Genomic DNA, 57,285 nt, shown 5'->3' with positions numbered 1-57,285 from the left:
GGCTTCGCCCCTTCGCGGGGAACGACGTATATTTTGTTTCCCCTGCTCTTAACGAACTCGTAGGTTCTCCCGGCCAAGACGAATATGTCGCCGGGCATTAACCGTTCGGCGAACTCCTCCTCAACGGTTCCGATCATCTTCTTGTCCATTGTATAAACGCGGATTTTCGCTTCGTCGGGAATCGTTCCGACGTTCATGTAGTATATCGCCCTAGTCATCTTGCCACGCCTTCCGAAGCGACCGTCTTCGAGCCATATCTTGGCGTAGACCTTCCTGTCTTCCAAACCCGCGTATTCTCCAGCCAAATAGCGGAGGACGCTCATGAAGTCCTCAAAGGGTAAATCGCGGTAGGGATAGGCTCTCCTGACGACGCGGTAGGCCTCTTCAACCTCCCAAACTTTGTTGAGCGCCATGCCGAGGAGGTGTTGAACGAGAACGTCGAGCGGGTTCTTCGGTATCTTGACCCTGTCGAGCCTCCTGTTCCGGGCGTTGTGCGCTAAAACGGTAACCTCGACGAGGTCGTCTCTGTCGAGGGCTATTATCACACCCTTGCTGACCTCGTGGAGCCTGTGGCCCGCCCTCCCAATCCTCTGCAAGGCTCGATTAACGCTCTTTGGCGAACCGATGAGAACAACCAGATCTATTGTACCGATGTCAATCCCTAACTCCAAGCTGGTAGAGCTGTTTTTTGAGACGAAGCCGTTCACGACATAGTTTCCTGTCTCGGAGTTTATTACTCCGTAGGCGTAATCAATGTAAGCGGGTTCGAGTGATGCTATCCTATCAAAGAATACGTCACCCTCGGCGAGTTTTCTCAGTTCCTGAATATCCCTTATGGCCTCACGCATTCCTTTATCTTTTGCCTCTTTTTCGTACACCTCAAGGAGCTTTAGGAGGTTTCTCCTGCTGATTTCTCGCGTCCCGAGCTCAACTTTTATTGGGTTGTAGAGTCCCATCTTCTGAAGGCGGTAGGAGCTTATCCCAAGCCTCTTCCGGAGTTTTCTCAAGCGCTTCCCGATTCCAGGAATAACGTCGAGGTTTGAGTACCCTTCAGAGTAGAGTTCCTCCCAGTTGGAGAGATCGCTCCTCCAGGGTCGTATCTTCTCGAAGAACCGTCCGAGGTACTCCCCTCCTATGACGGCCACTGTATAAGAGATTCCTTTCTTCGCAATTTCTCTGCCCCTGAAACGCTGAACCTCATCGTAATCCCTAGCTCTGATGGAAGATACTATTCCGAGCTGAAGGAGCACGTCTCTAATCCCCTCTGCGAAGTCCCTGTTGAACGTCGAAAAGCCCGCCGAATAGATCCGCCCATCCTTGACCTCAAGGTAGCCGTCTCCGTCGAAGTAACCTGCCAAGAACTCCCTCTTGTGCTCCTTGGGAAGGACATAAACTATTGAGGGAAAAACTCCCCTCTTTGACTTCCTCCCCGTGTTCCCCGTTAGGGTCTTGAAAATCCTTGGAAGCAGGACAAAGGGAATCTCAAGCGCCCACGTGCTTTCGTTCTGCTTCCTTATAATCCCCTCGACGCCGAATTCTACTTTACTCAGCACCCCGTACTTTTCGAGCATTCTCCTGTCAGTCGAGAACAGGGTCAGAGTCCCGCTTTTCCACGAGCCATCGGCCATCCAGAAGCCCAGCAGTCTGGCCATCCCGGGGGTGAATGTGGGAGGTAGGGTGTAACGATCCTTGTCGGAGGTTATTCTCTCAACGTCTTCTCCACCTATCTCAAGCCCCGCATCCCTTAGAAGGGCTTTCAACCTGCTCCATCTGAAGGGATAAACGCCGTTGAGTTGCTTGGTGAGGTAAGAGGCACCCCACCCTCTGTGGCGCGCATAGGCCCTAATCGAGCCAAACTTTGCCCGTATCGAGAGTTTAAGCTCCTGAAGAAAGCCCTTCTTGAGGTGGAGGTAAGCTGAATCGGGAAGGACTTCAAAAATCGAAACTTCCCTCTCCGGACTTGGAAGCCTCCTAACTACAGCGACGTAGTCCCCTTCTCTAAGCTCTCCAGCCTGAACCCACTTGAGCTCTCCATCTCTCACGGTGAGGAACCTGTGCTCCCTAGTTGCCACTACCTCAAAGCCAAGCCGGGTTTTAATCCTGAGGCCTTCGCGGTTGTAGGGGACTCTATGTGGCTCCTTGAATTTCACGAACTTCGTCCTGAGGGAGTCTACCCCGGTAATTCCCGAGGCGTCTAACTCCCTAATCTCAACGGGGCCTCCCTCGGTTAGAATCTTCGAGTCTCCGGAGACGCAAACTACGGCCTTAAGCTCCCCACGCTTCAGCTTCTCCTCGACATCGAGGCGAACCTCTCTGGAAAGGCTGGAGTGGTGGGCCTCTATCAACCCCTCAAACTCCGGATAGCGCTTCTTCAGGTTGAAAGCGACTCTCTCGGCACCACTCCTCGTGTTGGTGAAGATGAGCGTCGTTCTGTGATTCCTTATGAGCTCAGCCAAGCGGGAGTAGAGGGCGTCGCTCAGAACGTTCGCCGGGGTGTAAATCAAATCTTCAACGACGCTCTCGACCTTTATCTCGGTCTGCTTGGCAAAGCTCACATCGACTATAAGGCCGGGCCTCGGGTTTCCTTCGTCGTCAAAGCCGAAGATGAACTTGGCTATCTCCTCAAGGGGGTGTATCGTCGCGCTCAGGCCTATCCTCACGAAGTCATTATCGGCCATCTCCTGGAGTCTTTCAACGCTTAACGCGAGGTGTGAACCGCGCTTGTTCTCAGCTAAAGCGTGAACCTCGTCTATTATGAGGTACTTCACCGTCTTCAGCCTCTCGCGGAACTTGGGGGCGTTTAAAGCTATCGCCAGGCTCTCGGGAGTGGTTATGAGTATGTGCGGCGGCTTCCTCACCATCTTGCTCTTCTCGTAGCTTGAGGTGTCGCTCGTCCTTATGCCGACGCGGATTTCGGGCAACTCGTAGCCGAGCTCTTTAGCGACTTCCTTAATCTCTGCTAAAGGCCCTTCGAGGTTGCGCTTTATGTCGTTGTTGAGCGCTCTAAGGGGAGAGACGTAGAGAACGTAGATTTTGTCCTCAAGCTTCCCCTCCTTTCCGAGCAAAATCAGCTCGTTTATCGCTGAGAGGAAAGCGGACAAAGTTTTTCCTGAACCTGTGGGGGAAGAAATCAGCACGTTCTCGCCTTTGTGTATCTCCAGAACGGCGTAGCGCTGGGGAGGGGTGAAGGTTCCGAACTTTCGTCTAAACCACTCCCTAACCGGCTCGCTGAGGATGGAGAATATCTCCTCGTCGGTGTACTCCCTCTCGGCCCATCTTATCCTCTCTTCTCCCATCGCGCCATCGTTTCCCTTTCGGTTTTTAAACTATTCGGTTTCCCTAACAAACTTTTTAAGTCGTGGATTGAACTTAGGGTGGTGCGGTATGGGGGAGAGAGAAAAGATTGAGAGGGTTCTGGCCGAGTTCAACAGGCTTCACGGTAGTGAAGCCAACGCGAGAATAGTTGAGATGAGAGGGGACGAGGTAATTATCGAATTCGAGGGGTCTTTCTGCGCCACCTGCGGGCTCTACGACTACTTTGACGACATCAAGTGGGAGGCGATGGAGTTAGGCCTTGAGCTTGAGCCCGTGGAGGTCATCGAGGCAGAGGAGGACGACTTCGAGCACGGGCGCTACGTGGTGAGATACAAGCTCGGGAGAAAGCCGACTTTAAGGGTGGGCGTTAAGGATTAAAAGGCCCGCGAAGATTTTCCCTCATGAACCTCCTTCATCTCGGGCTCGCTCTCATCCTCCTCTGGGATGGCTACTTTTTCTTCAATTACATAATTAGCCTTTTCCGGAATTATCAAACTAAGGAATGGACTCCCAAAGTTTCCGTGCTGATCCCCGCGTACAACGAGGAAAAGAACATCCTGAAGGCGATAGAATCGGCCTTATCACAGGACTACCCTGACTTTGAAGTGCTCCTAATCGACGATGGGAGTGAAGACAATACCTTCAGGGTTGCGAACTCGATAAAAGATCCAAGACTGAGAGTTTATAGGGTAAAGCACAAAGGAAAGGCTAAAGCCCTCAACTTCGGTCTCTCAAAGGCGAGGGGCGAGGTAATAGTCACCACCGACGCTGACAGCGTCCTTGAAAAAAACGCCGTTAGAGAACTCGTGAGGCGCTTCTACTCCGGCGAAGTCGTCGCCGTCGGCGGTCAGGTTCGCGTTTTGGGGGGTTCCTTCCTCGAAAGGGCCCAGGACGTTGAGCACCTCAGGATAGCTATGTTCAGAAGAGCTAAAGAGCTGGACGACCTGAGCGTTGCCCCCGGGCCGGTTTCGGCCTTTAGGAAGGAGGGACTTGAGGGAAGTGGGGGTTTTGTCGATGATGTTGTCGAGGACTACGCGACCACAAAAGCCCTGAAGGGGCTTGGAAAGGTCGTCTATGCTCCGAGAGCTAGGGCGTGGACTTCCATGCCCCGAAAGCTCTCATCCCTATGGAGGCAGAGAAGGCGCTGGTTTCTCGGCGACCTGAGGAACCTCGGCGGTGGCTTTACAAAGGAATGGGCCTTTCTTATACTCGGCGATCTGGTGGCTCTCCTAGATGTTATCGTTCCGCCATTGTTGGCCATTTCAGGTCTCTGGGAGCTTTTCCTCCTCTGGTGGGGCGTTGAAGTTGTGACGATGCTTCTCCCGACGGCCATCGAGGGCGGAAAGATCTCCGATGCCCTTCTTTTTCCGCTTTACCTCTGGTTCTGGGCCCTCTTTTACTTATCACTTCACCTCTATGGCTACGCGGCTCTACTCGGGGAAAAGGTTTTTAAATAAATGCACAGCTTTGGGCCACATAGACTATATAGACTATAGAGGTGAGTGGATGCTGGGGCTCGTGGCAGCGGCTTTCTTCATGGCATGGGCGATAGGGGCCAATGACAGCGCCAAGGCCGTTGGGACGGCGGTAGGCTCGGGTATAATCGGTTTCAGGAGGGCCGTATTAGTCATAGCCGTCTTCACAACTCTGGGGACCCTTTTGGGGCATTCGGCCGTCTCCTCAACCGTCGCAATGCTGGCCCGGGGTATGTCCGCGGGGAACGTCGTTCTCGTTCTCTTCAGCGCTGGATTAGCCGTTACGCTGGCGAGCCTACTCGGAATGCCCATCTCAACCACCCAGTCCATAATAGGGGCCCTAGTCGGGGCCTCCCTTGCCCTCGGCCTCCCCGTTGACTGGGCGACGGTTATCAAGATAGTCTCAGCTTGGATTCTCTCGCCTCTCGTGGCAGGGCTCTTCGCGATAGCCGTTTACCGCCTCTACCGGCCCGTTCTCAGGAGGATAAAGTGCCTCAAGAACCTCGAACTCACCCAGAAGTGGCTCGTCTTTCTGGCCTCTGCCTACTCGGCATTCAACCTCGGGACGAACGAGCTGGCCAACGTAATGGGGCTTTCAGGCGGTCTTCCCTTTGCAAACCTCTTCCTCTCCACGGCACTGACGATAGGGGCTCTAACCTTCAGCTACGAGGTGATGATGACGGTGGGGAGGGACATCTCTCCCCTCGGGCCGACCTCGGCCTTCGCCAGTCAGTTCGGGGCGTCCCTGGCTGTTACCGTCGCAAACCTCTTCGGTCTTCCTGTTAGTTCAGGTCAGGCAATAGTTGGGGCGATAAGCGGGCTGGGCCTCTACAAGGGCGAGCACGTCAACAGAAAGCTGCTCCTAGACATAGCGAGGAGCTGGATTAGGGCCCCGGTCATAGCGGGTCTCTTGGCCTTTGCTTTCATAAAGCTCTTCTCCGGCTTAGGCTTTTAAACAACCCCCCTCACTTTTCATGGGTGGGAACATGGATTTCAGGTTCGAGGTTAAGGCGAGGGACGCCTCCGGAAGGATTGGGAAGCTGACCGTGAACGGAAAAACGATAGAGACGCCTGCCATAATGCCCGTTGTCAACCCAAAACAGCTCATTGTAACGCCAAGGGAGCTCAAGGAGATGGGCTTCGGCATTATCATCACCAACTCATACATCATCTACAAGACGCCCGAGCTGAGGGAGAGAGCCCTTGAGGTGGGAATTCATAAGCTACTCGACTACGATGGGATAATTGAAGTTGATTCCGGCTCTTTTCAGCTCATGCGCTACGGTGGCGTTGAGGTCAACAACCGAGAAATAATCGAATTTCAGCAGAGAATAGGCGTTGACATAGGCACTTTCCTCGACATACCAACTCCGCCAGACGCTCCGCGGGAGAAGGCGGAGGAAGACCTCAGGATAACGCTGGAGAGGGCGAGAGAGGCAGAGGAGATGAAGGAGATAGCGATGAACGCGGCAGTGCAGGGCTCCACTTACCCCGACCTTAGAACTCACGCAGCTAAAAAACTCAGCGAGATGAACTTTGAAATCCACCCAATAGGTGCCGTCGTCCCGCTGATGGAGAGCTACCGCTACAAAGACCTCGTCGATGTTGTCATCGCCTCTAAGCTTGGCCTTAGGCCTGACAGGCCGGTTCACCTCTTCGGTGCCGGTCATCCAATGATTTTTGCCTTGGCTGTCGCCATGGGAATAGACCTCTTTGATTCTGCTAGCTACGCCCTCTACGCAAAGGACGACCGCTACATGACGCCCGAAGGCACGAAGAGGCTTGAGGAGCTAGAGTATTTCCCCTGCTCCTGCCCGGTCTGTTTCCGCTATACACCTCAAGAGCTCAGGGAGATGCCCAAGGAGGAGCGGACTAGGCTTTTGGCAATCCACAACCTCTGGGTTATTAGGGAGGAGCTCAACAGGGTAAAGCAGGCGATAAAGGAGGGAACCCTCTGGGAGCTGGTGGATGAAAGGGCGAGAAGCCATCCGAAGCTCTTCGCTGCCTACAAGCGCTTGCTTGAATACAGGGATTACCTTGAGAAGAACGAGCCGGTAACGAAGGCTTCCGCTTTCTTCAAGGTGAGCGAGGAATCCCTGAGGTGGCCGACGGCGGTGAGAGCCAGGGAGAGGGCCGAGCGGGTCAAAGGAAAATTCCCGGAGACTATAAACCACCCGATATTCGGTGAGATTCCAAAATACCTGAGCCTGAGCTACCCCTTCGCCCAGAGCGAGGGTGAAGTGGACTTCAAGATAGAGAAGCCCACGAAGGATGAGGCAAGGAATTACATCATGGCCGTTGCGGAATACCAGTTCGGTGAAGGAGCAGGCGAAGCCTTCAAAGATGCCTTCGTCGAGCTGTCGAGGAAGACGGGCATGCCGAGGCAGATTAAGGCGAAGGGGAAGCACCTCGCTACCTTTAGGGCGGAGGACGGCCTCTTAACGCTTGGGATTGAGGGGGCGAGGAGGCTCCATGAAGTTCTCCCCTTCCCGAGAATGCGCGTTGTGGTCAATGGCGACGCTGAACCCTTCGCGAGGAAGGGAAAGAACGTCTTCGCGAAGTTCGTGGTGGATGCCGACCCCGGGATAAGGCCCTACGACGAGGTTCTGGTAGTAAACGAGAAGGACGAGCTTCTCGCGACGGGCCAGACGCTCCTTAACGGCGAAGAACTTAAGGTTTTTCAGAGCGGACTGGCCGTTAAGGTGAGGAGGGGAGTGGAGAAGTAGAAAATTTTATAACCCACCTCCCTTTCCTTATTCCGGGCGGGCCCGTGGTCTAGATGGTCATGACGCCACCCTTACAAGGTGGAGGTCCGGGGTTCGAATCCCCGCGGGCCCACCAGCACGAACCACGAATAGAAGATTAAACACCGCTTCTAAGCGTTCAAACTCAATCGAAGTTTACCACACCCCTTTGAACAGTACGCATCTAACCTTCGCAAGAGGAATATCCCTAATCTGCTTTTTGCCAGATCTCCCTAACCCAGTATTTCAATTCTCCTAAAGTCTTATTGCAACTTAAGTCCTTCAACTGACTCCATATTGATCACCTCTGGTTTCAATTCTCCTAAAGTCTTATTGCAACGAAGCTGTTGATCTGTCTGAAGTCGTCGAGCTTTGCGTTTCAATTCTCCTAAAGTCTTATTGCAACAGGAGTGAGCGATCAACGAAGACCAGCTGATCCTCAAGTTTCAATTCTCCTAAAGTCTTATTGCAACCTATCTCATCCCAACCGACGTTGATGTGAGCATAGGTTTCAATTCTCCTAAAGTCTTATTGCAACGATTTCCTCAACGTAGATCCCACGACTGCCTTTGCGTGTTTCAATTCTCCTAAAGTCTTATTGCAACCTCGAAGAGAGCGAGAAGAAAGTCACGATTTCCCAAACGTTTCAATTCTCCTAAAGTCTTATTGCAACCTCGTAGTTCGTTCTGAGCTTTGAGCGATTGACATCGTTTCAATTCTCCTAAAGTCTTATTGCAACTTTAAACTGGACTGTCGCGAGAAAACTCGCGGAGAACTGTTTCAATTCTCCTAAAGTCTTATTGCAACTTGAGAACTCTCTCGCACGCGAGGTGGGATAAGAAAGCTGTTTCAATTCTCCTAAAGTCTTATTGCAACTATGTTTCAGACGTTGATTCTCTGATGATGCAGTACTGTTTCAATTCTCCTAAAGTCTTATTGCAACAATACGCTCGCTCATGAAGAAGATTCTGAGCATGTTGTTTCAATTCTCCTAAAGTCTTATTGCAACAGTGCACCGGTACGTTTACGCTGTGAAGCGCGCTTCTGTTTCAATTCTCCTAAAGTCTTATTGCAACTTAGGAAGATAAAGGCCTTCGCCGACGAGCACATCAGTTTCAATTCTCCTAAAGTCTTATTGCAACGCAGCAGAGGAGGTTTTCACGGCTGCCATCAAGTCGGTTTCAATTCTCCTAAAGTCTTATTGCAACGGCTGAACCGCGCGCCCATCTTCCCGACGATTCCATGTTTCAATTCTCCTAAAGTCTTATTGCAACATGTACAGGATTCGCCGTTCGCTTCGTCCCGACAACCGTTTCAATTCTCCTAAAGTCTTATTGCAACGAGATGGAGAGATTTATATTCTTGGGGTGGGACAAAGAGTTTCAATTCTCCTAAAGTCTTATTGCAACAAAGTGACAATCAACGACGTGTATGCATATACCTCAGAGTTTCAATTCTCCTAAAGTCTTATTGCAACTTTTCCAGAACCTTTCCCGTGTGACCAACCCCAAACACGTTTCAATTCTCCTAAAGTCTTATTGCAACTTTGATGATACTTTTAGGCCCGTCGCAGTGAATAACTGGTTTCAATTCTCCTAAAGTCTTATTGCAACGCAGGCACTACAAGTAGCACACCTTCTTCTACTCGCGCCGTTTCAATTCTCCTAAAGTCTTATTGCAACAGGGCGACTTTTTCCTCCGTTCGCCCAATAAAAGAATAAGAACACCCGGATTTTATAAGCTTTTCTACAAAGGGGACTTGAAAAAACCTCGAAAAGCCTGCGTTATCGTCCGTTAGAGGCTGGGAACTTGGCAGCAGGGGGTGTTTTCCAGCGTATTTTTCCGAATGAACATCTCTATTCACAAGACTTCCGGGACACTTGGAGGGGCTAAAAATGAATAAAACCCGTTTTAAACCCTTAAATTCAAAAACGAGTGGATTTCCATGAGGAGAATCTGTGCTTCCGCCTCTCTCCAGCCCCCATTTAAAACTTCGAAAAAATTTCGTTACAATTCTTCGGACAAACGTTACAACTTGTTTGATAATAACTTCTGGTTACTAAAGACTTCCAGAGCGTGCTAAACCGACTAAACCGTTAAAAACCTAAAACATACCCCTTAAATTCCAGAAGGAAAGCGCTCATCGTGATATAACCTCAAAGCCCAGCTCCCTGAGCTTCCAGATTATCTCCATTGGAAAGCCGACGACGTTGTAGTAGTCTCCCCTTATCCACTCGATGAAGAGGCCCCCAAGCCCCTGTATTCCATATGCACCCGCCTTGTCCATCGGCTCACCCGTTCTTATGTATTCCCTTATCAGCTCGTCGTCGAGCTCTCTGAACTTGACCTCCGTAACGACCTTCCCGCAGTGTTCCCCGCTGGAGTGGATTATACAGTAACCTGTTGTAACCCTGTGAACCCTTCCGCTGAGGGTTTTCAGCATCCTGTACGCCTCTTCCTCGTTCCCCGGCTTCCCGAGGATTCTCCCGTCTATGCTCACGACGGTGTCGGCTCCAATAACAGTTCCGCCAACTCTGGAATAGACCTCCCTCGCCTTCCTCCTGGCCAGTTCGAGCGCAACCTCCGTCGGGTCGGTGAGGGAGCACTTCTCGTCGGCGTTACTCGGTATCACCGCGAAGTCCCTTATGAACCTCGCCAGTATCTCCCTCCTCCTCGGTGATGCGGATGCAAGCACAAGCATGACCCAACCTCCGAAAATGCATTAAAGGGGAAGACAAAAGGTAGGGGGGCGATGACGAGAATTTCGCTAGCTGAGGAGTGATGACTACCCTCGCAGCCGAGCCTAAGCCAGGCACTCCTCGACTCCCTTCATCATGCACTCGATGTCCCTCTCGAACTCCAGAACGGAACAGCGGTTTCCGTCTATCGGCGGGCAGTCCTCGCCAATCCTCCTGAGCTTAACGTGGACGATGCCCTTCTTCCCTTCCTTCTCGACGGTGTATTTTCTGTAGAGGACATCACACTCCTCCCCCTCAGGCTCTTCGTAGGACTCGACGTTAAAGCTCGCCCTCAGGGCCCTGTCGATGCCGTTGATTATCTCCATCGCTATGTCGTAGCTCCTGTCGCCGACTATGAGCGGGACGCAGACGTGCTCAAGCTCGTGCTTGCCAAAGGGGTGGAAGCTCTCCGGAATGACAACGACGTCGTACCTCATGGAACCACCAGGGTAAGAAGGGTGGGAACGTTAAAAAGTTGATTGTTCAGCCGGCGAGCCTTACAAGGAAGGCGTAGAGGGGGTAGAGGAAGGCCGAGGCCATTATGACTCCCCCGAGGAGTATCCAGAGGAGATTTGCCTTCAGAAGCCCCGCAACGCTGAGTAAGAAACCGAGGAGAAAGGCCAGACGGACAACGTTCCTATCGTTCGGGGTTTTCATGAAACCACCGTGTTAAGTTTGAAAAAGAGGTAAAAAGGGTTTCGCCCCCTCATGTGCTGGCCCATATCGGTATCCCGGCCTCGATGAGCCTCTTCAGTTCTTTCCCTATCGGCGTGCTCTTGCTGACCTTGACGAGGCCCTTCTTGCTCGGCGTTGCCGTGAAGACGTACTGCTCCCCACCGTAGAACTTAAGCGGTTTTTTCGCATAGTCAGGCGAGACTCTGAGGACGATCGTTTTCTTCTTCTCCTCGACTTCAACCGGTATCTTCTCCTTCGGCTTCTCAGCCTCGCGCTCGGCGAAGCTCTTGACGTCTATGCTTATCCCTATTTTCTTCTCAAGCTCGGTGATGCGCTTGCCCTTCTTGCCGATTATCGCCGGGATGTCGAACTCATCGGCATATATCACAGCTTTGTGCGGGCTCACTATCTCGACCTCGGCATAGACATCAGGCAGGAACTTCTTTATCTCCTGCTTGAGCCTCTTCTCGGCGAGCTTCAAAGCGGGAGCCTTCTCCTCCTTCTTCACAGGGACTACACTTACCTCCTCGCCGTAGGTGTATATCTCGTACTCCAGTTCGCCGGTCTCGAAGTCCCTGACCTCTATTACAGGCCTCGCTAGGTCTTCCTCCTTCATACCGCTCGGGACTTTGACGAGGTACTCCAGCGTCAGAACCTTCGCAACCCTACCGGCCTTGATGAAGATGACCGTATCGACTATCTGAGGTATCATTCCCAGCTCGACCCTGCCGATGAAGCGCTGGACGGCATCTATGGGCTTGGTCGCGTGAACCACTCCCACCATTCCGACTCCGGCCAGCCTTAGGTCGGAGTAAATCTTGAAGTCGCTCGTCTTCCTCATCTCGTCGAATATCGTGTAGTCGGGCCTAACCAGTAGGAGTATATCCCCCGTCAGCTCCATCCTCCCGCTCAAGGCTGTGTACTGTGTTATCTCCTCGCTAACCTGTAAATCCCTCGGCTTTTCCATGGTCTTGACGATCTTGCCCATACTCGCGTACCACTCCGCTAAGGCCTGAGCGAATGTCGTCTTGCCCTCGCCCGGAGCGCCCGCTATAAGAATGCCCTGGGCCTTGTCCTTGAGCCTCTCCAAGAGCCTCTCGCTCAGCTCGTAGTCCTCTATGCTGAGTTTCGTTACAGGCCTAACGGCGGTTATCTCAATCCTGTCCGCGAAGGGTGGCTTGGCTATAACGATGCGGTAGTTCCTCAGCTGAACGACGGTAGCTCCGGGTTCGTCTATCTCTATAAAGCTCTCCGGGTCGCGCCTGGCGCGCTCGACGATGTCATCGGCTATCTCTTCAAGCTCCTCATCCGTTAGAGGCTCATCCCTGACGGGAACGAGCTTCCACTCGCCGGGTTTTCCCTTCTTGGCGAGCGGTCTTATGCCGGCCTTCAGGTGGACGCTCATGGTTGTTTCATCAAAGAAGTCCTCAAGGCGGTGCCTCACCTCTTTTCTGGCCGTGAGGTAGATTACGTCTATGCCCTTGGCTATCGCGACGTCCCGCTGAACCTGATCGCCCGTCACCAGGGTGGCACTCAGCGTCCTAGCGGTCTCGCGCACCATATGGTCTATTTCGCCAGCTTTAGCTCTTCTAATCTGCCAGAGCTCGGGTCTCTCGCCGTAGAATTCAAGGAGTATCTCGCCCCTGTCCGCCATGTCGCGGAGTTTTTTGAGCTCCTCAAGGCCGACGTGGCCTATGGCCTTCCCCTCGTTGGCCTGGTGCTCTATCTCAGCTATAACTGCCTCGGGAACTACCACTTTCACTTTCTCACCCAAAGTTGAGAGGAACTGGGTCAGCCTTCCGTCAACTATCACGCTCGTGTCCGGCACGAATACCCTCATTTCTCTCACCAAGTTGAGCCTCGGCTAAAGGTTCATAAAGGTTTAGGAGAAAAGTGAGCGGGTGGGAACATGGGCCGTTTAATCTCGATAGCCTCCGGCAAGGGGGGAACCGGGAAAACCACAACTACCGCTAACCTCTCGATAGCCCTCGGGAAGATGGGTTATAAGGTTCTCGCAATTGACGCAGACCTGACGATGGCGAACCTCAGCCTGGTGATGGGTATAGACGACGCCGAGACGACAGTACACGACGTTCTGGCCGGAAGCGCCGACATTACCAAGGCTGTTTACCAGACGAGCTATGAGAACGTCTACCTCGTGCCGGCAGCGGTTGACTGGGAGCACGTCCTCAGGGCCGACCCCCGAAGACTTCCGGGGACGATAAAGCCCCTCAAGCCACACTTCGACTTCATTCTCATCGACTGCCCCGCTGGCCTCCAGATGGACGCTATGAACGCCATGATGAGCGGCGAGGAGGTAATCCTCGTCACAAACCCCGAAATCTCGTGCATCACAGACACGATGAAGGTGGGAATAGTTCTCAAGAAGGCCGGCCTAGCAGTCCTCGGCTTCGTCCTCAACCGCTACGGCAGGAGCGAGAACGACATACCCCCCGATGTCGCGGAAGAGGTAATGGAGGTTCCCCTCCTCGTCGTCGTCCCGGAGGACCCGAAGGTCAGGGAGGCAACGCTTGAGGGGGTTCCGGTCGTTGAATATGCACCTGACTCGGATGGTGCCAAGGCCTTCTTCGAGCTGGCCGAGAAGGTCACCAAGATAGCCGGCTTCAAGGCAAGGGTGATGGGATGATAGTTGCTTTCGTCGGAACGGCCGGCAGCGGAAAGACAACGCTGACGGCGGAGTTCGGCAGATACCTTGAGGAGAACGGCTATACTGTGGAGTACGTCAACCTCGACACGGGCGTTAAAAAGCTCCCGTACAGGCCGAGCGTTGACGTCAGGGAGGACGTAACTGCCTGGGAACTCATGGAGGAGGGATTGGGTCCGAATGGGGCGATAGTGAAGAGCTACGACCTTCTGGTTCCAAAGGTAAGTGACTACTCGCGCAGGATGAGGGGGCTGGCAGAGGGAAGCGACTATCTGCTCATAGACACGCCCGGCCAGATGGAGACCTTCCTCTTCCACGAGTTCGGGGTCAGTCTCATGGAGGACTTCCCGGATGCCCTAAGCGTTTACCTCTTCTCCCCCGAGATACTGAGGAAGCCGGCCGATTTCTGCTTTGCCCTCTTCTTCGGCCTTATGATAGACCTCCGCCTGGGCACCACCACCGTGCCGGCGCTCAGCAAGGTTGACACCGTCGATGACCTTGACGAGATTAGGAAGTACCTCGACGACGTTGGGTACCTCACCGCGAGGCTGAAGTTCGAGTCCTCAACCCAGGGGCTTCTGGCTTACAGGCTCTGCTCCAGTTTGCCCGAGATAGCCCCGCCTACGAGGGTTCTATACCTCTCGGCGAAGACGAGGGAGGGCTTTGAAGACCTCGATACCGTAGCCTACGAGCACTACTGCACCTGCGGTGACCTGACCTGAACGGGCGTTCAGAAAGTCTGGTAAAATTGGAAAACTATTCCAGATGGGAATGGACAAGGCTTTTTCAGTGACCAATTAACGGCAGAGGGGATGCGAGATGTGCCTCATAGCCGGAGGGATTGGCGAGAACCTCAGGGAAAAGTTCATCGGGATGATAGAGGCAGGAAAGCACCGCGGACCGGACGGCTTTGGCGTGTGGACGGACTCAGGCGTGCTAAAATCCAGCGACTTCTCCCGGATTGAAGAAGTTCCCGAGGGGAAGATAGGCATTCTCCAGTGCCGGCTCGCAATGACCGGCTCCAAGTCCTTCATTCAGCCCTTCGTTAACGAGCTGGCCCTTGTTCACAACGGCGAGGTCTACAATCACCGCGCCATTAGGGAATACCTTGAGGGTAAGGGCGTGTCCTTCGAGAGCGACGTTGACAGCGAGGTAATCCTCCGCCTCCTTGAGTTCCTCTCCCGGGAGGCCAGCTTTCCGAGGGCTGTGAGGGAGCTGATGTCATGGCTTGAGGGTGACTACGCCGTGGCCTTCTCGGATGGAGGGAGGCTCTACCTCTTCCGCGACCCAATCGGCGTAAGGCCCCTCTACTTCTCACCGAGGGGCTTCTTCGCGAGCGAGAAGAAGGTTCTGTGGGCGATTGGGGAGAGGGCAGTTCCCGTTGAGCCCGGGGAGATAGTAGCCCTCGACGGGCACTCTGTGAGGAGGGCGAGGCTCTTCTCGCCCGAGAGGCTCAAGGGTAGGGGGCTTTCGGAGGGGAGTGTCCTCAGAGGGCTGGAAAAGCTCCTCGACTACTCGGTAAGGGTTAGAACAACCAGAAAAACTGGAGTCCTTTTCTCCGGTGGACTGGACAGCACGATAGTGGCTTTTCTTGCCTCAAGGCACTCAGATGTCGTCCTCTATACGGCCGGTACCGAGGGAAGCCATGACGTTGAATGGGCGGGTAGGGTTGCCGACCACCTCGGACTGCCTTTGAGGGTGGAGACCTTTGACCTCGAACTTCTCAGGGAGGAGCTTCCGAGGATTGCATTCGCTATAGAGGAGCCGAACCCGATGAACCTCGCGATAGCAGTTCCCCTCTATTTCGCCACGAGGCTCGCAGGCAACGACGGCGTGAAGGTCATCCTCACCGGCCAGGGGGCAGACGAGCTGTTCGGTGGCTACGCAAAGTACCTTGAGAGGCCTTGGCTCATGTGGGAGGATTTGCTCACCCTTGCCGAGAGGAATCTGGCGAGGGACGACAAGGTGGCGATGCTCAACGGGGTTGAGGGAAGGTATCCGTTCCTCTCCCTGCCCGTTGTCAGGCTCGCCCTGAACGTCCCCCCAGAGCTCAAGTTGAGTAATGGGAGAAAGCTCATCCTGAGAAAGCTCGCCAGGAAGCTCGGACTGCCAGAGTGGATAGCGGAGAGGCCGAAAAAAGCTGCCCAGTACGGTAGCGGAGCCCAGAAGTTGCTGGAAAAGCTTGCCAAAGAGAAAAAGCTCCGCCTCAGGGAATTCGCCCGGGAGCTTTTTGAGGGGGCTCTTTCCAAACGCTTTTTAATCCCTTCTCCAACTCCTCCCCATGAGAATCCTGATGGTGGGCCACTACCCCCCGCACGGGGGAGGCGTCGCGAGGCACGTGGACAACCTCGTCAGGCACCTGAGGAAGAGGCATGAGGTTCACGTCTTGACCTACGGCCCCGTTAAGCCGAGGGACTTTGAGAGAGACCTCGTGCATCAAGTTAGAGTTCTACCCGTTTACGGCCTCAGGGGAACGGGTTTTGCCTTTCTCGGCTCTAAGCTCATAGCGGAGCTCCATAGGGAGGTTGGCTTCGATATAATCCACGCCCACTTCGTCGGGACGACGAGCTTTGCGGGAGTCCTTGCAAAGGAAAAGACGGGCCTTCCCCTCGTGGTTACCGCTCACGGGAGCGACCTAGTCCATACAGCCAGACTGGCCCTCGGGAGGTTCTACGTAGAGAGAACGCTGAGGGAAGCGGACGCGGTGATAGCGGTCAGCCACTTCCTCGCGAGGCGTGCCATCGAGCTTGGGGCCGGAGAAGTGAGGGTCATACCCAACGGCATCGAGATTGAGGGCTTCCCCGGGAGGAGAAAGTACGTGACCTTCATCGGTGCCCTGAGGGACTACAAAGCCCCCGAGGTCTTCCTTGAGCTTGCAGAGCACTTTCCCGGGAGGGAGTTTCTGGTCGTTGGCGAAGGCCCCCTCAGGGGAAAGCTCGAAAGGGAAGCTCCCCCCAACGTCCGATTTTTAGGTTATAGGAAAGACGTCGGGAGGGTTCTCTCGGAGAGCGCCCTCCTTGTTCTGCCTTCAAAGCGGGAAGGTTTCGGACTCGTCATCCTTGAGGCCAATTCCCTCGGCGTTCCGGCCGTGGGGAGGAGAACCGGCGGAATCCCCGAACTCATACGGGAGGGCAAGAATGGCCTGACGTTCGAAGACTTCGGAGAGCTCGTGGAGGCTGTAAAGACCCTCCTTGAGCCGAAAACAAACAGGAAAAGCGGTGCAATCGGGAAGAGGGTTGCGGAGCTCTACTCCTGGGAGAGGGTCGCGAGGGACGTTGAGGCCCTCTACCGCTCCGTTTTGAGATAGTTTTTTAACCGCCTTTCAGAGCCATCTCCGGTGAGAACATGACGGTTGTAATCAACATGCGAGACGGGGTCGATGAGAGGAAGATAAAGGTGGCCGCGAGGTTCATACTTGAGGGCAAGCTGGTGGCCTTCCCGACCGAGACCGTTTACGGCCTCGGCGCTGACGCCCTCAATGCTTCGGCCGTGAGAAGGATATTCGAGGCCAAGGGGAGACCGGCCGATAACCCCCTGATAGTCCACATAGCGGAGTTCAGCGACCTTGAGAGGCTCGCACGCGAAATCCCTAGGGAGGCAAAGCTTTTGGCCAAGAGGTTCTGGCCTGGTCCTCTCACGATGGTTCTCCCAAAGGCGGAGGAAGTTCCCGACGTCACCACCGGAGGACTGGACACGGTGGCGGTGAGAATGCCGGCCCACCCGATAGCGCTCGCCCTCATAAGGGCCAGCACGCCGATAGCTGCACCCTCAGCGAACATAAGCGGAAAGCCCAGCCCCACACTGGCGGAGCACGTGGTGGACGACTTCTACGGGCGCATAGAGGCCATAATCGACGGCGGCGAGACAAAGGTTGGGGTGGAGTCAACGGTGATAGACCTCACCTCGGAGAGCCCCATCCTTCTTAGACCCGGTGGCCTGCCACTGGAGGAGATAGAGAGGGTCATCGGAGAGGTCAAGATACACCCGGCGGTAATTGGGAAGATGGTCGACGTCGCCCGGTCGCCGGGTATGAAGTACAGGCACTACTCACCGGAGGCCCAGGTCATAGTGGTCGAGGGAGAGAGGGAGAGGGTCAGGAGAAAGATAGCCCAGCTCGTTGAGGAATACCGTTCGAAAGGCTACCGCGTTGGGGTCATGGGGACGGAGGAATACGGGGCGGATGAGTTCTTCAACCTCGGGAGGAGCGAGGAAGAGGTCGCCAGAAACCTCTTCAAAGCCCTGAGGGAGCTGGACAAGAGAGGAGTTGACGTCATAATAGCCGAGGGGGTCGAGGAGAGGGGCCTCGGTCTGGCCGTGATGAACCGCCTTAGGAAGGCCTCCGGTTACCGGGTGATCAGGGTTTAGGCAACGCTTAAATATCGAGCCGGCGAAAAGAATAAACGATGCGAGTGGGTATAAGGGGTGAGGAATTTGGTTTTACCCGGCGTAGATTCACCACCCGAGGAGCTTGAAGAGCTTGGATTCAGCTATATTAAGGAGGGTAAATTGAAGGAGGGCCTCAGGCTTATTCTCCGGGCAGCCAAGGCATATGAGGATAAGGGGCGAAAGGAAGACGCCGCGAGACTCTACAGGTACTTCGGCTACGTTCTGGCCAAGAGAGCGGGTAAAGAGAAGGGCAAACCCCCCCTTTTGAAGGCATCCTACCTCTACATAGACCTCATAGAGGCTGAAATCGTTAAGCCCGAGGTTGACGTTGACGTTTTAGATGACTACTGCTCCAACGTCCTTGAGATTTTTGCGTTTCTAAACGATGGAAAACTCCTAACAAAGTATACAAGAGAGTTCGCCACGATATACGAAGACCTCGGCGCCTCCTATGAGGAAAACAACGACATAAAAATGGCTATAAGAGCCTACGAGTCGGCCTTCAGGTATTACAAGATGATGGACGACGAGGAGAACTACAAGAGGCTCGCGGAGAAGCTCATAACCCTCTACGGCCAGCTGGCGGAGGAAATGCTCTCCAAGGACCGTGTAAGCGAGGCCGCGGAAGCCTTCTACGAACTGGCGCGATACACCCGTGTTATTTTTGGCTACGACATCCACTACATAGAGATGATGGATACAGCAGCTAGAAACTTTGAAAAGGCCAGCAAACTGGCCTACTCCTTTGGGGATCTCGACGGGACGACGAGCTACCTTGTAAAATCCCAATACTCATACATGCTCGCGAGAAACTTCAACAGGATGAAGCTCATAGGCCTGAACACGGCGAGGATGCTCTATCAGGTCATAAGCGCCCACCAGGGAAGCGGGGAATACGGGATTGCGGCGCTCAAGACAATGGAGCTGGCCGAGGCCCTCCTCGGGATCGGGAAGGTGAAGGAAGGGCTTGAGGCCTACAAGAATGCCCTCGACCTCAAGGCCGACCTCAGCTTCAAGGTCAGGGTTAGGCTTGCAATCCTTAAGAACTACGCCGCTCAAAAGGCATCAAACGAGATACTTGATGAGGTTGACCTGATTGAATACCAGCTCAAAAAGAAAAAACCGGCCAAGGCCCTTGAAATAGCGAACAGGACAATGGAGAAGATAGGGGAGATAAGGGATCTCCTAAGGATTCTCACGGAGGCGGAGGGTTACTACTGACCCCTGAGTTCGGCCCTTGGAAGCGGAACGTGGTATGGAACCCTCATCTCCTTTGCTATTATCATGAGCATCGGGGACAGCTCCGTGGTAAGGAAGTTCGCGACCTCGACCATGAGGACGGGGTCTATCTTCTTCTCATCCTCCCATAGTGAGAGTATTTCATCAATCCTGTCCCTTTTGGGAGGTATGTAGAGGAGCGAGCCTTTAACCGAGGCCTTCGCAATGTCTGGCCTGTATTCGACCTCAAAATCGAAGAGAACGTCTATACCCGAGACCTTGCCGTTGGGGGTCATCATCTCTCCAAGTCTGAGGTCCTTTATGGTGGGCGAAATCTTTACCTCGATCTGCCCCGGCGGGACGGCCTTGACGTTCTTTTCAAAGCTGACGCCCTGAATGTTGTATCCGAGCACCGGCATTTTTCTCACCACACCAACTTCACGAGCCCATATAAAACGCTATCGGTAGGGATTTAAGGAGGCTCGACGAAAAGACACCGATGCCGAGGGAAAAGGTCGTCAGGATATGGGATGAGAGGGAAGTGGTCTATTCGCCGAAAAGATGGCGCTACCTCTGGGAGAAGCGCGAGAAGGCACTCCGGATTATGGAACGCCTTTCCCAGTTCGACCCACAGCTCTACGGCAGTGTAGCTAGGGGAGACGTGAGAAAAGACAGCGACATAGACATCTTCATCCCGCTAAAGGTTCCGAGCTACCTGATTGAGCTGGCCCTTGAGGGCCTCGTGAGGAGGAGAAAGATAGTGATGGCAACGCCCTGGCATCTCATCAAGGGCGTCATCGAGATAGACGAGGAAACGACCGTTACCTTCCCGCTGATCGAGCCAACAGACAGGGAGCTGGAGTTCTACCGCTGGGGAGGGACGATTGACCTGTGGGGAGTCAAAACCAGGGAGCGCGTCCCCGGGGTGAACAAAAAGCTGATCCTCATAATTCCCACGGAGAGGGGGCACGTTGAGAGGGAAGTCGTCGGTAGGGAGAGCGAGGTCTCGAAAATCCTTGGGGTGAGCGTTGACATAGTCAGGGAGCGCGTCCACGTCCTCACGAGAAGGGACAGAATCGGGAGAACGGGAATTTACCTCAACGAGGAAGTGCCCGACTGGATGAGCTTTGAAGAGGCCCTGAAAATCATCGCCGACCGCGACCCGAACGTGAGGAGGAAGGTTAGAGAAAGGGGAGGGGTTTAGAAATCGTCAAAACAGACAAGATGTAAATCAGGAACCACTTAACACCATCATCCCCTCGAGCTGAAATAACCCGCTATTGTTGAGAGACTGAACTTGAGATAATCCTCAAAACCCTTCTTGTCCAGTATTATGAATGGCGCCTTCTCAGGGTCAGTTATCAATCGGGATGTGATGCCACGTTTATTCATGTCCGCGAGTACTTCCGCGACCGCACTATCGCTCAGTTCCAGCTTTTGTAGAAGCTCCTCATAGACTTTTCTGGCTACACCAGAGTCATATATTTCGCCAACCCTGAGAATGGTGTAGAGTACACCAAACTTTTGGGCATAATACCCCAGGTTGGCCTGGTGTTTTGTCTTTGTCATGAAGTATTGAAAGACCTCTATTGGGGCTTTGAAAACATCATATATTGACTCACCACGGGAATTCCTTTCCGTGTCCTGGATCGCCAGACCATATCTTTCAAGTTCGCTGAAGAATCTGAGAGCATCATCTCTCAACGCTGTTTTCACGAGGAAGTTCGAGAACATCAAGATAGCAGGGTTCTCAGGAGGCTCTATGTATCCCACATCGAAATAGCTGTACCTACCGAGTACTCTTACATTCTTTGCCGCCTTGAGTATTGGATCTTCCTTTTTGGTATATCCACCGCCTGCTGGTGGTGTGTACCCATATTCTTTGAGAACAATCTCAAGTGAGAAGTGGTTTAGTGTATACCAAAGCGACCCGTAAAGTATTATCCATAGCTTATCGCCGTATTCTCTGGCGAGTTCCTCAAGCTCCGCCTTGTGCTCTCTGATACGTTTGAGAATAAGCTCGTGTCCAGCTTTCAGTCCCCTTTCACTTGGGCTTGCGAAAGCTTTTCTGGCGTATCCAGTTCCTTTCCTTGAGATATCAACCAAATTGAGTCGTTGGAGGATAGATAGAACCTGTGGTCTTATATTCACACTCTCATACTCATTTGGAGCCGTTGGACCGGTCATTGGATTGTAATGAACGCGGACTTCCACGGGGAGGTCCCTTGAGATATAGATCTTACCGAGTGCATTCAGAACATCATCAGCAAAGTTCTCAAGACCGTATTCCTCAAGCTCTTCAATTATACTGTTGATTTCTCTCTCCGAGGCACCAACAAAAACCTCCGGTGGTTTCTCTTCGTTTGTCCTGGAGAAGTAGGGGTAATCTGATGGTACACCAAGGTCTCTCCGAAGTTCGTGTTCAAAAGAGTCTATGTCAAGTACTTTTATCCTCTTTCCATCAACTACAACCTCATCAACTTTTTTGAGTGTCTCAGGACGATGATATACCTGTAATCGTAGTTGTTCATAGCCAGTTTTTTTGCATCTCTGGCCACATCACCAGTATCAACAATCTCAACACCAACAATTGTGTTTCCTTTCCTTCCGACGACATCGGCCCGGCCCCAACCACCCTCTGGTATGCGGGCTGGTGCTTCAGAACTTGCGGTAAATCCGTAGAAACGAAGGAGGTTTACCACACTCTCTTTTACAACATCGTGCCATGTTTTTCTCATTCTTTCGGGATTCATGGAAGGTCACCAGTCTACTTTCCTTTCCTTGTGAATATAATCTTTTCCGTTGTCAGATATTATCGAGAATTCTTTATCCAGCAGGATATAATCCTGTCTCATCTTTTTGTCTTATCAGGTCTCAGATAAAAGGCCAGAAAACAAATGGAGAAGATCGTATTTCTGGGGGTAAACGAGTTTATGTTTGAGGAAGCAAAGAGGAGAATACTAGATGAATACAGCCTCCTGCCAAACGACATCATTATACCTGCGACTGCAGATTTTTCAGATGCTCTGTATTTATAACGCTCAATTCAGATTTTATCGAGACATGCGAGAAGAAGACATCAAACCAATAACTTCTCTTGGGAATCTTAAAAATGGAGCAATAAGGAGTAGACTAAAACTCAACCCTGGCAGCACTTCCCTTTCATGCTGGCCGGTAAAATCTCCTTGAAGCCCGTGTACTTCCAGAGAACCTTCGGGAGCTTGACGACGCCTTCCTCCGTCTGGTGGTTTTCCAGGATAGCGACGATGGCCCTTGAGGTCGCTATTGCCGTCGAGTTCAGCGTGTGGACGAAGCGCGGCTTCTCGTGGGTCTTGTCCCTAAAGCGGATGTTTAAGCGTCTCGCCTGCCAGTCGGTGCAGTTGCTGGCTGAAACGACTTCCCTGAACTTGCCCTGCCCTGCCATCCAAGCCTCGATGTCGTATTTCTTCGCTGCCACGTAGCCGAGGTCGCCGGTGCAGATGTTTACGACGCGGTAGGGAATCTCAAGGGCCTGGAAGAGCTCCTCCGCGTTGGCTATGATCTTCTCGTGCCAGTCCCAGCTCTCCTCCGGGCGCGAATAGACGAACTGCTCGACCTTGTGGAACTGGTGGACGCGGAAGATTCCCTTGGTGTCCTTTCCGGCAGTGCCAGCTTCCTTCCTGAAGCAGGGTGAAACGCCAACGTAGAGGAGCGGCAGGTCCTTTCCGTCGAGTATCTCGTTGGCGTGCATCCCAGCCAATGGGTGTTCAGCCGTCGGGATGAGGTAGAGGTCTTCGCCCTCAACCTTGTAGATTACGTCCTCGAAGTCCTCGAAGGTAGTTGCTCCCTCTTCCACGAAGCGCCTGACCATGTAGGGCGGTATCACCGGGGTAAAGCCCTTCTCTATGAGTTTGTCCAGGGCGAAGCGAATAAGTGCCAAATCGAGGATGACCAGCTCGTTGAGGAGGTAGTAGAACCTTGCCCCGCTCACCTTCGCGGCCCTCTCAAGGTCGGCTCCCCTCAAAAGTTCGAGCATGTCAACGTGAAGCCTTGGTTTCCAGCTTAAGACCTCGTACTCCATCTTCCCGAGGCTCTGCTCCTTAAAGCTTTCAAGGAAGCCCTCCCAGACCTTAGCCTTGCCCCAGAACCTTATCGGGACGTTGTCCTCGTCGCTTTCTCCAACAGGGACGCTCTCGTGGGTGATGTTTGGAAGCCTCCAGAGGTAGTAGTCGATTCTCTTCTTCAATTCCTCGACTTCCTTTTCGAGTTCCTCAATCTGCTTCACTATCTCGTTGCTCCTTGCGAGTAAATCGTCTATTGGCTCCCCGGCCTTCTTGCGCTTGCCTATCTGTATGGCCAGCTGGTTGCGCTCCTTTCTCAGGGCGTTTATCTTCTTCAGGTTCTCGCGCCATTTTCTGTCCAGTTCAAGGATTTCGTCAATCCATTTGACCTTCTCGGTTTCGCCCCTCTTGAGGAGGTCTTTCTTTACCAGCTCCGGCTTTTCGCGGATGAGCTTTATGTCGAGCATAGCCAACACCTAAGGTTGAGAAACGAGCGGGACTTTAAAAAAGGTTTTGATGGAAATTGGAGGAATGGAAAGTCAGCCAAAGAATGTTACCTCGACCTCTTCCCCAGCCTCAAGTATCTCCACGTTCTCCGGGACCTCGATGAAGCCGTCGGCCTCGACAAAGCTCGTCACAGCCCCGCTTCCCTTGAGAATTGGAACGGCTTTTTCGCCTTCGATCTTAACTGGAAGAAACTGTCTCCTTCCCTTGACGGAGAAAACCTTGTGGGCGAGCTTTTTCCTGACCTTCCTGACCTCGCTCTCCCTTCCGATGAGCTTTCTTAGGAGTGGGGCAACGAGGAGGGTGAAGTTGGTGAGACAGCTGGTCGGGTAGCCGGGCAGGCCGAAGACGGGCTTTCCCCTTACCAAGCCTATAACCGTGGGCTTTCCGGGCTGTATGGCTATGCCGTGTATCTTCACCTCTCCGAGTTCTTCGATAATAGAGCTCGTTAAGTCCCGTATCCCACCGCTCGCACCCCCGCTGAGGAGAACAATGTCACAGCACTCGACGCCCCTTTCTATGAGCTTCTTAAGGCTCTCCTTGTCGTCCCTCGCTATCCCCAGAAATACAGCTTCTCCGCCAAGTTCTCTCACCGCGTCGGTTATCGCCCTTCCGTTGATGTCGTATATCTGACCCGGCTTTAGTTCCTCCCCGGGGAGGACGATTTCGTTGCCAGTGCTTATCACAGCCACCTTTGGCTTTCTGAAAACTGGAACTTCAGCTATTCCAAGGGCAGAAAGAAGGGCAGTCTCCTTGAAGCCCAGGCGCCTCCCCCTCTCAAGGACGGGATTGCCCTTCGGGATGTCGGTTCCGGCCTTCATGACGCCGAGTGTTGGATAGGCGGGCTTGTAGATTACCACCTCGTCCCCTTCCCTGTCGACGTCTTCGAACTGTATCACTGCGTCGGCACCCCTTGGCAGAGGTGCACCTGTGGAGACGTAGACGGCTTCACCGGGCTTAAGCTCGAAGTCGGCGCTGTCTCCGGCGTTTATCTCGCCGACAACCTTCAGTCTAACCGGCTCGCTCTCGCTCGCCATGAAGGTGTCTTCAGCTCTAACGGCGTAGCCATCGACCGTCGCCCTGTCAAAGGGCGGGACGTTTATCGGAGAGACTATGTCATCAGCAAGAACCCTGCCGAGGGCATCCTCCAGGGAAACTCTCTCCACCTCTGGCTCAAGCGGGAAGGAGTTTATGACCTCGAGAGCTTTCTCAAGCGGAACGACCTTCAGGAACGCCATTCTACCACCCAGAGAAAAGGGGCAGATTTTCTATAAATGGGTTGCGTAAGCGGGTATGTTTACATATCTCCCTAATCTCCCTCGTAGAATTCCCGGAAAAGTTCGACTTCCTGAACGTAACTTCTCCTCAGCTTCAAAGCTGTTTTAGCTCTCTCAAGCTCCCGGCCGAGGTAGAAGGCGTGCCTCGGGCTTATCTCGAAGTGCTCCAAAATCGTGTCCATTATCGCGTTCGGTTCCTTTCCGGCTATGGTGAGGAGAACCTCAGTTCCTCGATGGGCATTAGCCCAGATTTTTCCGTTCTCTATCCAGATACGGAAGTAAATCGGTTCAAGCTGAACGGGTTTTTCCTCGGCCTCAATGACGTTCTCAGCTGGTTTGAACCTCCACTCTCTTGTGCGCTTCTCTTTAAGAATTAGGAGGTCGAAGCCGAGGTCTTTTGGTGTCTCGAAGAAATTCATGTCTATGGCCCTCCTTAGTTCCCTCACCGAGCCCCTCGTCTTTGCACTGACCTCGGTTGTAAGCAGCAGGTTTATTGATAGTTCTTTAGCAATTCCGGCGAGCAAAGCGTTCATCCCGACGCTGTCGGCATCGTAAAGCTCCACCACGTTACCAACACCCGCTAAAAGCACATCATCACGATTCCGCTCGCGGTATAGCTGGAAAGCGGCGATGGAGCGCGCCAGGTGGGGGACGTGCTCAAGGATTAGGTCGGGGATGACTGTCTTGTAGCCAAAATCTAACGCTTTTTCCTTTAACCCTTCGAGAAACGCGACGCGCTCCGCCGGTTTAACGGGGAAGATGCCCCTTTTCTGGTTTGTTGGGATTAGGACAACGGGCTTCTCTGTTACAAGTTCTTCAATGTTGCCCCCATCAACGCTGAGGAAGAGGTCAGCGTAGTCCAGAGCTTTCTCGATTTCCGCAGTGTTGAGCGAGTCGAAGCTTATCGGTACCTGAAATCCGCTCTCCTCCAGCCTCTCGCGGATTTCAGGAATTTGCTCAATGAATTCAGGGTTGGTCTCCCCAGCGACCATACCTAGATCCACAATGTCTGCTCCCTCGCGGAGGTAGTAGAGGGCCTTCCAAACAGTCTTCTCAACACCAAGCTTTGGAGCATCGACCACCTCGCCAAGAATCCTAGCTGGAAAGTCCCTTCCCGCCGGGAGGTTCCCTATAAGAACGTTCCACGGCTTTTTGAGGGCCTTCTCGATGTAGTTTTTGTCCCTCGTTCTGTTTCGGATGTCCTTAACTCTTTTGAGTGCATCGACCGAAAAGAGGTCGTCTGCAGGAATTTCCCTGCTCAGCTTGAAGCCCTCACTTAATGCCTTGAGAACCTGCGGTATGTCCATCGCGTTTCTCGGCCCCTTGAATGCCGGAATTCCGAGTTCCTCCTCTATAACCCGGGCGGAACCACGGACAAGGCCGGGAATTAGGATGAGGTCGTAGTCCCCACTGTTGAGTCCGGCCTTTTTGAGATATCGCACTATGAGTTCGGGCGTTAGAAAGGCAGCGACGCTCACCGGGGTCACGAAGATGTCACAACCCTTCCCGTACTTTCTCACGAGCGGTTCGGCAAGCCTGCCTGTTACTAGGAGGATTCTCTCGGGCTTCCGCATGTTGGTGTTTAGGAAGCTAACCCTTAAATGCCCTCCGCCGGTAGGTAACTTATCACATCCCAGCCGGGAATAGCTCCCATTGGGCTACAGCTTCGCAGGCTTTTTATCCTCCCCCTCAAAGTTCTTTTGGTGGTTGCATGATTCACGTCGGAACCTGCGGCTTTTGCGAGAAGCACTCGAAGTACTACCGGGACTTCGATACCGTTGAAGTTCAGCAAACGTTCTACCGCATCCTGAGAGACACCACACTTGAGCGGTGGAAAAGAAAAGCCCCTAACGGTTTTGTGTTCTCAATCAAAGCCTTTCAGGGTGTTACCCACCCAGCGAACAGTCCGACATGGCTGAGGAGCAACGTAAAGCCGAGCAAAAACGTCGGCCTCCTCAGGCCCAACGGCGAGGTTCTCCACTTCTGGAGGCTGACCCTCAGGGAGGCCGAGCTTTTGGGTGCGAGGTTTATACTCATCCAGCTTCCGAGGAGCTTTAAGGAGACGGAGGAGAGCTTCGCCAACGCCGAGGGGTTCTTCTCGATGATAGAGAGGGGCGACTTTGAAATCGCGGTCGAACTGAGGGGCTGGAGCGAGATGGGAATCAAGCGCTTCGTGAGGGAGTTCGACGTCATAGACGTGACCGACCCTCTCGTAAGGATTCCTCTCCACCGCGGGGAGATAAACTACTACCGGCTTCACGGACGTTACGAGAACGGGCGGATTGTCTACGTCCACCAGTACGGCGAGGATGAGCTGAAGAAGGCCAGGGACAGGGTCGTTGGATGGAACCACTCGGAGAGCTTCGTCTACTTCAACAACTCGAACATGTGCGAGGACGCCAAGAGGTTCAGGAAGATGGTGCGGGAGCTCTTGGGATAACTCGAAGCCCGGTTCACCTTTTACTACCCTCCTGCTCACAAGCCTCAAGGAGACTCCTAAATGTTATGAGGTTCTGGCGATGAACCCGTCAATACTCTTCAGCACTGACAACATCATTGTGACCCTCTAAGGAGTTTGGAAAGAAAACTTATTTTTAACACCTTTTCCGTTAATTAGATGATTGAGCCAAAACTTATAAATATTAAACTAGGGAAATTGTAATTGCCCACCACCAAGTGGGGGGGGCGTATGAACAAGAGAAAGTTGGTAGGGATTACCCTTGGCATGATTGTTTTTTTAGTTGCGGCAATGGCAACCCCTGCAGTGGCGACAAGCAGTGGGGCAGGGATTATAACACTTTCGGCGGTTTTACATGGAAGCTTCTCAACGGCCAAAGCATACATAGCTGCTCAATATGAAGTTCAGAATGGCAGGTTCGTCTTGGGACCTCAGACAAGATTCCACTTTGGGATATCTTCTGGCACAGGTTCTCATGCATGGTGGTACGATGATGACTCCTACACTGCCCCCACCCAGATGGTTGGTCATGGCACATGGCATCTTGATACATTAACACATTATGGACTAACGAAGGCTTCATACGATGGCTCAAGTGAACTTGAAGTGTACATAGTGGCCTCAGGAGGCAACCCAACTTCCAAAAACATAACACCTCAGGAAAAACCTGGTTTGGAGCCCAATGTTAATGTCCAGTTCAAGTTCCACATCTTTGGCTATGTAGACACCTGGGGAGGAACCTCAGCGAATGTTGACCTCCTCAGAGACATTGGGGTCTCATTTGAAATACCCATTGAGGTGGGTAGCTGATTTTTCTTTCTTTTTAGCGCAAAAGACATCAAACGAGAGAGGGATGCAGAATGGGTGCAAATAGAATATACAACACAATAGCCATTATCCTGATCTTCATGGGTGTGCTTCTTGCGGTGTATCCAGTAGTTGGATACTATTCACTGATACACATCAAAAGCCCTCATATTGTTTTAAAACCGGGAAACAGATTTGCTTATGCTGGATACTATCCTTTTTTCAACTTGGTAATGATTTACAACATGACATATATGGGAAATGGAAAGTTCGAAGTGAATTTCACACTCTACGATCAGAGCGGTAATGAAAGTGTTATCTATCCCCTTTATAGCACCCACAGGTCGGGTCAAATAATAGGAAATCTGAGTCCCATCTTCAGAAAGACCCTTATCTTGCCCACAAACGATTCGCTTATACGAACTTTATTTCCTCAAGGTCAAGTAACAGTTCACGCGCTGAACTACTCAAAAACCGTGAAATTAACAGAGCGAAAATACCCATTTTCATTTGATTTCTCTCCCAATTCTGTCGGATTCCCCGTAATATATGTCCCAGATTTGCAGGGAAATCTCAGCAAAAAAGTTGACTTGATAGCATACTACCGTTCAGACGACAGATATTTTGCCAGAACTCTTGTCGTTATTGGTAGGAATGCCCATCTTCGATATCCTTCAATGATTAGTGGTCTGCCCACTCACGTTCCCATTGGGGTGACACCCGAGCAGCTGGACATGCCCAAGTTTATACCTGCAGAACTAGTGCCCAACGAGAGCTGGAGCTACGTCGAGAGGTTTCCCACAATAACAGTGTTGAGCCTTCTGAAAACAAACGTTCGGCCGTCCTCTCAGAACTGGCTTGGTGCTTTTGAGGCCAGTTTTACTCAGTTCAGCGCCCCCCTGGATTATGTCTTTATCCTCGCGGGGATATTTCTCCTTATCTTGGCTGGGAGGTCGGGAAGATGATTGTTAGGGCAGAGAACTTGGGGGTTAAGTACGGTGAAATATGGGGGATACGGGATTTAACTTTCAAGGCCGATACAGAGAGACTGGCCCTTATTGGACACAACGGAAGTGGAAAAACTACTCTCTTATCCGTCCTCTCTGGGATAATGCATCCAACAACCGGGAGAGCTGAGATAAACGGGTGGGAACCATACAGAAGAAAGGATAAATGGATTGCCATTAGGTACTCCTTTGAAAAACCTGATTTTAGAGTTCCCATCAGGGTTAAAGACCTCGTGGAAACTCTTCGAGCAAATCCCCTTTGTTCAAACATTGACGAGATAGTAGAAGCTTTTGAAATCGACAGGTTTATGGAAGAAAGACTGAACTCACTGTCGAGCGGTCAAGCACAACTATGCAATCTTCTTGTGGCTCTCTCCTGTGAGTCCGAGGTTTTGATACTCGATGAACCTACGGCACATCTCGACTCCTACAGGGCTGGTATTGTGGACGATATTATCTCGCAGAAGAACGGTGTTATAATAGCAACTCATGACATTGAAGAGGGGGAATCCATTGCAGATTACTTTTTAGTCTTAAAAGAGGGCCAGAAAGTTTGGGAGGGAGATAGAAAAAAGCTATTCTCGGAAGGGATTTATGAAGTAATGCTCGCAGATGTCAACGTTAATCCTCAGGTGGAGACCATATACCGGTTCGGTTCCACTCTAATAGTTAGGGCCAGCCGTGAGGAAGTTGTGAGCATGTTCCTAGGCGGGAGAGTTGTTGGAATTAAAAAGGCGGGGTTGCGCTATGTATACTCCAAAAGCCGTTAGATGGTATCTGAAGAACATGTTTCCCCATCCAGTAACTGAAATACTTTTGGGTCTTTTAATCATAGGGACTTGGTACACGTTGACCGATGCCACAAGGTTCGGCCTTTATGAGTTTGTGGTTGTGGTGGAGATTATATTTCTCCCTATCTACGGAGTTTTAATAGCCTCTCATCTGTTCAGAAGCACAAGAGTAACTTTGTTTGAGCTTTCTTTGTTTAATGGCCCTGAAAATGTTTTTGTAGGAAGACTTACTGCTTCTTTCCTCGGCCTCTTAATTGGAGTCTCATTAGTCTCCCTTGTTTCATACTTTCATGGATATTCAGAATTAGTAACTCCGATTCTGCTCAAAATTCCAACATACCTTTCCATAATGATGACCTTAATGACTTGGCTTGATTTCTTGGGAGGCACGCTTTCGTTTTATATACTAACGTCGGCGGTTCCGATGGCACTTCTGATTCTGTTATCGAAACCATACCCTTCAAGTTTAGTTGTTACCTTAGTTGCATACGTCCTAGCACCCATTGGGGCCACAGTAAAAGTAGCTAAACTCACACTATCTGCCCAGACAGGGTACATAATAGCGTTCGCTATTTCATTATTCCTATTAGTATTTTCTTATAATGTTTTTAGGAGGAAAGATTTTAGGCCCTAGCAATTCACTTTAGACTTCTCCACAGTTCCTTTTCCTGTGTTTTCTCATTTCTCTGATTTTTAGAACGTAACTCAGAAGCCGCCAAAGAGCAGTGTAACCAGAGTGTCAAGTTGACGAACTTTTTGATAACTGTTTGCTATTTCTCTCTACTAACTAGATCCTGACCTCGAAGTGTTTCATTGGGGGTTCAACACCTGCCCCCGAATCCGTCGGGATAAACCCTCTGACATAACGGTACCCAGAAATTTAGATAGAAACTTAAGGGTCTATCGTCAGTCGAAGTCCCATATCGTCCTCCCCTTGTAGAAGAGCATGACGTAGCCGCAGTTCTTGCAGATGACTATCTTGACCTTGTGGGCCGTAAAACCCCACTTGCTGTCGAGCTTGCCCTCCTCGACCTGAAACTCAGTGCCCCCACAGAGGGGACACTTGAGCTGACGCCTCTCCATGGTTACCACCTTGGTTCAAGAAGTCTTTGAGCTTAAAAAGTTGTCTGTGTTTTCCCTTTCCGGGCTAAAATATCGGGAAGAAACTCTGCAGGCCCGCGCTCCTCCTTGGCATGGTGTTGCTTGCCCGCGTCCTGCTGAGGCGAGAGTAACCCATGGCAACATTCTTAAGAGCGCACACCAAGCGGATGCCATGAAGATAGGGGGCAGAGTGGATAAGATAAGCGACGACGGCCTCGGCGTGCTCGAAGCCCACGGCAGGAAGCTCCACGTTCCCTTCGCCTACCCCGGCGACGTGATAAAGGCTAGAAAGGTGAGGAGAAGGTTTGGGAGAAAGCTTGCGCTCGATTTTGAGCTTATCGAGTGGTCTCCGCTGAGGCAGACTCCTCGCTGTCCCCACTTCGGAACCTGCGGCGGTTGTCTCTGGCAGGGACTGAAGTACAAAGCCCAACTCGAACTCAAAAAGGATATTTTTGAGAGGGTTACCGGAATAAAGGCAGAAATCAAAGGCTCGCCGAGGCTGTGGGGCTTCCGCAACGTGAGCAACTTTATCGTGACCAGCAAAGGAATCGGCCTCAAAGAGTACGGAAACCCCCTTGGCGTCGTGGACTTGGAGGAGTGCCCGGTTTTCTCGAAGAGGACTCCCGAATACCTCCGCTCCCTCACGGGTTTTCTAAGGGAAACCGGCCTGAGGCCATGGAACCTGAGAGCAAAAAGCGGTGAAGTCCACTACCTCCAGGTGAGGGAGGGCAAGTTTACGGGCGAGGTTATGGTTAACCTCATAGCGCATGTAGAGCCTTCCGGAGAGGTGCTTGAGGCTTTCAAGGGCCACTTCTCATTCGCAGATTCACTTTACTGGAGCCTGAAGGCAGATAAGCGGGACGACCCGCGCGGCGAGGCCGGGCTTGTAGCCGGAGAGCCCTATATACGCGAGCGGGTTGAGGACGTCGCCTACCTCATACACCCAAACTCCTTCTTCCAGACCAACAGCTACGCTTTGCCGCTCCTTCTGAAGGCTGTGGAGCGATTCACCGACGGCGAGAGGGTTCTCGACCTCTACTCCGGCGTCGGCACCTTTGGGGTGTGGCTCGGGAAGAGGGGCTTTAAGGTTGGGGGCGTTGAGATGAACCCCTTCGCGGTTGAAATGGCAAACAGAAACGCCCAGATAAACGGTGTCAATGCGGTTTTTAAGGTCGGGAAGGCTGAGGGGACTTCCATCGGGGACTACGACACCGTAATCGTTGACCCCCCAAGGAGGGGGTTGAAGGAAGCGGCCGAGCTTCTCGTGAAAAGCGGGGTTGAGAAGGTTGTCTACGTCTCCTGCAACCCCAAAGCGTTCAAACTCGACTACGAGAGGCATCTAAAGAAGGCATACCGCATAGACGGAGCGGTTCTCATCGATATGTTCCCGCACACACCACACGTCGAGGCTGTGGTTGAGCTGGTGAGGAAAGAGTGAGTGCCAGTAAGCACCGCCTCAGCAATTTTTAAATAGTTGAAACGCGAGTATTATACTCATGAGTAGAAAAAGATTCGTAGACAGGAAACGCGAACTGAAATTCCTTGAGAGGGCATACAAGAGCGAGAGAGCGGAGCTCCTCGTGATCTACGGCAGGAGGAGAATAGGCAAGACCGAACTGCTGCTGCACTTCGCTAGGGATAAGCCTCACGTCTACTTCCTGGCAACGGAGAGACCCTACCGAGACAACCTGAGGGAGCTTCAAAGACTTTTGGCGGAGTTTCTCGACGATGAGCTCTTCGGAAAGGTGACCTTTGAGGACATAGACGAGCTTCTTATGGCGTTTGCCGAAAGGATTGAGAACAGGAGAGTAGTTCTGATAATCGACGAGTTTCCCCTGCTGGTTGAACACCATCGTCCGGTTCTCTCGCTCCTTCAAAAGGCGTGGGATTTGAAGCTGTCCTTGACGAAGATAATGCTTATCCTCTGCGGTTCAAGCGTTTCGACAATGGAGAGCGAGGTTCTGGCCTACAGGAGTCCACTTTACGGAAGGAGAACGGGGCAATGGCAGCTGACCGAAATCCCGTTCTTCCACATCGGGGAGTTCCTGCCAAACTACACACTCGAGGACCTCGTAAAGACCTGGGGCATTGTTGGGGGTATTCCGGCGTATCTGCTCCAGTTCGACCCGAAAAAGGACTTTGACGAGAACGTGGTTGAAAACGTTCTCTCAAAGGGCGCCTTCCTCTACGAGGAGGCGGAGTTTCTGCTTAGGGAGGAGCTCCGCGAACCGGCCAACTACTTCGCCATACTGCAGGCGATAGCCAGCGGACGGAGCAAATTCGGGGAGATTGTAAGCTCCACGGGGCTGGATAAGAGCCTCGTGTCGAAATACCTCTCAGTTCTCCAGAGGCTCAGAATAGTGGAGAGGGAAGTCCCAGTTACTGCAACCATCAAAGAAGCGAGAAAGAGGGGGCTGTACTCGATAAGTGATAACTACTTCGCCTTCTGGTTCCGATACGTGCTGCCGAACAAGGTATACCTTGAGGCAGGCCTCGCCGAGGAGGTCTGGGAACGCTCCAAAGACGACTTTAACGCCTACTTGGGTTCCGTCTTCGAGAAGCTCATCGGAAACCCGGAGGTCTTCTTAAGGCTCACCGGCTTCCGTTTCACCAAGCTCGGCCGCTGGTGGCACAGGGGAGAGGAAATTGATCTGGTGGCTTTGAACGAAAGGGAGGGGAAGGCCCTCTTTGTTGAGGTTAAGTGGAGAAGCCTGAGCGAGAGGGAAGCGAGGGGAATTTTGAAAGATTTGGAAAGAAAGGCGGAGCTTGTAGGATTGGAGTATTGGGAAAAGTTTTACGGACTGGTGGCGAAAGAGGTTAAGGGGAAGGAGAGGCTTAGGAGAGAGGGCTTGCTGGTCTGGGATTTGGCTGACTTCAAAGAATTGAGAAGTTTGAGCTGAGAATGATCTCTTCCCCTCCCTAAAGAGCGAGGCAAGGTAAACAGAAACACGGATATCATGCTCACAAGTGAGCAAAGTTCCAAAAAATGGAACAAAAGATTTAAGTAACATTATCGAGAGTATATTATCATGATTATTCAAAAGTTTGTGAACAGGGAGGAGGAGCTTTCGAGGCTGAGGGATGCCTTTAAGAAAAACGCGCTCGTGATAGTCTACGGGAGGAGAAGGGTTGGAAAAACCAGACTCCTCATAGAGGCCGTCAAGGACGTCCCCCATCTGTACCACCTTTGTAAGGAAGAAGAGGTAAACGAGACGCTTAAAGCACTCTCTATGAAGCTCTTCCGACTGACTGGGAAGGAGGAGTTCATAAGAAAGCCAGTGAACTCTTTTGAGGAATTCCTTGAGGCCCTCCCAAGCGGGGTCGTTCTGATCCTTGATGAGTTTCAGGTGCTCGTCAGGAACCATCCAAGGGTTCTAGGAGTTCTCCAGGAGTACCTAGATTTCAACCAGAAGAACCCGATAGTCCTGTGCGGTTCCAGTGTCTCGATGATGGAGGAACTGACGGGCTACGGCAGTCCAATCTATGGAAGGAGAACCCTTTCGCTCAAGATTGAACCACTTAAATTCTGGCACATCGGCGAGTTCTTTCCAGATTACGGCATTGAGGAGCTCGTGAAGACTTACGCAGTTTTAGACGGTATTCCCGAGTACTTACTGCGCTTTGACCCTGCTCTCAGTCCCGAAGAGAACATTAGGCAGGAGTTCTTCGAGAGGGGCTTCCTCTACAGCGAGGCTGAGTTTCTGCTCCGCTATGAGCTGAGGGATTTGAGCACCTACAACACAATCCTTGAGGCAGTTGGTTACGGAAACCGCTCTTTTGGAGAGATACGGAACGCTACGGGCATCGACGGCTCGAAGCTTCCCCGCTATATCTCAACCCTCATCGAGCTTGGCATCTTGAGGAAAGAAGTTCCAGTAACTCTCAAGGGAAAAGAAAAAATCAGGAGCAGAAACGCCCGTTACTTCATAGCGGACAACTACTTCGCGTTCTACTACACCTTTGTTCACCCCTTCAAAGAGGAGATAGAGCTCGGCCTCCTTGAAGAACCTTTAGAAAACTTTAAGAGAAACTTTAACCGCTACTTAGGGTTTATTTTCGAGAAAATAGCGAAGCAGTTTTTAATAGAGCTAAACAAGGCTAACAGGTTACCTTTCAGGTTCACAAAAATTGGAAGATGGTGGCACAAGAGCGAAGAGATTGACTTGGTGGCTTTGAACGAAAGGGAGGGGAAGGCCCTCTTTGTTGAAGTCAAGTGGAAAGACCTGAGCGAGAGGGAAGCGAGGAGGATTTTGAGGGACTTGGAAAGAAAGGCGGAGCTTGTTGGACTTGAAGGCTGGGAACACAGCTGTGGGCTGGTGGCGAAGAGGGTTGAAGAAAAGGATAAGCTGAGAGCTGAAGGCTGGCTGATCTGGGACTTGGAGGATTTCGAAAGGCTTATTTCTCATAAGGAAGAAGTTTAGCGGGTGGTGGCTTTGTCGCTCTTACCTTTGACGGGGATGTTCATATTTGGGGGGAAGAAAGAAAAGAAAAAGGAAAAGAGCTATGAGGAAGTTCTGAAGGAAGCAGAAGAACGGTTTGGGGTACCTGCGGACACAGTAAAAGAACTTGCTCACATATACGTATTCAACGCAGGGCTCCCGAGGCTGGCACGCCACGCACATCCGGAAAAAGATCTGGACCACGTCATGAAGATAACGGGCTCCGTGGATCGAGGGGATGATATATATCCTCAATCCTGGACGCAAAGTGGCACGAAAAAGCGATGGAAGTTAAGGATCCGCGAGCAGTCAAGTTCGTCCTTCTTCACCCATTTATTGCGCTGATATTATCCCACCACAGCGGTGCAGAAACGAGCACAATAGGAAAGGCGGTTAGCGATGCGCTGAACGTGTTCTACGGACAAATGGGAAAGACGTATGAGGATGCGAAGAAAGAGCAGGACAAGTTGATAGATTACATCACCACAATGGCAAAACTTAACCACGTCCCGATAGTAGAGGAGAAACTAAGAGAGCAGCTGAAGCAGGGTCTTCCAAAGGCGTTTAAAATCGTGGACAAACTTCTCCCCGACAATAGCAAAGAACACGCAATGCTGCTCCAAGATGCATTGGATTATGACGTGAAGGATCCGTTGGTGCTTCTCAAACAAGCAGGCATCGACATCGAGCCGGAACTTGAGGAGTTCAGACAGTTCTTGGCGGAGATCAGCGGGAAGAAGATTGGGGAGAAACCCCCACAAACACCGGTGAAGTCCGGAGTTCCGCCAGAAGTCCTCGCCATAGCTAAGGCCCTTGAGTTCTCGGACTTCTCAGAGGACGCGATGAAAAAGGCCGAGACCGAGCTTCTGAAGCTGATAGACCGTTTCATCGAGGAGAACAACACTCAATCCGTGTTTCACGCGGTTAAACTCCTCAGGCTCGTCCAGAAAGAGGACGTGGAGGGAATTAAAAGGTTCGGAGGTTGAACCTGAGAACGGCCTTCCTGAGAGGTCTCTCAGGAATCACGTAACGGCCCCTCCTCGGGCGGAGAAGCAAACCCGCATCCACGAGGTTTCTCAGTATGTTCTTTATTCTCACCTCTGAGAGCCCGAGGACTGCCTTTACCTCGGTTATTATTTCCTCCGTGCTCGTTCCTGACGAAGGCCCCTTGGCAACCCTCTTGAGCGCGACGATGTAGCCTGGGGAATGGTATATCCGGATAAAGTTCCTCAGGTCTTCGCTCCAAAGCCGGACCGCGTAGTTCGTGGTCTCCTCAAGGGCACGGGGATGGGTCAGGCCCTTTGTCCTGAGCTTCCCGTAGTACGCGAGAAATCCGGGAACACCTGAAAGTTCATTGGCGGCTTCCCTCAGCTCCTCCGGTTCTGCGTTGGGCAGACCCCGCCTTAGATACTCGAAGCCTTCCTCGACGTTCCAGCGTTCTATGTTGATTCTCTCCACGTATCTTGCAAAGAAAGGCTTCTCCCCGCTTGGGTTTATCATCCTTTCGAGGAGGCCGGGCATTGAACCCGTGAGAACAACGGAAACCTTCCCGAATGAGTCTGAGATTGTCTGGAGCAATCCGAGCATGTTTAGGGGCGTGAACCGCGGAAGAACCTGGGCTTCATCAAAGACGATTACAGTTTTTGTTCCTTTTTTGTTTAGAGACTTCAGGAGGCCCGAAAACGCGTTCTGAAACTCCACGATGCTCCTTGGATGGATGTCCATTTTAACGATACTCAAGTTCAATAAGGCCGAATACTCAAGTTTTCTCGGGGGAATTCTGAGTTTGACCGGTGTCAGCTCCGTATAGCTTATTGCTTCCCGTCCCATCCCAAAGGCAAGGTCGTAGTGTAGGTAATAAAATCTCGAACCGTATTTGTTCAGGAAAACGTTTATGACGCTGGTCTTTCCTACCCTTCTTGGCCCGAGAACCGCCACGAACTCCCCGTTCTGAACGGCCTCCCAGAGCATCTCAACGGCTCTCCTATGAGCTTCACCAAACAGCTCCTCCTCTTTCCTCACGGGTCGTGTGCTGAACTACGTAAACACCCGTATACAGGTATTGGGGCGATACTTAAATGGCTTTTTGGTATTGCCCTTCTCGTCAGGTCTGAGATCACTTACTCCTCGAAAGGCCTAAGGAAAACCTCGAACTCCTCGGGCTGTACTTCGCGGTCATTACTCTCATGGAAAAAGGGAAAGTTTGAAGAGGCGGAGAGGCTTTTGGAAAGCTTGAAGTAGGCACAGGATTATATTTTTATGCTTGTGCCCAGATATAATCCCGATTAGGACTGATGCCCAGTGGTGTGCTCATGCCGACGGTTTTTGAGGTAATAAAATCCCAAAAGCTTGGGAAGAAAATCGAGGAACTCATTGAGGTAGTTGAAGATATCAACGATGAATACCTTCCTTTCGAAATCAGGGAAATCCACATCTCAGGAAGTGTCCTGAGAACACCTGAAGCAAGGGACGTCGATGTCGCCGTACATGCCTTTGAAGTCAAAGAAGCTAAGGAGGAATGGCAGAACTTCACAAAGGCCCTTAGAGAAAACAAATGGAAAATCCTGAAGCTCGTGGATGAGTACCGAGAGGAGATATATCCCGAACGCCTCAATTTTCAGAATTTTATCCACCGGTACACCGATAAGTTAGCAAACCTTGGACTTAAGCAACTCTGGATATATGAGTGTCTCCCGATGTTCAGGCTGGAGGACTTCACAAATGTGGCCGTTCCTTGGGATGTGAGAGACTCTATGCCAACTTTGATACGGAGGAGAATCTGTAGCCAAATGCACTGCGGAAGCCTTGAACTTCACGTTATATACTACGCCGAAGGAAAGCGACCGGAGAATGAGTTCCTTTTGAAGATACCCAGCGTACCCATTTGGAATCATGAAGAGGGAATCCTCGAAATTTCAGAGGAAACCCTCAAAGAACACTTCTTTAAAGAACTCAAGAGGCTGATTGAACTAAGTCAAATGATACTCAATGGCAACATTGACATCTCCGCATACATGCCCGCGAGGTACCTGATGAAAAATCATGAAGACAACTTCTTTTTAACAAAACTCTTCAGGGATGCCCTTCTTAAGGAGGTTGAGAACCTGAGAGGGCTCATCAAGAGTTATACCAAGATTGACCCTGAACAAATAACTATCGGAGAGCTTCAGGATATAAACTCAAAGCTCAGGAAGGGCCAGAAACACATGGAACACCTCGGAATAGTGTGGGAAGCGACGGTAAAGGCATGGGACGAGGTGATGAGAGGAGCTCCCATACATGCGTTGCATCTTTCCGAGAAGTATGGATCCAGAACGCTTGAGGAGCTCATTTTCCGAGTGGTTTCACGCAGAGTTACCTCTTCATATCCACGGGTGATAAAAACAAAGGACGTGAAGAGGATTTTGAACGAGGTAGGGCTTTTAAAAGTGAGGAATAACAGAAAACCTCAAACCGCCCTCCAGAACGGATCCTGCTTCGCCTTCACCTTGGCGGTCATCTTTAATGCCCTCAGGTCGCTTTCGTCAAGCTCATCCTTGAGCTGTTTGAGGAGCACTATGACGTCGTTCTTGCTGAGGTCAACGTAGAGCGTCTCGCCGGGGTGGATGTGCCTGCCGACTATCGCTCCTTCGATCGCTATGGCAACAGCGTCGCCCTTCTTCGCCTCCTGCACGAAGTCGTTCTTGTTCTTGATTGACTTGACGACGCCGACTTTTTCACCAGTTTCTTTGATGAGCGTAACTCCCGGCCTTATCCTGCCCTCAAGGACTTCGACGCCGACTATAGCCGGCTTGCTCCTCCTGAAGACGTAGCGCTCGTCGGGGTAGAGACGGATAACTCCCGGGAAGGTAACGTTCTTCAAAAGCTCGCGCTTCCGCTTTTCTTCTTCCGCTTTAACCCACGCCTCGTAGTCCTCGATGAGCTTGTAGATGACGTTGCCGACGAAGATTGGAACGCTCTTGGCCTTCGCTACTTCCTCCGCGTCCTCGTTCACCTTGACGTTGAAGCCGAGGACGACGCCGTACTTCGGCTCCTCCTCCCTAACGCTCAAAGCCTCCATCACGTCTGTTTTGCTGACGTTCCCGACGTCGGCCTTTCTTATCGGGATTCCCTTCTCCTGGAGCTCCTTGCTCAGGGCCTCAAGGCTTCCGAGGGTGTCGGCCTTGACTATGACGCCGAGCTTCCCCGTGCTTATGACGACGCTCTGTATCTGGCTCAGAATTTCTTGCTTGGCTTTCTCTATTTCCTCCTCTGAGCGGGCGGCTATAACCGGCGAACCGGCTAAAGCCTCCTCAAGACCGGGGGCGGCTATCTTAACACCCGCCGCGGCCGTAACTTCATCAACATGATCGAAGCGGAAGCGCGGGTCTCTAATCTCGTCGAGGGGCTTGGGTTTGAGCAGGGCGCGGATTTTGGTAACTATCGCCTTGTCCTTTCCGCCAACCACTATCGTGTCGTCCTTTCTGAGTGTTCCGTCGTAGATTATGACGTCTATGGTTGTGCCGAGGCCAAGCTCCTCCCTGACCTCAAGTATCGTTCCCCTCGCCGGTCCCTCGACCTCTATCTTGAGCTTCTCCTCAAGGTACTTCTGGGAAAGGCCAGCTATGAGGACGAGTAGTTCCGGAACGCCTATTCCGTACTTGGCCGAAATCGGGACTATGGCGAGTTCCCTTGTAAAGTTCTGAACGCGGTCGAAGCGGTTCGCCTGGAAGCCCATCTCGTAGAACTTTCCTATCAGCTCCCAGAGTTTTGTCTCAAGCTCCTGAACGGCGCGCTGATCCTGCTTCTTGATGTTGATTAAAAACGGCTCGTCTTCCTCGACCTTCCAGCCCTTTATCCTGTCTATCTTGTTGGCCGCAACTATGAAGGGCGTCCTGTACCTCCTCAGGATTTCGATGCTCTCTATGGTCTGGGGCTGAAAGCCCTCGTTAATGTCAACGACGAGGACGGCCAAATCGGCCAAACTTCCACCCCTCGCGCGCAAGCTGGTGAATGCCTCGTGGCCCGGCGTGTCTATGAAGAGCAAACCGGGGAGCTTTATCTCGCCCTTCCAGAGCTTGATGAGCGGGCCGGCGAGCTGTTTAACGACATCTATCGGAACCTCGGTCGCACCGATGTGCTGGGTGATTCCTCCCGCTTCCTTGCCGGCGACGTTTGTGTGCCTTATCCTGTCGAGGAGCGTCGTGTTGTGAACGAGTATTCCGTTGGCCACGAAGTTGTGGGTCTCGGTAGTTAAATCGTAGACGTAGCCGTCGTATTCCTCCTCTTCAATCGCCTCAACGGGTATGAAAACGAAGTTCTCGGCTATGTTGCGGAGGTATTCCACATCACTGGAGTCGAACTCCCTGTTGCGCCAGACCTCAAGAAGCTCCCTGCCGAGCTCCGTTAGTCTTCCATCCTTGATCAGGCCGTCTTTCTCAAGGGCCTTCAGGTAGTTGTGATCCCTCGAACGTCCCTCAAGGACTGCCAGCTTGCGGAGGAGTGTTGGTGAGCCTTTCTCTATAGCATCGAGGATTTTCATCAGCGTCTCGTAGCTGGGAGCCTGGCTTCCCTCATATTTGCTGTAGAATGGAACGAAGGAGTTGAGCTCCGCCCTTGTAAACCCGAAGAGCAGTCTAAGCCTTCTAAGTTCCTCAAAGACTGGATACGGCTCGCTCTTTTTGCTCTTCTCGATGATGCGCCTGAGCCTTTCAGCTTTCTCCTTCACCGTGAAGCCGATGTGCTTTTCAAAGGCTATAAGGTTCCTCCTGCCGGAGATTACCAGTGTGGTGTACTCCGAGCGGTATATCTTGGAAACGATACCGTAGCGAAGGAGAACGAGCGAGAGATCCTCGATAAACTCCCTGGAGGCACTCGTCACTTCGATTCTCGCATCCTTCAGGCTCACGTGGCCATCGGCGTCAAAGTAGCCCCTCAGGAACCCGGCGGTGTATTCCTTCGGTGCCATGAAGAGGATGTTGGGCACCCTTATCCTGTGGGCCTTCTTCTCCTCTGGAAACTCGAAGAGCTGCCTGAGAAGGCGCAGAAGGGCGTTTTTGCCTTTCCTTATCTCTATCTCCCACGATGTTTTCCTCCTGACACGCCTGAGCTCGACTCCGAGGCTTTCGATTTTCCTCAGTTTTTCAAACACCTCGACGTCGTTGTTCGCTATCTTCTCTTGGCTTCCGTCGCCGAACATGACCCCGGCAAAGTAAAAGAGGGCCTTCCACTCCTCATCGGTCTTTGGAAGCTTCACGTAGTGGAGGGGCTTTCCTGAGCGGTGAATCCTAGGGGTAAAGGCTATCTTCTCAACGTGTTCCCAGCCTATTCTTTCAACGTCCTCTGCGCGGAAGACATTTTTCTCCACTTTGTATGCTTTCTCGCCCTTAAACAGTTCTTTGGCCTTCCTCAGGCCCTCCTTATCGAGCTTTGCTATAAGCCACTCATTTGAAATCTTCGAAAATACGTGGGAGAGAAAGACCCCCTCATCCTCATTGCCGTGGATGAACCTCGGGACGGCAACGTAGTCTCCGGGCCTGAGCTGGTCTGCCCTCACCCATCCCCTCGTTGTGAGGAAGGGATGTTCGGGGGTTACGCCGACGCTGTGCCAGTTCTTGAGTTTAACCCTTACGATTTTGCCCCTGTGTCTCACCCTCCAGACGTACGGGCTTTTGAGAAGGGCCAGTCTTCCGTCGCTAACGGCACCTATTACTCTCTCCCCGAGGAGCCTTACCTCCTTCTCCTCGTCCTTTTCAACGACGCCTTTGCCCCTTTCAAAGAGGTCTTTGAGTGTGACCATTCCAGTGCTTGGGAGCACCACCCTCTCCTCTGGAAGGAGGCACTTGCCGTGATCCACATGCCCGAGAACCGCTATGATTGGCTGTCTAATCCTCTTGGTCATTTCCATCACCTAAGCCTAACTCAGCCGGGTGCTTTTAAAGGGTTCGGGACAAGGATTAAAAACCTCCATGGTAATTCCTCGGGGTGGTAGGACGATAGGGCTCGCACTGGGGCTTATCATCGGTTTGGGGAGCGCGCTCTTACTCGGGAAGCTGAAGGGCAGGAACTACGAGCTTTTTACGGCAATCTTTGGGGTTCCGGCTTTCACATTTTTCTCCCGAAAGCCTCGCCCTTTAGGGCGGGATGCAATAAACCACCCAACGACCCTTAAACCACCGAAACCATTTTAAACTTCGGAGTGTAGTAAGACCTCAGAGAGGCCACTCAAGGACAACCCGATGAGAGGAGGGGTTTCACGTTACCATTCCGCCTTGGAGTGGTTGACGCCGTTAGGCGTCCTTTTAAAACCGCCTTCGAGCGGTTTGAAACCCGTGAGTGGCCTCTAAGGCGATAACCCCAATCCGCCCAGCGGTAGGGGTAACGGGCACAAGACCGTGCCCTCGGGCTGAACTGAAACCGGCAACGGGAGTAGGAGATGAGTGCCCGTAAACCGAACCGCCCGTTAGCGAGGGGTTTAAGTCGTTGGAACCCTCGCCGTTCACGGCGGGGAGGAGGTCAGATACAGCTGGCGTACCTTTCGATTGGGGTAAGTGCCGGTTCCGTGGCCCTCTCGGCAACCCTGCTCCCCTTCTCCTGCTTCCCGGCCTTGTACTCTACATCTACCTGCTCTGGCCGAGGGAAGGCATCGCCTTGAGGTTCCTCCGTGTTGAGAAGGTCGGAACCCTGGGTGAAGCCGAGTGCTACGCGGACGGGGGAAGTAAAATGGCTTTCAAATCCGGAAACCTGCTCTTCGTGGGAGGGCTTGTAGTAAAGGAATTTTCAGCCTGGAAGGAGCTTGCTGAATGCCTCCTTAAAATCCCCGACAGGGGAAGGCAGGAAGCCATGCTCTTGCTGGCAATTGGCTTTCTTCCCTCCCTGGCGCTCTTCACTATACCAGAGGGAATCCCTGCGGTGCTGGCATACGGAGGGATCGTTATAGTCACTCAGGTGCTCCTTGGATGGTTCAGCACTTGGAGAACCAGAAAAAACCTTCTGGAGTGTTCCAGCGTGCTTATGGAGTATTCGGAGTTCCTGAGAAAAAAGAAGGGGAAGCTTGACTTGGTTATTGACTAGCGGGCTTTTCGCCCCTCATGTCGTCCATATATTCTTTTCCCCTCTCGGCGTGAGTATGATAAAACCAGTCGGAGGCCTTCCAGTACTCGAAAAGCTCCTCCGGCTTGAAGTAAAGGTTTATCTCCCTCTCAGCACTTTCGGGGCTGTCGCTGGCGTGGATGACGTTGTAGATAGCATCGCCAACGTCGAGGCCGTAGTCACCCCTAATCGTCCCGGGCTCGGCATCCTTCGGGTCTGTTGCTCCTGCCATCTTCCTCACAACGCTTATGGCGTAGCGCCCCTCAACAACCATGACAACGCTTGGGGCTTTGGTGATGTAGTCGATCAGCGGTTCGAAAAAGGGCTTGCCCTTGTGCTCCTCGTAGTGCTTTTCGGCAAGTTTTCTGTCAATCCATATCATCTTCATTCCGACTATCTTGAGCCCCCTCCTCTCAAAACGGCTTATTATTTCCCCCATCAACCCGCGAACAACGGCGTCGGGCTTCAGAATAACGAGGGTTCTTTCAATCTGTCTATCTGCCATCGGCAACACCGGGGTTAGTTGGGCTGGAGGTTAAAAGGGTTTTTGGGCTAAAGCCTCATAAAAATGAAAAGAAAACAGGGTCAGCCGACCTTAACGTACCATGTAAGGGCTGTCCACTCTTTATGAATTCCTATGGGAAGAGCGTATTCATTATCCGAGAACTCTCCCGAAAGTTTGATTCTAATAACGGCATGCCAGTTCCCATCGTGGAGGGCTCTTTCCAGGACTTCCCCGCTAGATGCCACCATAATACCCACAGCATGTTCTGATGTTTCAGTATACATTCCCCCAGTTCCTAGCGTATTTATTGTCCATACTGCCGGAGGGTCTATTGAATCTCCGTAAACTTTGTAGCCACCAACTGCCAGTGAGTATGAAACTGGCCCGACACTTACTGGGACGGTTTGATAGCGATTGATAACTCCTATAGGGCCCATATCATCCAGGTGTCCATTGAGTGCTGGATTAATACCCCAATCATGAACTATCTTGATTTTTCTTATTCTGTAGTCACCATACCCACTGATCCCCTGTCTTTTTAACAGAATTCCTGGGGTTATCCTGTATATGCCGTGACCACTGCGATCTTTGGTACAAGCGAAGGTTTCTGTGCGCGGGTCGTTGTCTTTCCATAGTCCCCACATGTAGAATTCGGCGTAAAATTTTCCATAGGGGGGAGCATCATATCTAAGTCTCTGTCTTCCAAAGTTGTGCCAGTAGGGTTCACTTTCTCCGGTGTAAACTTTCACGTTCCCGTTGCTGTCCACGGTTTTAACTTCCCACCCCTCTAGGACACCGACCTTTTCCCTGGGAATTACGTCAGGCTTGAACTTCGGTGCCCTTTTGCTCCACTCAAAAAGCTCACTCCTGATTCTGTCGGGCAGTATTGGGGCTCCACTTCTTGTTGCGGTGATGAAAATGTCAACCCTTCCATCATTGGTTACCTTTATTCCGTAGCCGGTTATGACTGAACCTTCTGGGAGCTCTGGAATCGAATAAGCATATAACTTGGCGTTTGGGGCGCTTTTCTCAACGAGCTTTGGTATAGTCTCCTTCAAGAACTGAGTGCTTATGGGCAGGCCTTTCTTGGGATAGAGGATGTAGGCGGTGTAGTTCTCTCCTGCAACCTTCTGTATTGCTGGGGTGCCATACTGGACGCTCTCCTTCGTTGGGTATGTTGAAGCAATAAGGAGACTTCCAAGCAGAACTCCGAGCATAGCCCATGCCGCTTTCTGTCGCATCCAACCCCCAAAGGGTGTCATCTAAAGGAACTATTTAATTCTTCCGCTCTTCCAAAATTAAGGGGTGGTAGAAATATGCATTGAATTAAAATTACTAAAGAAAAAAGAAATCACTTCCTCCTCTTGGCCCTCTGGAGTCTGGCCTCCTGGAAGGCCTTGGTCCACTTGAGCTTTCTGGGATTACGCCCCATGAAGTAGAGCTTCTCACACTTGCTGGAGCAGAAGAAGAGCACTCTGCCGTCGTTCCTGACGAACATCTTTCCAGTTCCCGGCTCGAACTCCCTACCGCAGTAGGAGCAGACGTTCCAGCGGGCCATCCTCATCTCCTCCTCCTGATTTCTCTTGCCTCACGCTCGGTTTCTCTGAGTATGACTATGTCGCCGACGCGGACGGGGCCTTTGACGTTTCTTCTTATTACCCTGCCCTTGTCGCGTCCTTCGAGAACCCTGACCTTGACCTGAGTAACGCCACCGGTGACGCCTGTTCTTCCAACTATTTCAATAACCTCAGCGGGAAAGCCTTCGTCGCTCATCTCTCACACCCCTTGGTACCTCGCGGGGATGACCTTAAACCTTTTGGGTGAAAGGGAGGAGAAGGAGCTCACTTCATGAGCTCCCTAACCTTCATAGCTATCTCCTCAACGAGCTCGCGGGCCTTGCCGGGCTCGATTATGGCAACGCTGGCAGCCGAAACCTCAAGCCCGGCAGCGGCACCGAGCTCCTTCTTGCTCGGAACGTAGATGTACGGGATCTCCTTCTCCTCACACAGCGGTGGAAGGTGGGCAACTATCTCCTCGGGATCAACATCCTCGGCAATTATAACGAGCTTGGCCTGACCCCTCTCAACAGCCTTGGTGGTCTCGTTCGTGCCCTTCCTTATCCTTCCGGTGTCCCTGGCTATCTCAACGGCCTCAAGGGCCTTCTCGGCAAGCTCCTGCGGAACCTCAAATTTCACGTAGCTCGGCTTCGCCATCTTTCATCCCTCCGAAACCTCATCGTTCATCCGTTTGCAAGCCCGAATCCGGAGGAGAATTTAAAAGGGTTTCGATATCAGCAGCGGCCAAGCTCCTCATCCCGGGGGGTCAGGAAAAGATGAAAGCCTCATCACCGGCCTTCACTCGACTCCTTTCGGTAGCCCCTGTAAAGTTCAAGGCTTCTCCGGGCTCTGGCCTTGGGAATGTGGTGGCCCATTACGGCCACTATCTCATCGGCCCTTGCCTTTCCGTGAGTGAGCATTTTTCTCTCGGTCTTTATCTTCTCTATCCTGAAGGTGTAGCCGCCGACCTCGACAACCTCACCAACGGCGAACTCTTCATCCCGGGGAACCTTAACGCGGAAGGCTTGGGTTATGCCTTTCGGGAGGTAGATGGACACCTTGATGACCTTCGGATATGTCAGGCTCTCGCCCCAGAGTGTTTTGACTTCCTCGACCTTCGCCCGGTTAACGCGCCTGTTCTCGTCGAGCTCTATTCCAGTGACCCTGACCTCGTCCTCTTCCGTCTCAACGATGTCTCCAACCCGGATTTCCTCACCCTCCGGGAGCTCCGCGAAGGTTTTGAAGCTGACCTCATGCTTGCTGACTATGAGGGGAACCTTAATCAGCTTCGGAAGGGTTACATGCCAGACGTTGCCGCAGTCGTTACAGCGGAGAGTTAGTTCCCTCCCGCGCTCCCTTATCACTTCAACGTTCTCGCTACCGCACTCGGGACATACGAAGATTTCCTCCATTTTCCTCACCGGTGGGAGAAAAGGAAACGGAGTTTATAAAGGTGAAGGTGAAAACTGTTCAATTAATAGCTCCTATTAGTTCCAAGGTTCTAAGGGCATAGTAGGTTTCCTGCAATCCCCCATAGCTTTTCTCTCCCCTATAGAACAAAAAGCCACCATACTTGTATTTTAAAGAATGGATAAAACCTATCAAACTCTGAACGTCTTCTGGACAGTAGCCCATGTAGGCTAGTGCCCCCACTGCTCTATACGTGTTGTAGAGATCTGGATAACCCCAACCGCCATCATGCTCCATGCTGAGTATGAATTTAGCTGTCGTCTCATTAGTGTAATCGTATCCCAACGCATGGAGCAGCAGTACCGCGTTCTCTGTCCTGTAGAGGACCAGTACCGTGTTATTAGAAGGGGGTCCAAATGTTCCATCGGGATTTTTTAAGGATAAGACATTTTGGATAAGACGTTTTTTAGTGTCCTCCCCAATTCTTACCCCGGTTGCTCGACCTAAACGGAGAAGGGCTATCCAGCCCGTGTCCATTAGGAGGGAGTTCGTCCTGTTGCGTAGGTACAACTCTGTTAACCGAGCTGTTTCATTTCTCAGGTAGTCCTTATCTACAGGACTCAGGGTGATATTTAATGCCCTGTAAGTCATGTAGATTGAGTATAATGGGCTTGGATCATCTCTGGAATAAGGCCATCTGTTGTATAACGCACGGGACAGATACTTAGCTATTGCTGTTCTGTTGAGGGGTATTCCGATTTTCTTGGCAACGTAGACTCCCATGTACGTCAATATTGGCCCACAGGACTTTTGAAACGTGAAAGCGAAGCCTCCAAGAGGACTTTCCCAGCTGTGTATGAACCCTATTGTTTTTTTATCCGGTCTTTGGCCGAGTAAAGCGATTGTCTTTACAGCATAGTACGTTCCCTGGAACTCTCCGTAGTTCTTTCCAAAAAGGTTAAATCCGCCATCAGGTAGCTCTTGAGACATTATATAATTGTAAATCTCCCCTGAGATGGTGTTGTTCAGGAGATTGTACTCACTAAGCACTTGAGTAAGTTTAGCCACTATAAAAAGAGGCGGTTTGCTCTTAAGTATCTTCCCGATATTTTTGGACAGGTTCTCGATAAAGGCGACATCTTCCCGATACTCCTTTGTTTTTGTATAACTGACCCCCATACTCTTCAAGCACTTAGTATAACTGATAAAGTTAAACAAAAACCCCATTAAATTAAGCCCTTTGTATTCCCAGGGTGGTGTGAGATTTTGAAACCTTTCTAGGCAATATTCTCGGGTTTCTTTGAGATTGCTCAGGTTATAGCCGAGAACCTGTAAGAGTTCCACAGACTGAGGTGTAAAGTCCCTGCCATCATACACAAAAGAGCCATTTTTCTGTTTCATATTTAATATGAATCTCATGATTTTACTCGGGTTCTTTGGGGATGAGTTTAGCATTTTCAATGTCATAACTCCATAATACACTATCCAGAATGGGGTAATACCCGCATCATAGTCAGTCGTCGTATTTTTGAAGAGATTGCCTTCATTGTTGTGAAGCCATTTTATAGTCTGAAGTCTGTTGTAAGGAGTTTGATTTATCATTTTTAGCGCTGATACAAAATAGTACGTTGAAACAATATCGGGGGTTATTGTATCATCGATTTCCGTAAAACCTCCCTCTGGACATTTAGCAAGATGCAGTCTTTTTGATGTGTAATTAATCCATTTTTGGGCAAGAAACGTGGAGAGATTAAGAAACCCTGGAAAACACTCAAGCCGGGATTTCACCTCCTCATTCCCAATAGAGTTGCCCTCTCTGTGAGTATTCCATCCGTTGAGAGATGTTTCCCAGAATACCCCCAACAACAAAATTAGAACTAAAAAAGAAGAGAAGAAAACCCTTTTCTTCATTCTCACAGCCTCCTGACTTTGATGACGTTAGCTCCTTGTATGTAGTTTGTGTTTCCTCCCACGGCACCGAAATAAAATTGACCCGTGGTGTGGTCCTCCACACGCCATATACCAAAAATTGCAGTTGCCTCTATGTTGTCAAAGTTCACTCCAGCGTTGTCTGTGTTGTGGAGGGTTATACTGTACTCTGCTTCATCTGAGGTTCCATAAAAACCGGTACCTAAGGGGATTGAAACAGATACGGAACCGCTGAGGGCAACGAACTTTAACCTAACTCCCAAGGTCAAATCTTCTGCCGGATAATCTTGGGACCACCAATAGTCGTATGGCTGGATCCAGCAAGCTGCGGAGGAGTATCCACCAACTGTCACTACCGAGAACTGATCATTCTCTATGGCTAAATATGCATACGCGGAGATGTAAACATCTCCTTGATGAGGTATGCTGAAAGCCTTTCTCTGTTCATAGTCAGAGTTTGGTCCATATAATTGGCTTGATATCCCAGTTGATTGTTTGTGCCTGAGAGAGAAATACTTGTTAACTGCCATGAAAACTTCTTTCCTGTCCATTCCAGGAGTATTGGGAATTTGCACCACCCCATTCTTCACAAACACTGGGATTTTCTGGCCATTTACATACACTGTGACTGTGTATGTGTTGACTTTGACTTCAGGTTGTTTGCTGTAGCTGGTGGCACTCACTCCATGGAGCATGGCTCCAACCAACAGCAGAGCCATAAACCATGCTAGTTTCTGTCGCATTCGCCCCCCCAGATGGGTGGTCACTTGGGTATGATGTGCTAGAGTATTTAAAATTTTCGATTTTGTTATGAAGCTCTATGTTTGGTATATATTGTCTAAGTCTTATTATACATGATTGTATTATTTCCCCTCAAGGAACTTTACGTATGATTAGGAATCAACAAAGTGAGAGGGTAAAAGGAAGAGCAAAGTTGCCTCATCAAAGCTGGCTCCCCTCCTCGGGATTCTTAATCTTCAACAGCGGGCAGACTTCCATGCACTCCCGGCAGTGAACGCATCTATCCCAGTCCACCACTATCTTCTTGCTCCTCTCGTCTATGCTCAGCGCGTTTTCAGGGCACTTCCCGACACAGACGCCACAGCCGACGCACTCGTAGGCACGCTTGACGAGATAGTAAGCGTTCCACGCTTCTTCCTCGTTCGGTGCTCTGGCTTTCTTCGTTCCGGTCAGGAACTCGACCCCTCCCGCCTTAATAACGTCCCCCTCAACGGTAACCTCGCCGAGGATTGGGGCGACCTCAAGGAGGCGCCTCCTGTTGAGCACCGTGTTGAACTCCAGCTCGTAACCCTCTGGTGTTTCCCTTATCTCAACTCTAACCGGCTCCCACGAGCGCTCCTCTGGGATTTCAACGCCGAGCTTCCTCGCTATGGCCCTCTCGCCTTTGCTCAGCCTCTTCCAGCGCCAGAAGCCGTAGGTAATCCACTCCTCGGGAAGGTTAAGGCGTTTCCTCCAGTAGTCCAAGGCCTTAAACCACCTCTCCCACAGTTCGGGCTTTTCCCTCTTGAGCCTCTCGAATTCCGCCAGAGAAGCGCTCGGACAGAGGAAACAGCCTATCCTGTCAAAGCCCCTCTCGTAGAGCGGGTTGTACGGGAGTTTCCTGCTGAAGATGTAGAGCCAGACCTCTATCGCTCTCCAGTGGAATATCGGCGATGCCCCAATCTCGTTGGGCACCCACTCGTTCCTCCATACGCGGGGCTGTTTAAAGCGCTTTATGCTCTCGTACTTCCTCTGGCCGACGAACATGAGGACTCCTTCGGGATAGTTCTCCTTTATAGCTAAAGTTATCGGGCCGAGCTTCGTTACCTTACAGCACCAGCGGTAATCGCGACCTGGCGGTGAGAAAACGTATAAAGCCCTCCAGAAGGCATCTCCAGCATCGGCGACTATGAACCTTATTCCCTTTGGCTCAAGCTCCTTCCTAAGCCTCTCTACGTACTCTACCGTCTCGGAGAACTCTATGCCCGTGTTGTTGAAGAAAACCGTAAAGCCCTCCCCAAACTCCTCCAAAGCCAGCCCGAGAACGGCTAAGCTGTCTTTTCCGCCAGAAAAGGCAACCGCCACGGGAAGGTTGGAGTACTTGCTCGCAACGCGCCTCATGAACTCTCTAGATTTCATAACCTTCTCTTCCAGCGCTATACTGTTTGCCCTGAGAACGTCCTCCATTGTGGCCTTTCTGCCCTCGCGGTACCTAACCGTTTTCTGCCTCTTCGGTTTAACCCCAGTTCCCCTCTCTCCTCGGATTAAAGCCTCGTAGTCCTTCTTCGCTATTCCAGTGGCGAAGACCTCGCCGTCCTCTGAAACGAGGATCACCTCGTCGTTCACCCTTATACTGGGGTCCGCCTCAAGGACACCCACAGCCAAAAGGTTCGCCCCTTTCTTTATTGGCTCCACCGCGCCTTTATCGACGATCACCCACTTCTTCATTTTCTTTCCGTAGAGCTTCCAGAGTGCTATTGCACCTTCAACCTTTAAACCGGCTCTCCACCTGAGCTTGATTGGGTCGAACTTCACGTAGCCAAAGACGTAGCCGTCAACGATTATCTCATAGGCATCGTCCTCACTCGGAAGCTTGTTGAGGAGGACAATCTTTCCGTCGAGAACCTTGCCTACATCAACGCCGAAGTGCTTTTTAAAGACCGAGCGGATGAACTCGATGTCCTTTTCAAAGGCAAACCTCAAGTCACCGGGTGGAGTTATGTCGAGCCTAAAAACACCCTCTTTCCCATGAACAGCACAGGCATCGCCGATGAGCGGAACGTTGCACTTCTCGCACCAGTTTATATAGGCTTTACCGAGGAAAACCGGTCTTCCCATGCTCTCACCTGAGGGTGAATGGAGGGGAGGTTTATAAGTTGGGCGGTTCGATTTCAAACAAGAAAAAGTTTATAAGCATAAACACCAATTGGAGGTGAGATTTCCTTGGGGTGATAGTAATGAGCTTTGCAGGTGCTGTTATACTAATCCTCGGGGTTTTTCTTCTTGTGATGCTCCTCCTGAGCGTAAAGGTGATAAGACCATACCAGAGGGGGCTCGTGGAAAGGCTCGGAAAGTTCAACAGAATCCTGGAACCGGGCATCCACTTCATAATCCCCTTCATGGAACGCGTTAAAGTTGTGGACATGCGCGAGCACGTCGTTGATGTTCCCCCTCAGGAGGTCATCTGTAAGGACAACGTCGTCGTTACCGTCGATGCAGTGGTTTACTACCAGATAATCGACCCGGTCAAGGCCGTTTACAACGTCAGCAACTTTCTGATGGCGATAATCAAGCTCGCCCAGACGAACCTCCGTGCCATAATCGGCGAGATGGAGCTCGACGAGACCCTTTCCGGGAGGGACATAATCAACGCCCGCCTTAGGGAAGAACTTGACAAGATAACCGATCGCTGGGGTGTCAAGATAACCCGCGTCGAGATACAGCGCATAGACCCGCCGAAGGACATCCAGGAGGCGATGGCCAAGCAGATGACCGCTGAGCGTGAGAAGAGGGCCATGATACTCCTCGCTGAGGGCAAGAAGGAGAGCGCCATAAAGGAGGCTGAAGGTCAGAAGCAGGCGGCTATCTTAAGGGCCGAGGGTGAAAAGCAGAGGCAGATACTCATAGCGGAAGGACAAGCCCAGGCCATCAGGAAGGTTCTTGAGGCCCTTAAGATGGCCGACGAGAAGTATTTAACCCTCCAGTACATAGAGAAACTGCCGGACCTGGCGAAATACGGCAACCTCATCGTGCCCTACGACACGGAGTCTCTGATAGGCCTCCTCAGGATACTCCAGAAGGTTAAGGAGACGCCCATATCCCCAGCCCCTCCCAGTGATAAAAACGAACCTCAAGGAGCCGAGGATAATATGAGCCCCGAAGACATTAAGAAGCTCAAAAAGCTGATGGAGTGAGGGTTATGGAAGCTCTCCCCCTTTCCCTTTTAATCCTGGGCCTGCTCATAATTCTCCTTGATATGATGGTCACCGCCTTCATAACGCCGATAGGCGTGGCCTTCGCCACCCTCGGAATCCTCCTCGGATTCGGGCTCGGCTTCACCGAGAGCTTTGTCCTCTCGCTCATAGCCTCGGTTATAGCATATTTCCTTGTTGGCCACTACATCAGGAGAGACATCAGGGACATTGGAGCGGAGAAAAAGAAGTACACCTTCGAACTGAAGGGTAAGAGGGGCAGGGTCGTTGAGATTGGAAAGGAACACTACATCGTGGAGCTCGATGGAGACAAATGGATAGCGATTCCCGAGGACGGCGAGCTGAGGGTGAACGATACAGTCGAGGTCGTTGACGTCGATGGAGTGAAGCTGATAGTTAGGAAGGTCTGATCAAGCTCCAACCCCGGAAAGCTCCTCCAGAGTTTTTCCAGTGAGCGGGAAAACGCCGTTCTCGTACACAATCCTGCCATTTACAACCACAAGCTCTATGTCACTACCCCTAGCCGAGTAAACGATGTGGGAGTATAGGTTTCCCTGTGGGGTGAACCAGGGACTCTTTGCGTTCAAGAGGACCAGATCAGCCAGGTAGTCGGGCCTTATGAGTCCCGCCTTGATGTTCAAGGCTCTAGCGCCTGAAATAGTCGCCATCCCGAATAGCTCCCTGGCAGGAACCGAGTGAGCTCTTCCGGTAGTTATGTTTGCAACAATTCCGGCAGTTCGCATCTCAAGGAAGGGATCTAAGATTCCGGTCGGGTTGGGGGAGTCGTTGCCCAGAGCGACGTTAAGGCCGATACCGAGAAGCTCCCTGAGGTCAACGGTTTTTCCTTCAAGTTTTGCGTTGCTCGTCGGACAGTGGACGAGTGTTGAGCCGGCCCTTGAAAGCGTTTTGAAGTCGTCTTTTCCCAGATAAACGCCATGAACCCCGATCAGCCTTTTCCCGAGGATTCCTGCCCTGGAGAGCAGTTCAACGGGGGAAAGGCCGTAGCGCCTTTTCACATCCATAACTTCGGCCCTGCTCTGGGCGAGGTGTATGTGTATCACCGCCTCATCGTCAAACTCCCCGAGCTCCTTCAACAGTTCAAAGGAGACCGTGTTTGTTGCGTGTGGTGCTAGGGTTGGTCTAACGAGCCCATCCTTTCCCTTCCAGCGTTTGAAAAAGCGAAAGCCCTTCTCGGGGCTTGCGTGGGGAAAGTCAACCTCATCCATAACCGTCTGCCCGATAAAAGCCCTGATCCCGAACTTTCTGGCGATTTTAGCTATCTCCTCAGCAAAGAAGTAGTGGTCGTTTATAGTTGTCGAGCCGTTGGCAATGGCCTCACCAATTCCAACCTCTGCCCATTTTCTAATCTCCTTCCCAGTCCATTCCCGCTCCATAGGCCATATAATCTTTTCCAGCCACTCTTCCGTTGGCAAATCTTCACCGAGCCCTCTGAACTTTGCCATCGCCACGTGAGTGTGGGCGTTTATGAAACCGGGCAGGATGAGGTAACCCTCACCCCCATAGGTCTCATCGACCCCAAACTCTCCTAACTCCTCGATCCCAACAACGGCCCTTATCCTATCGCCCTCAACGATAACTGCACGTCGGGGCCTTACACCGAAGTAATCGAGGACCGTTCCGAGGAGAGCGAACATACCCTCACCGCTGGATGTATGACAGGTAAATACTTAAAGGTTTTGACGTATTGACACCAAAATGCCCAAAGGGTTTAAATCGTGGAAGGAGTAGCGAACACCATGCCACACCTGATACTCATTGAGGAGAGCCTGAGGGCAATCTCACCCTGGTTCAATCGCCCCTTCTGAGGTTAGCGTTATAAACCCCCTGCCCGAGTTTTCGGAGGTGGTGTTATGATAGATAAGGTTTACTGCGCTGATGTTAAACCCGAGATGGAAGGAAAGAGGGTTAAGCTCGCCGGATGGGTTTACAGGAAGAGGGAAGTCGGGAAAAAGGTATTCGTAGTGCTCAGGGATTCGAGCGGAATCGTTCAGGTCGTCTTTTCAAAGGATAGAAACGAAGGGGCTTACAGAACTGCCAAGAAGCTTGGCCTTGAGTCCAGCGTGATAATTGAGGGAACCGTTAAGGCCGACCCGCGCGCTCCTACTGGCGCGGAGGTTCAGGCGGATAAGCTCGAAGTAATCCAGAACGTCGAGTTCTTCCCGATTACAAAGGACGCGAGCCAGGAATTCCTGCTGGATGTGAGGCACCTCCACCTCCGCTCGCCGAAGGTGGCGAGCATAATGAAGGTTAAGGCCACGCTGATGCAGGCAGCTAGGGAGTGGCTCCTTCAGGACGGCTGGTACGAGGTCTTCCCGCCGATACTTGTTACGGGAGCGGTTGAAGGTGGCGCTACCCTCTTTAAGCTCAAGTACTTCGACAAGACAGCCTACCTAAGCCAGTCAGCACAGCTCTACCTTGAGGCGGCAATCTTCGGCCTCGAAAAGGTCTGGTCTCTCACGCCGAGCTTCAGAGCTGAGAAGAGCAGGACGAGAAGGCACCTCACTGAGTTCTGGCACCTTGAGCTTGAGGCGGCATGGATGGACCTCTGGGACATCATGAAGGTCGAGGAAGAACTCGTAAGCTACATGGTGCAGAGAGCCCTTGAGCTCAGGAGGAGCGAGATTGAGCTTTATAGGAAGGATTTAACTACCCTCAAGAACGCGGTTCCGCCTTTCCCGAGGATAAGCTACGATGAAGCTATAGACATACTCCAGAGCAAGGGGGTAAACATAGAGTGGGGCGAGGACATGGGGACCGACGAGGAGAGGGTTCTAACGGAGGAGTTCGAGAGCCCCTTCTTCGTCTACGGTTATCCAAAGCACATCAAGGCCTTCTACATGAAGGAAGACCCAAGCGACCCAAGGAAGGTTTTAGCCGCTGACATGCTGGCTCCCGAAGGCTACGGCGAGGTAATAGGCGGTTCCCAGCGTGAGGACAGCTACGACAAGCTCGTGCAGAGAATCCTTGAGGAGGGTATGGACCCGAAGGACTACGAGTGGTACCTGGATTTAAGGAAGTACGGCTCGGTTCCGCACAGCGGTTTCGGCCTTGGCCTAGAGAGGCTAGTTGCCTGGGTCCTCAAGCTAGACCACGTGAGGTGGGCGACGCTCTTCCCGAGGACCCCCAGCAGGCTCTACCCGTGATAATGTTTGGACGAGCGCTGGCTGATTTTTACCCCTTAAATTTTTACTGAGGTGAGATTCCTGAAGAAGAGTTGATTTTATAGCCAATAAGCTGTCAGCGAGCGTTTTAAGGGTTTCGCATAGGGGCAATTCCCAAGAGATTGGCCCTGCAAAAGAGACACAAGTCCCGATTAAATTTCATCGGAAGGTTTGCTGTGGTGCCGGGGCGGGGCTTTGAACCCCGGACCTCTCGGTTTCTCAGGCTCCCCCGAAGGGGAGCGGCCCTATGAGCCGAGCGCTCTGACCAGGCTAAGCTACCCCGGCACTGCCCGAGCGCTCGACCTATACCTCCAGTAGGGTATTTTTAAATCTTTCGGCCCAGAAGCGACGAAGGTGAAGCCTCATCTTGGTCAAATCAACGGCCCTCATGGTTTCCCTCATCCAGTCGGGCAGGTCCTTCCTCACGCTCCTCCAGAGGACGCGGTAGTCAAGGATAACTATGCTCCCCCTCTCCTCTGCCGAGCGGTGAACCCTTCCAGCTGCTTGAACCAGCTTCCTGTGGGCTGGTAGATAATAGCCGTAGTAACGGCCCTTCCCCGGGAACTTCTTCTCGAAGTACCTTATCTGGGCCTGAACCCTTGGGGTTGGCCTCGCGTAGGGTATCCCTACGAGGATCACCCCGTTCATCTCGTCCCCGCTGTAGTCCTGCCCCTCGCTGTTCCTCCCACCCATGACCCCGAGGAGGACAGCACCGTTGGCCTTTGCATGGGCCTTAAACTGGGCAACCAAAAGATCGTTTTCCCGGGAGGACGCGCCCTGCTTCTCGACGAAGACGGCCTTTCCAGTTTCCTCAATGCGAACCTTCAGGTTTGCCGAGAGGAGCCCCCGAAGAACCTCGTAAGAAGCTGCAAAAACCCCGACGTTTTTGGGGATTATCTTTACCGCCTCGACTATGTAGTCCGCCATCTTCCGATAGAGTGCCAGGGAGCGCTCATCTCCTCTCGTCGAGACGTCCTTGGCAACCAAAACCTGTGCGTTTTCCCTCTTCACCATCCTCGGAAACTTCTTGAGGCGGGCCTTCTCAATGCCCATAACGTCGC

51 protein-coding genes, 2 tRNA genes and 1 CRISPR repeat array (1 of these 54 only partly in view) are annotated in these 57,285 nt (G+C 51.8%); of the genes, 27 read left to right on the top strand and 26 right to left on the bottom strand.

Annotated features, from left to right (window positions below):
- Positions 1-3,296: the 5' portion of a DEAD/DEAH box helicase gene (locus tag MVC73_RS10780; protein WP_297510928.1), read on the bottom strand. Its footprint begins 874 nt before the window's first position; only the first 3,296 of its 4,170 coding nucleotides appear in the window; its start codon is at positions 3,294-3,296; its stop codon lies off the left edge, out of view.
- A gap of 88 nt (positions 3,297-3,384) precedes the next feature.
- On the opposite strand from MVC73_RS10780, the gene MVC73_RS10775 reads away from it, so the two are divergent.
- From MVC73_RS10775 to MVC73_RS10755, 5 genes are all read left to right on the top strand, one after another.
- Positions 3,385-3,693, top strand: coding sequence for a hypothetical protein (locus tag MVC73_RS10775; protein ID WP_297510925.1), 309 nt, complete (start codon positions 3,385-3,387; stop codon positions 3,691-3,693).
- A gap of 23 nt (positions 3,694-3,716) precedes the next feature.
- Positions 3,717-4,772, top strand: a complete 1,056-nt coding sequence (locus MVC73_RS10770) for a glycosyltransferase family 2 protein (protein ID WP_297510922.1) — start codon at positions 3,717-3,719, stop codon at positions 4,770-4,772.
- Positions 4,773-4,821: 49 nt separating this feature from the next.
- Entirely contained in the window at positions 4,822-5,745 is a 924-nt protein-coding gene (locus MVC73_RS10765) for an inorganic phosphate transporter (protein WP_297510920.1), read from the top strand.
- 31 nt (positions 5,746-5,776) lie between these two features.
- Entirely contained in the window at positions 5,777-7,516 is a 1,740-nt protein-coding gene (tgtA, locus tag MVC73_RS10760) for a tRNA guanosine(15) transglycosylase TgtA (RefSeq protein ID WP_297510960.1), read from the top strand.
- 38 nt (positions 7,517-7,554) lie between these two features.
- Positions 7,555-7,631, top strand: a tRNA-Val gene (locus MVC73_RS10755).
- Positions 7,632-7,777: 146 nt separating this feature from the next.
- Positions 7,778-9,216: a CRISPR direct-repeat array (repeat unit 30 nt; unit sequence GTTTCAATTCTCCTAAAGTCTTATTGCAAC).
- A gap of 458 nt (positions 9,217-9,674) precedes the next feature.
- Here the strand turns inward: MVC73_RS10755 and MVC73_RS10750 are convergent.
- The 4 genes from MVC73_RS10750 to MVC73_RS10735 form a co-directional block, all read right to left on the bottom strand.
- Positions 9,675-10,235, bottom strand: coding sequence for a Maf-like protein (locus MVC73_RS10750; protein WP_297510917.1), 561 nt, complete (start codon positions 10,233-10,235; stop codon positions 9,675-9,677).
- A gap of 102 nt (positions 10,236-10,337) precedes the next feature.
- Positions 10,338-10,709, bottom strand: a complete 372-nt coding sequence (locus MVC73_RS10745) for a hypothetical protein (RefSeq protein ID WP_297510915.1) — start codon at positions 10,707-10,709, stop codon at positions 10,338-10,340.
- Positions 10,710-10,755: 46 nt separating this feature from the next.
- Positions 10,756-10,929: a hypothetical protein gene (locus tag MVC73_RS10740; protein WP_297510913.1), complete on the bottom strand. Its 174-nt coding sequence runs from the start codon at positions 10,927-10,929 to the stop codon at positions 10,756-10,758.
- 49 nt (positions 10,930-10,978) lie between these two features.
- A complete protein-coding gene (locus MVC73_RS10735) occupies positions 10,979-12,787 on the bottom strand; it encodes a PINc/VapC family ATPase (protein ID WP_297510957.1) in 1,809 nt (602 codons plus the stop codon).
- Positions 12,788-12,856: 69 nt separating this feature from the next.
- On the opposite strand from MVC73_RS10735, the gene minD reads away from it, so the two are divergent.
- From minD to MVC73_RS10705, 6 genes are all read left to right on the top strand, one after another.
- Positions 12,857-13,594: a cell division ATPase MinD gene (minD, locus tag MVC73_RS10730; RefSeq protein ID WP_297510911.1), complete on the top strand. Its 738-nt coding sequence runs from the start codon at positions 12,857-12,859 to the stop codon at positions 13,592-13,594.
- Positions 13,591-14,334: an ATP/GTP-binding protein gene (locus tag MVC73_RS10725; RefSeq protein WP_297510909.1), complete on the top strand. Its 744-nt coding sequence runs from the start codon at positions 13,591-13,593 to the stop codon at positions 14,332-14,334. Before minD ends, MVC73_RS10725 begins: the two co-directional genes overlap by 4 nt.
- A gap of 97 nt (positions 14,335-14,431) precedes the next feature.
- On the top strand, positions 14,432-15,988 hold the full coding sequence (gene asnB / locus MVC73_RS10720; RefSeq protein WP_297510906.1) for an asparagine synthase (glutamine-hydrolyzing): 1,557 nt from the start codon (positions 14,432-14,434) through the stop codon (positions 15,986-15,988).
- Positions 15,894-16,919, top strand: coding sequence for a glycosyltransferase family 4 protein (locus MVC73_RS10715; protein ID WP_297510903.1), 1,026 nt, complete (start codon positions 15,894-15,896; stop codon positions 16,917-16,919). The genes asnB and MVC73_RS10715 overlap by 95 nt, the downstream gene beginning before the upstream one ends.
- Positions 16,920-16,957: 38 nt before the next feature.
- The gene (locus MVC73_RS10710; RefSeq protein ID WP_297510900.1) at positions 16,958-17,977 is read left to right on the top strand and encodes an L-threonylcarbamoyladenylate synthase; all 1,020 of its coding nucleotides are present in this window, start codon (positions 16,958-16,960) and stop codon (positions 17,975-17,977) included.
- Positions 17,978-18,043: 66 nt separating this feature from the next.
- Positions 18,044-19,219, top strand: a complete 1,176-nt coding sequence (locus MVC73_RS10705) for a hypothetical protein (protein ID WP_297510897.1) — start codon at positions 18,044-18,046, stop codon at positions 19,217-19,219.
- On the opposite strand, the gene MVC73_RS10700 is transcribed toward MVC73_RS10705, so the two are convergent.
- The gene (locus MVC73_RS10700; RefSeq protein ID WP_297510955.1) at positions 19,213-19,635 is read right to left on the bottom strand and encodes a hypothetical protein; all 423 of its coding nucleotides are present in this window, start codon (positions 19,633-19,635) and stop codon (positions 19,213-19,215) included. The genes MVC73_RS10705 and MVC73_RS10700 overlap by 7 nt on opposite strands.
- 80 nt (positions 19,636-19,715) lie before the next feature.
- Here MVC73_RS10700 and MVC73_RS10695 point away from each other — a divergent pair, with 80 nt between their 5' ends.
- Positions 19,716-20,420, top strand: a complete 705-nt coding sequence (locus MVC73_RS10695; protein WP_297510894.1) for a nucleotidyltransferase domain-containing protein — start codon at positions 19,716-19,718, stop codon at positions 20,418-20,420.
- Positions 20,421-20,467: 47 nt separating this feature from the next.
- On the opposite strand, the gene MVC73_RS10690 is transcribed toward MVC73_RS10695, so the two are convergent.
- Together MVC73_RS10690 and MVC73_RS10685 are read right to left on the bottom strand one after the other, a co-directional pair.
- Positions 20,468-21,430: a hypothetical protein gene (locus tag MVC73_RS10690; RefSeq protein WP_297510891.1), complete on the bottom strand. Its 963-nt coding sequence runs from the start codon at positions 21,428-21,430 to the stop codon at positions 20,468-20,470.
- 251 nt (positions 21,431-21,681) lie between these two features.
- Entirely contained in the window at positions 21,682-21,969 is a 288-nt protein-coding gene (locus tag MVC73_RS10685; RefSeq protein ID WP_297510888.1) for a hypothetical protein, read from the bottom strand.
- Positions 21,970-22,113: 144 nt separating this feature from the next.
- On the opposite strand from MVC73_RS10685, the gene MVC73_RS10680 reads away from it, so the two are divergent.
- On the top strand, positions 22,114-22,254 hold the full coding sequence (locus MVC73_RS10680; RefSeq protein ID WP_297510885.1) for a hypothetical protein: 141 nt from the start codon (positions 22,114-22,116) through the stop codon (positions 22,252-22,254).
- 101 nt (positions 22,255-22,355) lie between these two features.
- Here MVC73_RS10680 and serS read toward each other — a convergent pair whose 3' ends face one another.
- The 3 genes from serS to MVC73_RS10665 form a co-directional block, all read right to left on the bottom strand.
- Positions 22,356-23,723, bottom strand: a complete 1,368-nt coding sequence (serS, locus tag MVC73_RS10675; protein ID WP_297510952.1) for a serine--tRNA ligase — start codon at positions 23,721-23,723, stop codon at positions 22,356-22,358.
- Positions 23,724-23,795: 72 nt separating this feature from the next.
- On the bottom strand, positions 23,796-24,998 hold the full coding sequence (glp, locus tag MVC73_RS10670) for a gephyrin-like molybdotransferase Glp (RefSeq protein ID WP_297510882.1): 1,203 nt from the start codon (positions 24,996-24,998) through the stop codon (positions 23,796-23,798).
- A gap of 71 nt (positions 24,999-25,069) precedes the next feature.
- Positions 25,070-26,611, bottom strand: coding sequence for a dihydropteroate synthase-like protein (locus tag MVC73_RS10665; protein ID WP_297510880.1), 1,542 nt, complete (start codon positions 26,609-26,611; stop codon positions 25,070-25,072).
- Between the two features lie 137 nt (positions 26,612-26,748).
- Here MVC73_RS10665 and MVC73_RS10660 point away from each other — a divergent pair, with 137 nt between their 5' ends.
- From MVC73_RS10660 to MVC73_RS10640, 5 genes are all read left to right on the top strand, one after another.
- Positions 26,749-27,477, top strand: coding sequence for a DUF72 domain-containing protein (locus tag MVC73_RS10660; protein WP_297510877.1), 729 nt, complete (start codon positions 26,749-26,751; stop codon positions 27,475-27,477).
- A 249-nt stretch (positions 27,478-27,726) separates the two neighbouring features.
- Positions 27,727-28,305 carry a hypothetical protein gene (locus MVC73_RS10655; protein ID WP_297510874.1) on the top strand — a complete coding sequence of 193 codons (579 nt, stop codon included), beginning with the start codon at positions 27,727-27,729 and terminating at the stop codon, positions 28,303-28,305.
- Between the two features lie 50 nt (positions 28,306-28,355).
- A complete protein-coding gene (locus tag MVC73_RS10650) occupies positions 28,356-29,267 on the top strand; it encodes a hypothetical protein (RefSeq protein ID WP_297510872.1) in 912 nt (303 codons plus the stop codon).
- Positions 29,264-30,079: an ATP-binding cassette domain-containing protein gene (locus MVC73_RS10645; RefSeq protein WP_297510868.1), complete on the top strand. Its 816-nt coding sequence runs from the start codon at positions 29,264-29,266 to the stop codon at positions 30,077-30,079. Before MVC73_RS10650 ends, MVC73_RS10645 begins: the two co-directional genes overlap by 4 nt.
- Positions 30,057-30,734, top strand: coding sequence for a hypothetical protein (locus MVC73_RS10640; protein ID WP_297510865.1), 678 nt, complete (start codon positions 30,057-30,059; stop codon positions 30,732-30,734). Before MVC73_RS10645 ends, MVC73_RS10640 begins: the two co-directional genes overlap by 23 nt.
- A 272-nt stretch (positions 30,735-31,006) precedes the next feature.
- Here the strand turns inward: MVC73_RS10640 and MVC73_RS10635 are convergent, their stop codons facing one another.
- Complete coding sequence (locus tag MVC73_RS10635) at positions 31,007-31,192, bottom strand: hypothetical protein (RefSeq protein WP_297510966.1); 186 nt, start codon at positions 31,190-31,192, stop codon at positions 31,007-31,009.
- Positions 31,193-31,373: 181 nt separating this feature from the next.
- Between MVC73_RS10635 and rlmD the strand changes: the two genes are divergently transcribed.
- From rlmD to MVC73_RS10610, 5 genes are all read left to right on the top strand, one after another.
- Positions 31,374-32,639: a 23S rRNA (uracil(1939)-C(5))-methyltransferase RlmD gene (gene rlmD / locus MVC73_RS10630; protein WP_297510862.1), complete on the top strand. Its 1,266-nt coding sequence runs from the start codon at positions 31,374-31,376 to the stop codon at positions 32,637-32,639.
- A gap of 58 nt (positions 32,640-32,697) precedes the next feature.
- Positions 32,698-34,101 (top strand): ATP-binding protein, encoded by a 1,404-nt coding sequence (locus MVC73_RS10625; RefSeq protein ID WP_297510860.1) that lies wholly within the window; start codon positions 32,698-32,700, stop codon positions 34,099-34,101.
- A gap of 129 nt (positions 34,102-34,230) precedes the next feature.
- Positions 34,231-35,622, top strand: coding sequence for an ATP-binding protein (locus MVC73_RS10620; protein ID WP_297510858.1), 1,392 nt, complete (start codon positions 34,231-34,233; stop codon positions 35,620-35,622).
- A 3-nt stretch (positions 35,623-35,625) separates the two neighbouring features.
- Complete coding sequence (locus MVC73_RS10615) at positions 35,626-35,985, top strand: hypothetical protein (protein WP_297510856.1); 360 nt, start codon at positions 35,626-35,628, stop codon at positions 35,983-35,985.
- On the top strand, positions 35,925-36,626 hold the full coding sequence (locus MVC73_RS10610) for a hypothetical protein (protein WP_297510854.1): 702 nt from the start codon (positions 35,925-35,927) through the stop codon (positions 36,624-36,626). The genes MVC73_RS10615 and MVC73_RS10610 overlap by 61 nt, the downstream gene beginning before the upstream one ends.
- On the opposite strand, the gene MVC73_RS10605 is transcribed toward MVC73_RS10610, so the two are convergent.
- Entirely contained in the window at positions 36,607-37,662 is a 1,056-nt protein-coding gene (locus tag MVC73_RS10605) for an ATP-binding protein (protein ID WP_297510853.1), read from the bottom strand. The two genes, MVC73_RS10610 and MVC73_RS10605, sit on opposite strands and share 20 nt — an antisense overlap.
- Before the next feature lie 1,426 nt (positions 37,663-39,088).
- Positions 39,089-42,520 (bottom strand): intein-containing translation initiation factor aIF-2, encoded by a 3,432-nt coding sequence (gene infB, locus MVC73_RS10600; protein ID WP_297510950.1) that lies wholly within the window; start codon positions 42,518-42,520, stop codon positions 39,089-39,091.
- 581 nt (positions 42,521-43,101) lie between these two features.
- Between infB and MVC73_RS10595 the strand changes: the two genes are divergently transcribed.
- Complete coding sequence (locus MVC73_RS10595) at positions 43,102-43,692, top strand: hypothetical protein (RefSeq protein WP_297510851.1); 591 nt, start codon at positions 43,102-43,104, stop codon at positions 43,690-43,692.
- Here the strand turns inward: MVC73_RS10595 and ndk are convergent.
- The 9 genes from ndk to MVC73_RS10550 form a co-directional block, all read right to left on the bottom strand.
- Positions 43,682-44,215: a nucleoside-diphosphate kinase gene (gene ndk / locus MVC73_RS10590; RefSeq protein ID WP_297510948.1), complete on the bottom strand. Its 534-nt coding sequence runs from the start codon at positions 44,213-44,215 to the stop codon at positions 43,682-43,684. The two genes, MVC73_RS10595 and ndk, sit on opposite strands and share 11 nt — an antisense overlap.
- Positions 44,216-44,295: 80 nt before the next feature.
- The gene (locus tag MVC73_RS10585) at positions 44,296-45,432 is read right to left on the bottom strand and encodes a hypothetical protein (RefSeq protein ID WP_297510849.1); all 1,137 of its coding nucleotides are present in this window, start codon (positions 45,430-45,432) and stop codon (positions 44,296-44,298) included.
- Between the two features lie 134 nt (positions 45,433-45,566).
- On the bottom strand, positions 45,567-45,773 hold the full coding sequence (locus tag MVC73_RS10580) for a 50S ribosomal protein L24e (protein ID WP_015859485.1): 207 nt from the start codon (positions 45,771-45,773) through the stop codon (positions 45,567-45,569).
- Positions 45,774-45,775: 2 nt separating this feature from the next.
- Positions 45,776-45,988 carry a 30S ribosomal protein S28e gene (locus tag MVC73_RS10575; RefSeq protein WP_297510846.1) on the bottom strand — a complete coding sequence of 71 codons (213 nt, stop codon included), beginning with the start codon at positions 45,986-45,988 and terminating at the stop codon, positions 45,776-45,778.
- Between the two features lie 68 nt (positions 45,989-46,056).
- Complete coding sequence (gene rpl7ae / locus MVC73_RS10570; RefSeq protein ID WP_297510844.1) at positions 46,057-46,428, bottom strand: 50S ribosomal protein L7Ae; 372 nt, start codon at positions 46,426-46,428, stop codon at positions 46,057-46,059.
- Positions 46,429-46,559: 131 nt separating this feature from the next.
- Positions 46,560-47,183, bottom strand: coding sequence for an HVO_0476 family zinc finger protein (locus MVC73_RS10565; RefSeq protein WP_297510943.1), 624 nt, complete (start codon positions 47,181-47,183; stop codon positions 46,560-46,562).
- A gap of 58 nt (positions 47,184-47,241) precedes the next feature.
- On the bottom strand, positions 47,242-49,092 hold the full coding sequence (locus MVC73_RS10560; RefSeq protein ID WP_297510841.1) for a prenyltransferase/squalene oxidase repeat-containing protein: 1,851 nt from the start codon (positions 49,090-49,092) through the stop codon (positions 47,242-47,244).
- A 2-nt stretch (positions 49,093-49,094) separates the two neighbouring features.
- A complete protein-coding gene (locus MVC73_RS10555; RefSeq protein ID WP_297510839.1) occupies positions 49,095-49,877 on the bottom strand; it encodes a hypothetical protein in 783 nt (260 codons plus the stop codon).
- A gap of 175 nt (positions 49,878-50,052) precedes the next feature.
- Positions 50,053-51,948 (bottom strand): phosphoadenosine phosphosulfate reductase family protein, encoded by a 1,896-nt coding sequence (locus tag MVC73_RS10550; protein ID WP_297510836.1) that lies wholly within the window; start codon positions 51,946-51,948, stop codon positions 50,053-50,055.
- Positions 51,949-52,067: 119 nt separating this feature from the next.
- Here MVC73_RS10550 and MVC73_RS10545 point away from each other — a divergent pair, with 119 nt between their 5' ends.
- Both MVC73_RS10545 and MVC73_RS10540 read left to right on the top strand, forming a co-directional pair.
- The gene (locus MVC73_RS10545; protein WP_297510940.1) at positions 52,068-53,024 is read left to right on the top strand and encodes an SPFH domain-containing protein; all 957 of its coding nucleotides are present in this window, start codon (positions 52,068-52,070) and stop codon (positions 53,022-53,024) included.
- 5 nt (positions 53,025-53,029) lie between these two features.
- Positions 53,030-53,452, top strand: a complete 423-nt coding sequence (locus MVC73_RS10540) for an NfeD family protein (protein WP_297510937.1) — start codon at positions 53,030-53,032, stop codon at positions 53,450-53,452.
- Here the strand turns inward: MVC73_RS10540 and MVC73_RS10535 are convergent, their stop codons facing one another.
- Positions 53,453-54,697 carry an amidohydrolase gene (locus tag MVC73_RS10535; RefSeq protein WP_297510833.1) on the bottom strand — a complete coding sequence of 415 codons (1,245 nt, stop codon included), beginning with the start codon at positions 54,695-54,697 and terminating at the stop codon, positions 53,453-53,455.
- Between the two features lie 216 nt (positions 54,698-54,913).
- On the opposite strand from MVC73_RS10535, the gene asnS reads away from it, so the two are divergent.
- On the top strand, positions 54,914-56,206 hold the full coding sequence (asnS, locus tag MVC73_RS10530; RefSeq protein WP_297510830.1) for an asparagine--tRNA ligase: 1,293 nt from the start codon (positions 54,914-54,916) through the stop codon (positions 56,204-56,206).
- Positions 56,207-56,401: 195 nt separating this feature from the next.
- On the opposite strand, the gene MVC73_RS10525 is transcribed toward asnS, so the two are convergent.
- Together MVC73_RS10525 and MVC73_RS10520 are read right to left on the bottom strand one after the other, a co-directional pair.
- Positions 56,402-56,509 (bottom strand) — tRNA-Met (locus tag MVC73_RS10525).
- A gap of 18 nt (positions 56,510-56,527) precedes the next feature.
- Positions 56,528-57,285, bottom strand: a 758-nt coding sequence (locus tag MVC73_RS10520) for a helicase C-terminal domain-containing protein (RefSeq protein WP_297510828.1), incomplete at its 5' end; no start/stop codon positions are given.

Source organism: Thermococcus sp., assembly GCF_027052235.1.
GTDB lineage: Archaea > Methanobacteriota_B > Thermococci > Thermococcales > Thermococcaceae > Thermococcus.
The sequence above is the reverse complement of the archived record's forward strand: the minus strand, read 5'-3'. Positions and strand labels throughout refer to the sequence as shown.

Bases quoted from the DNA above. Each gene is read 5' to 3' on its own strand.
- MVC73_RS10775 (WP_297510925.1), top strand. From the start codon at position 3,385: ATGGGGGAGAGAGAAAAGATTGAGAGGGTTCTGGCCGAGTTCAACAGG.
- MVC73_RS10770 (WP_297510922.1), top strand. From the start codon at position 3,717: ATGAACCTCCTTCATCTCGGGCTCGCTCTCATCCTCCTCTGGGATGGC.
- MVC73_RS10765 (WP_297510920.1), top strand. From the start codon at position 4,822: ATGCTGGGGCTCGTGGCAGCGGCTTTCTTCATGGCATGGGCGATAGGG.
- tgtA (WP_297510960.1), top strand. From the start codon at position 5,777: ATGGATTTCAGGTTCGAGGTTAAGGCGAGGGACGCCTCCGGAAGGATT.
- MVC73_RS10750 (WP_297510917.1), bottom strand. From the start codon at position 10,235: ATGCTTGTGCTTGCATCCGCATCACCGAGGAGGAGGGAGATACTGGCG.
- MVC73_RS10745 (WP_297510915.1), bottom strand. From the start codon at position 10,709: ATGAGGTACGACGTCGTTGTCATTCCGGAGAGCTTCCACCCCTTTGGC.
- MVC73_RS10740 (WP_297510913.1), bottom strand. From the start codon at position 10,929: ATGAAAACCCCGAACGATAGGAACGTTGTCCGTCTGGCCTTTCTCCTC.
- MVC73_RS10735 (WP_297510957.1), bottom strand. From the start codon at position 12,787: ATGAGGGTATTCGTGCCGGACACGAGCGTGATAGTTGACGGAAGGCTG.
- minD (WP_297510911.1), top strand. From the start codon at position 12,857: ATGGGCCGTTTAATCTCGATAGCCTCCGGCAAGGGGGGAACCGGGAAA.
- MVC73_RS10725 (WP_297510909.1), top strand. From the start codon at position 13,591: ATGATAGTTGCTTTCGTCGGAACGGCCGGCAGCGGAAAGACAACGCTG.
- asnB (WP_297510906.1), top strand. From the start codon at position 14,432: ATGTGCCTCATAGCCGGAGGGATTGGCGAGAACCTCAGGGAAAAGTTC.
- MVC73_RS10715 (WP_297510903.1), top strand. From the start codon at position 15,894: ATGAGAATCCTGATGGTGGGCCACTACCCCCCGCACGGGGGAGGCGTC.
- MVC73_RS10710 (WP_297510900.1), top strand. From the start codon at position 16,958: ATGACGGTTGTAATCAACATGCGAGACGGGGTCGATGAGAGGAAGATA.
- MVC73_RS10700 (WP_297510955.1), bottom strand. From the start codon at position 19,635: ATGCCGGTGCTCGGATACAACATTCAGGGCGTCAGCTTTGAAAAGAAC.
- MVC73_RS10695 (WP_297510894.1), top strand. From the start codon at position 19,716: ATGCCGAGGGAAAAGGTCGTCAGGATATGGGATGAGAGGGAAGTGGTC.
- MVC73_RS10685 (WP_297510888.1), bottom strand. From the start codon at position 21,969: ATGAATCCCGAAAGAATGAGAAAAACATGGCACGATGTTGTAAAAGAG.
- MVC73_RS10680 (WP_297510885.1), top strand. From the start codon at position 22,114: ATGGAGAAGATCGTATTTCTGGGGGTAAACGAGTTTATGTTTGAGGAA.
- serS (WP_297510952.1), bottom strand. From the start codon at position 23,723: ATGCTCGACATAAAGCTCATCCGCGAAAAGCCGGAGCTGGTAAAGAAA.
- glp (WP_297510882.1), bottom strand. From the start codon at position 24,998: ATGGCGTTCCTGAAGGTCGTTCCGCTTGAGAAAGCTCTCGAGGTCATA.
- MVC73_RS10665 (WP_297510880.1), bottom strand. From the start codon at position 26,611: ATGCGGAAGCCCGAGAGAATCCTCCTAGTAACAGGCAGGCTTGCCGAA.
- MVC73_RS10660 (WP_297510877.1), top strand. From the start codon at position 26,749: ATGATTCACGTCGGAACCTGCGGCTTTTGCGAGAAGCACTCGAAGTAC.
- MVC73_RS10655 (WP_297510874.1), top strand. From the start codon at position 27,727: ATGAACAAGAGAAAGTTGGTAGGGATTACCCTTGGCATGATTGTTTTT.
- MVC73_RS10650 (WP_297510872.1), top strand. From the start codon at position 28,356: ATGGGTGCAAATAGAATATACAACACAATAGCCATTATCCTGATCTTC.
- MVC73_RS10645 (WP_297510868.1), top strand. From the start codon at position 29,264: ATGATTGTTAGGGCAGAGAACTTGGGGGTTAAGTACGGTGAAATATGG.
- MVC73_RS10640 (WP_297510865.1), top strand. From the start codon at position 30,057: ATGTATACTCCAAAAGCCGTTAGATGGTATCTGAAGAACATGTTTCCC.
- rlmD (WP_297510862.1), top strand. From the start codon at position 31,374: ATGAAGATAGGGGGCAGAGTGGATAAGATAAGCGACGACGGCCTCGGC.
- MVC73_RS10625 (WP_297510860.1), top strand. From the start codon at position 32,698: ATGAGTAGAAAAAGATTCGTAGACAGGAAACGCGAACTGAAATTCCTT.
- MVC73_RS10620 (WP_297510858.1), top strand. From the start codon at position 34,231: ATGATTATTCAAAAGTTTGTGAACAGGGAGGAGGAGCTTTCGAGGCTG.
- MVC73_RS10610 (WP_297510854.1), top strand. From the start codon at position 35,925: ATGGAAGTTAAGGATCCGCGAGCAGTCAAGTTCGTCCTTCTTCACCCA.
- infB (WP_297510950.1), bottom strand. From the start codon at position 42,520: ATGACCAAGAGGATTAGACAGCCAATCATAGCGGTTCTCGGGCATGTG.
- ndk (WP_297510948.1), bottom strand. From the start codon at position 44,215: ATGGCAGATAGACAGATTGAAAGAACCCTCGTTATTCTGAAGCCCGAC.
- MVC73_RS10585 (WP_297510849.1), bottom strand. From the start codon at position 45,432: ATGCTCGGAGTTCTGCTTGGAAGTCTCCTTATTGCTTCAACATACCCA.
- MVC73_RS10580 (WP_015859485.1), bottom strand. From the start codon at position 45,773: ATGGCCCGCTGGAACGTCTGCTCCTACTGCGGTAGGGAGTTCGAGCCG.
- MVC73_RS10575 (WP_297510846.1), bottom strand. From the start codon at position 45,988: ATGAGCGACGAAGGCTTTCCCGCTGAGGTTATTGAAATAGTTGGAAGA.
- rpl7ae (WP_297510844.1), bottom strand. From the start codon at position 46,428: ATGGCGAAGCCGAGCTACGTGAAATTTGAGGTTCCGCAGGAGCTTGCC.
- MVC73_RS10565 (WP_297510943.1), bottom strand. From the start codon at position 47,183: ATGGAGGAAATCTTCGTATGTCCCGAGTGCGGTAGCGAGAACGTTGAA.
- MVC73_RS10560 (WP_297510841.1), bottom strand. From the start codon at position 49,092: ATGAAGAAAAGGGTTTTCTTCTCTTCTTTTTTAGTTCTAATTTTGTTG.
- MVC73_RS10550 (WP_297510836.1), bottom strand. From the start codon at position 51,948: ATGGGAAGACCGGTTTTCCTCGGTAAAGCCTATATAAACTGGTGCGAG.
- MVC73_RS10545 (WP_297510940.1), top strand. From the start codon at position 52,068: ATGAGCTTTGCAGGTGCTGTTATACTAATCCTCGGGGTTTTTCTTCTT.
- MVC73_RS10540 (WP_297510937.1), top strand. From the start codon at position 53,030: ATGGAAGCTCTCCCCCTTTCCCTTTTAATCCTGGGCCTGCTCATAATT.
- MVC73_RS10535 (WP_297510833.1), bottom strand. From the start codon at position 54,697: ATGTTCGCTCTCCTCGGAACGGTCCTCGATTACTTCGGTGTAAGGCCC.
- asnS (WP_297510830.1), top strand. From the start codon at position 54,914: ATGATAGATAAGGTTTACTGCGCTGATGTTAAACCCGAGATGGAAGGA.